54 protein-coding genes (1 of these 54 cut by a window edge) are annotated in these 56,137 nt (G+C 70.4%); 17 read left to right on the top strand and 37 right to left on the bottom strand.

Annotated elements, in window-relative coordinates; translation table 11 throughout:
- Positions 1-63: 63 nt before the first annotated feature.
- The 6 genes from ACFFIO_RS12665 to ACFFIO_RS12690 all read right to left on the bottom strand — a co-directional run bounded on the left by ACFFIO_RS12665 (position 64) and on the right by ACFFIO_RS12690 (position 6,193).
- Positions 64-1,380 carry an MFS transporter gene (locus tag ACFFIO_RS12665; protein ID WP_378042283.1) on the bottom strand — a complete coding sequence of 439 codons (1,317 nt, stop codon included), beginning with the start codon at positions 1,378-1,380 and terminating at the stop codon, positions 64-66.
- A 120-nt stretch (positions 1,381-1,500) separates the two neighbouring features.
- On the bottom strand, positions 1,501-2,766 hold the full coding sequence (locus tag ACFFIO_RS12670) for an ABC transporter substrate-binding protein (RefSeq protein WP_378042285.1): 1,266 nt from the start codon (positions 2,764-2,766) through the stop codon (positions 1,501-1,503).
- Positions 2,763-3,800, bottom strand: a complete 1,038-nt coding sequence (locus ACFFIO_RS12675) for a branched-chain amino acid ABC transporter permease (RefSeq protein ID WP_378042287.1) — start codon at positions 3,798-3,800, stop codon at positions 2,763-2,765. The genes ACFFIO_RS12670 and ACFFIO_RS12675 overlap by 4 nt, the downstream gene beginning before the upstream one ends.
- Entirely contained in the window at positions 3,800-4,684 is an 885-nt protein-coding gene (locus ACFFIO_RS12680) for a branched-chain amino acid ABC transporter permease (protein WP_236557925.1), read from the bottom strand. The genes ACFFIO_RS12675 and ACFFIO_RS12680 overlap by 1 nt, the downstream gene beginning before the upstream one ends.
- A complete protein-coding gene (locus ACFFIO_RS12685) occupies positions 4,684-5,394 on the bottom strand; it encodes an ABC transporter ATP-binding protein (RefSeq protein ID WP_378042289.1) in 711 nt (236 codons plus the stop codon). Before ACFFIO_RS12685 ends, ACFFIO_RS12680 begins: the two co-directional genes overlap by 1 nt.
- Positions 5,381-6,193 carry an ABC transporter ATP-binding protein gene (locus ACFFIO_RS12690; RefSeq protein WP_378042290.1) on the bottom strand — a complete coding sequence of 271 codons (813 nt, stop codon included), beginning with the start codon at positions 6,191-6,193 and terminating at the stop codon, positions 5,381-5,383. Before ACFFIO_RS12690 ends, ACFFIO_RS12685 begins: the two co-directional genes overlap by 14 nt.
- A 287-nt stretch (positions 6,194-6,480) precedes the next feature.
- Between ACFFIO_RS12690 and ACFFIO_RS12695 the strand changes: the two genes are divergently transcribed.
- The 3 genes from ACFFIO_RS12695 (at position 6,481) to ACFFIO_RS12705 (ending at position 11,266) form a co-directional block, all read left to right on the top strand.
- The gene (locus ACFFIO_RS12695; RefSeq protein WP_378042292.1) at positions 6,481-7,983 is read left to right on the top strand and encodes an NCS2 family permease; all 1,503 of its coding nucleotides are present in this window, start codon (positions 6,481-6,483) and stop codon (positions 7,981-7,983) included.
- Between the two features lie 90 nt (positions 7,984-8,073).
- Complete coding sequence (locus ACFFIO_RS12700) at positions 8,074-8,817, top strand: 3-hydroxyacyl-CoA dehydrogenase (protein WP_378042293.1); 744 nt, start codon at positions 8,074-8,076, stop codon at positions 8,815-8,817.
- 109 nt (positions 8,818-8,926) lie between these two features.
- Entirely contained in the window at positions 8,927-11,266 is a 2,340-nt protein-coding gene (locus tag ACFFIO_RS12705; protein ID WP_378042295.1) for a S9 family peptidase, read from the top strand.
- A gap of 139 nt (positions 11,267-11,405) precedes the next feature.
- Here ACFFIO_RS12705 and ACFFIO_RS12710 read toward each other — a convergent pair whose 3' ends face one another.
- Positions 11,406-12,149, bottom strand: a complete 744-nt coding sequence (locus ACFFIO_RS12710) for a tyrosine-protein phosphatase (RefSeq protein WP_378042296.1) — start codon at positions 12,147-12,149, stop codon at positions 11,406-11,408.
- A 398-nt stretch (positions 12,150-12,547) separates the two neighbouring features.
- Between ACFFIO_RS12710 and ACFFIO_RS12715 the strand changes: the two genes are divergently transcribed.
- Both ACFFIO_RS12715 and ACFFIO_RS12720 read left to right on the top strand, forming a co-directional pair.
- On the top strand, positions 12,548-14,155 hold the full coding sequence (locus ACFFIO_RS12715; RefSeq protein ID WP_378042402.1) for an MFS transporter: 1,608 nt from the start codon (positions 12,548-12,550) through the stop codon (positions 14,153-14,155).
- 215 nt (positions 14,156-14,370) lie between these two features.
- The gene (locus ACFFIO_RS12720) at positions 14,371-15,354 is read left to right on the top strand and encodes a 1,4-dihydroxy-2-naphthoyl-CoA synthase (RefSeq protein WP_378042298.1); all 984 of its coding nucleotides are present in this window, start codon (positions 14,371-14,373) and stop codon (positions 15,352-15,354) included.
- 29 nt (positions 15,355-15,383) lie between these two features.
- On the opposite strand, the gene ACFFIO_RS12725 is transcribed toward ACFFIO_RS12720, so the two are convergent.
- A complete protein-coding gene (locus tag ACFFIO_RS12725) occupies positions 15,384-15,989 on the bottom strand; it encodes a GNAT family N-acetyltransferase (protein WP_378042300.1) in 606 nt (201 codons plus the stop codon).
- Between the two features lie 71 nt (positions 15,990-16,060).
- On the opposite strand from ACFFIO_RS12725, the gene ACFFIO_RS12730 reads away from it, so the two are divergent.
- Positions 16,061-17,332, top strand: a complete 1,272-nt coding sequence (locus ACFFIO_RS12730; protein WP_378042302.1) for an AMP-binding protein — start codon at positions 16,061-16,063, stop codon at positions 17,330-17,332.
- Between the two features lie 59 nt (positions 17,333-17,391).
- Positions 17,392-18,261 carry a 1,4-dihydroxy-2-naphthoate polyprenyltransferase gene (locus ACFFIO_RS12735; RefSeq protein WP_378042304.1) on the top strand — a complete coding sequence of 290 codons (870 nt, stop codon included), beginning with the start codon at positions 17,392-17,394 and terminating at the stop codon, positions 18,259-18,261.
- Here ACFFIO_RS12735 and ACFFIO_RS12740 read toward each other — a convergent pair.
- The gene (locus tag ACFFIO_RS12740; RefSeq protein ID WP_378042305.1) at positions 18,258-18,554 is read right to left on the bottom strand and encodes a DUF4229 domain-containing protein; all 297 of its coding nucleotides are present in this window, start codon (positions 18,552-18,554) and stop codon (positions 18,258-18,260) included. The genes ACFFIO_RS12735 and ACFFIO_RS12740 overlap by 4 nt on opposite strands.
- Positions 18,555-18,631: 77 nt before the next feature.
- Here ACFFIO_RS12740 and ACFFIO_RS12745 point away from each other — a divergent pair, with 77 nt between their 5' ends.
- The 4 genes from ACFFIO_RS12745 (at position 18,632) to ACFFIO_RS12760 (ending at position 22,230) form a co-directional block, all read left to right on the top strand.
- Positions 18,632-19,063 (top strand): PLD nuclease N-terminal domain-containing protein, encoded by a 432-nt coding sequence (locus tag ACFFIO_RS12745; protein ID WP_378042306.1) that lies wholly within the window; start codon positions 18,632-18,634, stop codon positions 19,061-19,063.
- A 105-nt stretch (positions 19,064-19,168) separates the two neighbouring features.
- Positions 19,169-19,507: a hypothetical protein gene (locus ACFFIO_RS12750; RefSeq protein ID WP_378042308.1), complete on the top strand. Its 339-nt coding sequence runs from the start codon at positions 19,169-19,171 to the stop codon at positions 19,505-19,507.
- Between the two features lie 10 nt (positions 19,508-19,517).
- A complete protein-coding gene (locus ACFFIO_RS12755) occupies positions 19,518-21,515 on the top strand; it encodes an alpha/beta hydrolase (protein WP_378042310.1) in 1,998 nt (665 codons plus the stop codon).
- 142 nt (positions 21,516-21,657) lie between these two features.
- Positions 21,658-22,230, top strand: a complete 573-nt coding sequence (locus ACFFIO_RS12760) for a hypothetical protein (RefSeq protein WP_378042311.1) — start codon at positions 21,658-21,660, stop codon at positions 22,228-22,230.
- 74 nt (positions 22,231-22,304) lie between these two features.
- On the opposite strand, the gene ccsB is transcribed toward ACFFIO_RS12760, so the two are convergent.
- The 5 genes from ccsB to ACFFIO_RS12785 form a co-directional block, all read right to left on the bottom strand.
- Entirely contained in the window at positions 22,305-23,456 is a 1,152-nt protein-coding gene (gene ccsB, locus ACFFIO_RS12765; RefSeq protein ID WP_378042313.1) for a c-type cytochrome biogenesis protein CcsB, read from the bottom strand.
- A 3-nt stretch (positions 23,457-23,459) separates the two neighbouring features.
- Entirely contained in the window at positions 23,460-25,187 is a 1,728-nt protein-coding gene (resB, locus tag ACFFIO_RS12770) for a cytochrome c biogenesis protein ResB (protein WP_378042315.1), read from the bottom strand.
- Entirely contained in the window at positions 25,184-25,978 is a 795-nt protein-coding gene (locus ACFFIO_RS12775) for a cytochrome c biogenesis CcdA family protein (protein ID WP_378042317.1), read from the bottom strand. The genes resB and ACFFIO_RS12775 overlap by 4 nt, the downstream gene beginning before the upstream one ends.
- A gap of 8 nt (positions 25,979-25,986) precedes the next feature.
- The gene (locus ACFFIO_RS12780) at positions 25,987-26,661 is read right to left on the bottom strand and encodes a TlpA family protein disulfide reductase (protein ID WP_378042318.1); all 675 of its coding nucleotides are present in this window, start codon (positions 26,659-26,661) and stop codon (positions 25,987-25,989) included.
- Positions 26,662-26,877: 216 nt separating this feature from the next.
- On the bottom strand, positions 26,878-27,546 hold the full coding sequence (locus ACFFIO_RS12785; RefSeq protein ID WP_378042320.1) for a histidine phosphatase family protein: 669 nt from the start codon (positions 27,544-27,546) through the stop codon (positions 26,878-26,880).
- Positions 27,547-27,624: 78 nt separating this feature from the next.
- Here ACFFIO_RS12785 and ACFFIO_RS12790 point away from each other — a divergent pair, with 78 nt between their 5' ends.
- Complete coding sequence (locus tag ACFFIO_RS12790; protein ID WP_378042321.1) at positions 27,625-28,512, top strand: MATE family efflux transporter; 888 nt, start codon at positions 27,625-27,627, stop codon at positions 28,510-28,512.
- A gap of 41 nt (positions 28,513-28,553) precedes the next feature.
- Here ACFFIO_RS12790 and ACFFIO_RS12795 read toward each other — a convergent pair whose 3' ends face one another.
- The 5 genes from ACFFIO_RS12795 to ACFFIO_RS12815 all read right to left on the bottom strand — a co-directional run bounded on the left by ACFFIO_RS12795 (position 28,554) and on the right by ACFFIO_RS12815 (position 31,635).
- On the bottom strand, positions 28,554-29,228 hold the full coding sequence (locus ACFFIO_RS12795) for a redox-sensing transcriptional repressor Rex (protein ID WP_378042323.1): 675 nt from the start codon (positions 29,226-29,228) through the stop codon (positions 28,554-28,556).
- Positions 29,225-29,509: a glutaredoxin family protein gene (locus ACFFIO_RS12800; RefSeq protein ID WP_378042404.1), complete on the bottom strand. Its 285-nt coding sequence runs from the start codon at positions 29,507-29,509 to the stop codon at positions 29,225-29,227. Before ACFFIO_RS12800 ends, ACFFIO_RS12795 begins: the two co-directional genes overlap by 4 nt.
- A gap of 127 nt (positions 29,510-29,636) precedes the next feature.
- On the bottom strand, positions 29,637-29,735 hold the full coding sequence (locus ACFFIO_RS12805) for a 30S ribosomal protein bS22 (protein ID WP_009882927.1): 99 nt from the start codon (positions 29,733-29,735) through the stop codon (positions 29,637-29,639).
- Positions 29,736-29,927: 192 nt separating this feature from the next.
- Positions 29,928-30,119 carry a helix-turn-helix domain-containing protein gene (locus ACFFIO_RS12810; RefSeq protein WP_378042406.1) on the bottom strand — a complete coding sequence of 64 codons (192 nt, stop codon included), beginning with the start codon at positions 30,117-30,119 and terminating at the stop codon, positions 29,928-29,930.
- A gap of 190 nt (positions 30,120-30,309) precedes the next feature.
- Positions 30,310-31,635, bottom strand: a complete 1,326-nt coding sequence (locus tag ACFFIO_RS12815) for an acetoin utilization protein AcuC (RefSeq protein ID WP_378042325.1) — start codon at positions 31,633-31,635, stop codon at positions 30,310-30,312.
- A gap of 141 nt (positions 31,636-31,776) precedes the next feature.
- On the opposite strand from ACFFIO_RS12815, the gene ACFFIO_RS12820 reads away from it, so the two are divergent.
- Both ACFFIO_RS12820 and ACFFIO_RS12825 read left to right on the top strand, forming a co-directional pair.
- Complete coding sequence (locus ACFFIO_RS12820) at positions 31,777-33,333, top strand: TrkH family potassium uptake protein (RefSeq protein ID WP_378042326.1); 1,557 nt, start codon at positions 31,777-31,779, stop codon at positions 33,331-33,333.
- Entirely contained in the window at positions 33,326-33,997 is a 672-nt protein-coding gene (locus tag ACFFIO_RS12825) for a potassium channel family protein (RefSeq protein WP_115932016.1), read from the top strand. Before ACFFIO_RS12820 ends, ACFFIO_RS12825 begins: the two co-directional genes overlap by 8 nt.
- A gap of 3 nt (positions 33,998-34,000) precedes the next feature.
- On the opposite strand, the gene proC is transcribed toward ACFFIO_RS12825, so the two are convergent.
- The 8 genes from proC to trhO form a co-directional block, all read right to left on the bottom strand.
- On the bottom strand, positions 34,001-34,828 hold the full coding sequence (gene proC, locus ACFFIO_RS12830; RefSeq protein WP_378042327.1) for a pyrroline-5-carboxylate reductase: 828 nt from the start codon (positions 34,826-34,828) through the stop codon (positions 34,001-34,003).
- Positions 34,825-35,679, bottom strand: coding sequence for a sugar phosphate isomerase/epimerase family protein (locus ACFFIO_RS12835; RefSeq protein ID WP_378042328.1), 855 nt, complete (start codon positions 35,677-35,679; stop codon positions 34,825-34,827). Before ACFFIO_RS12835 ends, proC begins: the two co-directional genes overlap by 4 nt.
- Positions 35,663-36,700: a Ppx/GppA family phosphatase gene (locus tag ACFFIO_RS12840; RefSeq protein WP_378042330.1), complete on the bottom strand. Its 1,038-nt coding sequence runs from the start codon at positions 36,698-36,700 to the stop codon at positions 35,663-35,665. The genes ACFFIO_RS12835 and ACFFIO_RS12840 overlap by 17 nt, the downstream gene beginning before the upstream one ends.
- Positions 36,701-36,721: 21 nt before the next feature.
- Positions 36,722-39,580: a type I DNA topoisomerase gene (gene topA / locus ACFFIO_RS12845; RefSeq protein WP_378042332.1), complete on the bottom strand. Its 2,859-nt coding sequence runs from the start codon at positions 39,578-39,580 to the stop codon at positions 36,722-36,724.
- Between the two features lie 159 nt (positions 39,581-39,739).
- Complete coding sequence (locus ACFFIO_RS12850; protein WP_378042333.1) at positions 39,740-40,459, bottom strand: ArsR/SmtB family transcription factor; 720 nt, start codon at positions 40,457-40,459, stop codon at positions 39,740-39,742.
- Positions 40,460-40,504: 45 nt separating this feature from the next.
- Positions 40,505-42,385: a DUF7059 domain-containing protein gene (locus ACFFIO_RS12855; protein WP_446681844.1), complete on the bottom strand. Its 1,881-nt coding sequence runs from the start codon at positions 42,383-42,385 to the stop codon at positions 40,505-40,507.
- Between the two features lie 53 nt (positions 42,386-42,438).
- Positions 42,439-43,104: a hypothetical protein gene (locus ACFFIO_RS12860; RefSeq protein WP_378042335.1), complete on the bottom strand. Its 666-nt coding sequence runs from the start codon at positions 43,102-43,104 to the stop codon at positions 42,439-42,441.
- The gene (trhO, locus tag ACFFIO_RS12865; RefSeq protein ID WP_378042337.1) at positions 43,101-43,988 is read right to left on the bottom strand and encodes an oxygen-dependent tRNA uridine(34) hydroxylase TrhO; all 888 of its coding nucleotides are present in this window, start codon (positions 43,986-43,988) and stop codon (positions 43,101-43,103) included. The genes ACFFIO_RS12860 and trhO overlap by 4 nt, the downstream gene beginning before the upstream one ends.
- A gap of 153 nt (positions 43,989-44,141) precedes the next feature.
- Here trhO and ACFFIO_RS12870 point away from each other — a divergent pair, with 153 nt between their 5' ends.
- Together ACFFIO_RS12870 and ACFFIO_RS12875 are read left to right on the top strand one after the other, a co-directional pair.
- Positions 44,142-44,855, top strand: coding sequence for a GNAT family N-acetyltransferase (locus ACFFIO_RS12870; protein WP_378042339.1), 714 nt, complete (start codon positions 44,142-44,144; stop codon positions 44,853-44,855).
- A 111-nt stretch (positions 44,856-44,966) separates the two neighbouring features.
- Complete coding sequence (locus tag ACFFIO_RS12875; protein ID WP_378042409.1) at positions 44,967-47,393, top strand: DNA 3'-5' helicase SftH; 2,427 nt, start codon at positions 44,967-44,969, stop codon at positions 47,391-47,393.
- Here the strand turns inward: ACFFIO_RS12875 and ACFFIO_RS12880 are convergent.
- The 10 genes from ACFFIO_RS12880 to ACFFIO_RS12925 form a co-directional block, all read right to left on the bottom strand.
- Positions 47,318-47,719: an Rv3654c family TadE-like protein gene (locus tag ACFFIO_RS12880; RefSeq protein WP_378042341.1), complete on the bottom strand. Its 402-nt coding sequence runs from the start codon at positions 47,717-47,719 to the stop codon at positions 47,318-47,320. The two genes, ACFFIO_RS12875 and ACFFIO_RS12880, sit on opposite strands and share 76 nt — an antisense overlap.
- The gene (locus tag ACFFIO_RS12885) at positions 47,716-48,240 is read right to left on the bottom strand and encodes a TadE family type IV pilus minor pilin (RefSeq protein ID WP_378042343.1); all 525 of its coding nucleotides are present in this window, start codon (positions 48,238-48,240) and stop codon (positions 47,716-47,718) included. The genes ACFFIO_RS12880 and ACFFIO_RS12885 overlap by 4 nt, the downstream gene beginning before the upstream one ends.
- A 164-nt stretch (positions 48,241-48,404) precedes the next feature.
- Positions 48,405-48,704, bottom strand: a complete 300-nt coding sequence (locus ACFFIO_RS12890; RefSeq protein ID WP_378042345.1) for a DUF4244 domain-containing protein — start codon at positions 48,702-48,704, stop codon at positions 48,405-48,407.
- Positions 48,705-48,939: 235 nt separating this feature from the next.
- Positions 48,940-49,410, bottom strand: coding sequence for a type II secretion system F family protein (locus ACFFIO_RS12895; RefSeq protein ID WP_378042346.1), 471 nt, complete (start codon positions 49,408-49,410; stop codon positions 48,940-48,942).
- Positions 49,407-50,087, bottom strand: a complete 681-nt coding sequence (locus ACFFIO_RS12900) for a type II secretion system F family protein (RefSeq protein ID WP_378042348.1) — start codon at positions 50,085-50,087, stop codon at positions 49,407-49,409. Before ACFFIO_RS12900 ends, ACFFIO_RS12895 begins: the two co-directional genes overlap by 4 nt.
- The gene (locus ACFFIO_RS12905) at positions 50,071-51,369 is read right to left on the bottom strand and encodes a TadA family conjugal transfer-associated ATPase (RefSeq protein WP_378042350.1); all 1,299 of its coding nucleotides are present in this window, start codon (positions 51,367-51,369) and stop codon (positions 50,071-50,073) included. Before ACFFIO_RS12905 ends, ACFFIO_RS12900 begins: the two co-directional genes overlap by 17 nt.
- Positions 51,366-52,538, bottom strand: a complete 1,173-nt coding sequence (locus ACFFIO_RS12910) for a hypothetical protein (protein ID WP_378042352.1) — start codon at positions 52,536-52,538, stop codon at positions 51,366-51,368. Before ACFFIO_RS12910 ends, ACFFIO_RS12905 begins: the two co-directional genes overlap by 4 nt.
- Before the next feature lie 98 nt (positions 52,539-52,636).
- Complete coding sequence (locus ACFFIO_RS12915; RefSeq protein ID WP_378042354.1) at positions 52,637-53,437, bottom strand: NUDIX hydrolase; 801 nt, start codon at positions 53,435-53,437, stop codon at positions 52,637-52,639.
- Positions 53,434-54,252 (bottom strand): endonuclease III, encoded by an 819-nt coding sequence (nth, locus tag ACFFIO_RS12920; RefSeq protein ID WP_378042356.1) that lies wholly within the window; start codon positions 54,250-54,252, stop codon positions 53,434-53,436. Before nth ends, ACFFIO_RS12915 begins: the two co-directional genes overlap by 4 nt.
- On the bottom strand, positions 54,249-55,397 hold the full coding sequence (locus ACFFIO_RS12925) for a hypothetical protein (RefSeq protein ID WP_378042358.1): 1,149 nt from the start codon (positions 55,395-55,397) through the stop codon (positions 54,249-54,251). The genes nth and ACFFIO_RS12925 overlap by 4 nt, the downstream gene beginning before the upstream one ends.
- Positions 55,398-55,652: 255 nt before the next feature.
- On the opposite strand from ACFFIO_RS12925, the gene acs reads away from it, so the two are divergent.
- Positions 55,653-56,137: the 5' portion of an acetate--CoA ligase gene (gene acs / locus ACFFIO_RS12930; RefSeq protein WP_378042359.1), read on the top strand. Its footprint extends 1,588 nt past the window's final position; only the first 485 of its 2,073 coding nucleotides appear in the window; it begins with the start codon at positions 55,653-55,655; its stop codon lies beyond the right edge, outside the window.

Below are 56,137 nucleotides of genomic sequence, written 5' to 3' on the forward strand. Positions count from 1 at the left end.
TCTCTGTGAGCGAGGCCCCGGCCCGCAACCCCTCGCGAACCGCGACGGGTCAATACATACCGTCTAGCGGGCCACCAGCTCCGCCACCGAGCCGGGCCCCTTGGGGAGCGAGCGGGCGAAGATGACGGCACCGGCCGCCGCGATCGCCGCCACCGCCCAGATGCCGAAGGCCAGTCCGGCCATCCCCGTGACGGCGGAGAGCACCGCCGGCCCGGTGAGCATGCCGACATCGGACAGCTGCCGCCACAGTGCCAGGAACTGGGGCCGGCCCTCCGGCGGCGAGTAGTCGGCGCCGAGCGTCATCACGATCCCGGAGCCGAAGCCGTTGCCCAGGCCCACCACCACGGCCACCGCGGCGAACCACCAGGGGGATCCGGTCAACGGCACCAGTGCCGTGCCCAGGGCCAGTCCGGCCATGCAGAACACGGCCACCACGCGGCGTCCCCGGCGGTCCATGAGGAACCCCGAGGGGTAGAACATCACCAGATCGGCCAGCCCCGTGAGCCCGTAGACCGCCGAGGCCGCCGCTGGGCTCAAGCCGAGTTCCGTGGCCCACAGCGGGATCACAGCAGAACGGCTGGCCCGGGCCGCGGACAGGCACAGCACGCCGATGCCAGCGGTCAGCAGCACCCGGCGGTGCCGGCGTGCCAGCCACCGCATGGTGGGCCGGTGGCCCGGCCCGTTGGTGGCTGAAGAAGCGGGCGCAGCGGTGGGCGAGGCGGGCTGGGAGCTGCCGGCCGGCGTCGTTCCCGGTACGGGCAGGTCCTTGATGGTGAAGCTCATGCCGGCGGCGAGCACCATGGCCGCCGTGGCCACCACAAAGGCTCCCTGCAGGCCCATGACGGTCTGCAGTCCGGCCCCGAGGAAGGGCCCGGCGAACATGCCGACGCGGATGGTGCCGCCGAGGGTGGACATCGCCCGGGCCCGATGGCTGCCCGGGACGGCCACCGCGAGGTAGGACTGGCGGGCAAGGTTGAAGCCGGCGCCGGCCATGCCCACGATCACCAGGCCGGCGAGCAGCAGGCCGAGCCCGGTGTGATCCGCCACCGGCAGCCATCCGGCCACGGCGGCCAGGGTCACCAGGGCGCCGAGGGACCCCACCCAGGCGGAGACGATGATCGTGATGCGTTCACCGGCGCGGGAGGCCAGCCAGGCGGCCGGCGCATTGGCGACGAGGGAGCCGATGCTGACCAGGGTGACCGAGGCGGCCGCCAGTGCCAGTGAGGCGCCGAACGCCGTGGCGGCCGGGGCCATGGCCGGCATGATCGCGCCGAGGCCCACCGCGTAGACGGCCGAGGGCGCATAGATCTGGAAGGCCTGTTCCAGCGGTCCGCCGCGGAAACCCCCGAACCGGCGACGCCGGCGCTCGGCTGCGGACATGGCTCGCCTTTCGCTGGACTCGGGAGCCACGCTACCGGAGCGCGCCGGCCCGGCCGGTCAGAGGACCGGCCGGGCCAGCGCGGGATGGGTTTCTGTGCGGGACTGCCGCGCGGGACGGGCCTAGTCGAAGGACTCCGCGGTCTCGTAGCCCTGCCCGTTGTACTTCTGCACCACCACGGTGGACACGGCCGGCTGGCCGTCCTCGGTGGTGTTGACCGAGGTGCCCTCGAGCATCAGCGGGGCCTGCAGGTCCTCGATGCTGCGCAGGGCCTCCATGAAGTTCTCCCGGGTCGGCTCGGTCATGTTCTTGAAGGCCTCCTCCAGGGTGGCACCGACCATGTAGCTCCACATGCAGTGCGGGAAGTCCGGCGTGGTCGTGTAATCGGCGGCGTACTGCTCGAGGTTCTCCAGGAAGGCCACCACGTCCTCGTCCTCGGCGAAGGCCGGGCTCTGCGGGGCCTTGGCGAAGGACACCGAGTAGAAGCCGTCCTCAGCGTCAGCGGCGGCCGGCTCGAGGATGGCGACCGGGCTGGAGGTGTTGGACGGCAGGAACCAACTCGGGGACCAGCCCAGCTCGCGGCTCTTCTCGATCGAGGAGATCACGAGCGGGGTGATGGACATGGCGTTGAAGAACACGTCCGCGTCCGTCCCGGCGAGTTCGGTGAGTTGGGCGTCGACCGAGGTGTCCGTGGCCTCATAGGTCAGTTCCGAAACGATCTCGATGTTCTCAGAGCCGGAGATGGCCTCCTTGAAGCCCTCGACGTAGCCTTCGCCGTAGTCGTCGTTCTGGGACAGGATGGCGACGGTCAGGTCCTCGTCGGAACCGGCCAGCAGCTCACCGAAGGCCTCCCCCTCGTTCTGGTAGATCGGCACGAAGCCCAGCTGCCAGGGGCTCTCGGTCTGGTCGCTGAAGATCGGGTCACCGGTCTGGACGAGCACCTGGGGGACCTCGGAATCGATGGCGGCCTCGCGGTAGGCCCGGTTGGTGGGCGTGCCGAGGCCGGAGGTGAATGCGAAGACGTTGCCGTTGTTCTGCTGGAAGTTGGACAGCGCCTTCTGCGGATCGTAGGTGTCGTCGAACGCCTCGATCTCCACCGTGCGGGTCTTGCCGTCCCCGAACTCGATGCCGCCGGCCTCGTTGGCCGCGCCCATGTACGCGGCGAGTCCGGCCACCGTGCAGGTGCCCGGACCGGCCGTGCCGCCGCTGAGCGGGGTGGTGACGCCCAGGGTGATGGCCTCGTCCGTGATGCCGGGGCTGGCCGCCGCTCCGCCGCCGTCTCCACCGCCGTCCGATCCGCCGCCGTCAGAACGGCCGCATCCGGACAGGGCCATGGCGGCGACGGCGCCCATGGCAACGGCACTGAGGACCTTCTTCTTCAGGATCATGGCGAGTCTTCCTTTGCTGAAGCGGAACTGGGAGGGGTAGTGGGACTGGTACTGGATGACGGGCGCGATGAGCGGCCGGTCCAGCGGCGCAGCACCCTCGGCAGGCTGGCGACGCCGCCGGGGAGGACGAACAGCACCAGCAGCAGGATCGCGCCCTGGATGAGTGAGGTGAGCGTGGGGGCCACCTCGTTGGTGAAGTTGGGGACCAGCACGTAGTAGACGCCACCGATCAGCGAGCCGATGATGCTGCCGGCGCCGCCGACCACCATGGCGGCCAGCAGGCTGATCGAGTGGTGGAAGGCCAAAGTCTCGGGGGACGTGTACTGCACGACCACCATGTAGAGGAACCCGCTGACGCCGCCGACCATCGAGGCGATCGTGAAGGCGAGGACCTTGTACCGGTAGGGCGAGATGCCCATGGCCCCGGCCACGGCCTCGTTCTCCTTGACGATCCGGAAGGCCCGGCCGTACTTGCCGCGGACCAGGTTGAAGACCAGCAGGAAGGAGATCCCGCCGATGCCCAGCACGAGGTAGTACTGCCACTGGTCATTGGCCAGGCCGGTCCAGTCGGGCGCGGATGAGAACCGGGCGGAGATGCCCTGGGAGCCGCCGGTGAGATCGCTGAGCCGCTTGGCCAGGGGGACGCCGATGATCGGCAGGGCGATGGTCACCATGGCGATCGCCAGTCCCCCGAGCCGCGCGGCCGCCAGGGCCACGATCAGTCCGACCACGCCGGGGATGACGACGGCGGCGAGGAACACCAGCGCGATGTTCCAGCCGTTCTCCACCCCGTAGGCGGTGACGTAGGCGCCGAGGCCCAGGAAGAAGATCTGGCCGAGGGAGACCTGGCCCGTGTAGCCCATGATGACGTTGAGGCCGAGCACGGCGACGGCAAAGACGCCGACCCGCGCCAGCGTCTGGTTGACGGGGATGGGCAGCAGCAAGGGGGCCACCACGAGCAGCACCACGACCACCAGGGCGAGGGTGAGCTGGAACCACGGTGTCCGGAGCAGTCCGGTCTTCTGCGCGCCCATCAGACTCGCACCACGGTCTTGCGTCCGAACAGACCCTGGGGCCGCAGCAGGAGGACCACGAAGAGCAGGATGAAGGGCACCGCGATCTTCAGGTCATGGCCGATGATCGGCACGTAGACGGCGGCCAGGTTCTCCAGGACGCCGATCAGCCACGCCGCGACGACCACCCCGACGGGGCTGGTGATCCCACCGAGGATGACGGCGGCCAGCGCGTAGACGAGGGTGGTGTCCAGCATGCCCGGGGTCAGCGAGAGCCGCGGTGCCACGAGGGCTCCGGCGACCGCGCCGAGTGCGGCGGCCAGCCCCCAGCCGACCATGAGCAGCCGCCCGACCGGCAATCCCGCGAAGGACGCGGACTGACGGTTGTCCGCCACAGCACGCAGGGCCAGGCCCAGCTTGGTCTGGCGGAACAGCAACTGCAGCAGAACCATGATCCCGGCGATCGCCAGGAAGGTGCCGAGGGACCGCCAGCTGATCGCGGCACCCAGGAAGGTGAAGGCCGAGGACGGGAACAGGGAGGGGAACTGCAGGTTGTTGTAGGACCACAGCCACCCGCAGATGCCGGTGAGCAGGGTCAGCAGTCCGACCGTGACCACCACCTGGGTGTCCTCCGCCCCGCCCATGAAGCGGCGCATCAGGAAGCGTTCGATCAGTGCCCCGATGACGAACGAGGCCGCCACGGAGAGCAGGATGGCCACGATCAGGGGCAGCCCCAGCCCGAGGAAGGTGAAGGCCAGGTAGGCCGAGAGCACGGCCATGCCGCCCTGGGCGAAGTTGATCATGCCGGTGGACTGGTTGACCAGGACGATCGCCAGCGCGATCGCCCCGTAGACAGAGCCCATGGCGAGGCCGTCGACCACCAATTGGATGAAGGTTCCCATCATCAGCCTCCCAGGTATGCCTTGCGGATCTCGTCACGGCCCTTGAGCTCCGCCGAGGTTCCGCTCAGGACGCTGCGGCCCGTCTCCAGGACGGTCGCCGTGTCCACGATCGTGAAGGCGAGGTTGGCGTTCTGCTCCACGAGGAGCATGGCCACGCCGGTCTCCTCGCGCAGCGCCCGGATCGCGTCATAGACGGTCTTCGCGGTGCTGGGGGCCAGCCCGAGGGAGGCCTCGTCCAGCAGCAGGAGCTTGGGGCGAGCCATGTAGGCGCGGCCCACGGCCAGCATCTGCTGCTCGCCTCCGGACAGGGCCGAGGCGTTCGCGGTGTAGCGCTCCTGCAGGTTGGGGAACAGCTCCAGCAGGTGGTCGATGTCCTGCTGGATCCGCTTGCGGTCCTTGCGCAGGTAGCCCCCCACCTGGAGGTTCTCCTTGACCGTGAGGTTTCCCAGGGTGCCGCGCCCCTCCGGCACGTGGGCGATTCCGAGGGCGGCGACCTCGTTCGGCTTCCGGCCACGGATGTCCTGGCCCTCGAAGCGGATCTGTCCACCGGTCCTGACGGCACCGCTGATGGCGCGCAGGGTGGTGGTCTTCCCCGCTCCGTTGGCGCCGAGGATGCCTACGGCGCCCCGCTCGGGGACGCTCAGAGACACCCCGTGGAGCACTCGGACGGGGCCGTAGTGCGCCGTCAGGTCCGTGATCTCAAGCAGCGTCATCGCCGATGCCCTCCGCCGTGTCCGTACTGTCCTTGCTCTCCTTGCCCAGATACGCCTCGATCACCCGGGGATCGGACTGGGCCTCCGCCGCGGTCCCCTCCATGAGCTTGCTGCCGTGGTCCAGCACGACGACCCGGTCCGCCAGGGCGGAGATCACCCCCATGTGGTGTTCCACGATCACGAGCGTGATCTCGCCGACGGCCTTGAGGCCGTGGATGGTCTGGATGAACGCGTCGACCTCGCCGTGGGACAGCCCGGCGGCGGGCTCGTCCAGCAGCAGTACCTGCGGCCGCGCCATCAGGGCCCGGCACAGTTCCACGCCTTTGTGCAGGCCATGGGAGAGTTCGTCCGCGCTGCGGTGCGCCGCCCAGCCGAGGCCGAGGTCCTCCAACCGCCCCAGTGCCTCGGCCCTCAGCTCGCGTTCGCTGCGGACCATCGGCGGCAGGCGCACGGCCCACGACGCCGGCCCGCCCGGCAGGCGCGCGTGTCCGCCCAACAGCACGTTGTCCAGGACGGTGGACTCCAGTTGCAGCGCCGGGTGCTGGAAGGTCCGGGCGAGGCCGTGGCGGGACATGCCGGCCGGGCGGATCTGACTGATCTCGGCATCGTCGATCCGGATGGAGCCGGAGCTCGGCCGGTAGTGGCCGGAGATGCAATTGAACAGGGAGGTCTTGCCCGCCCCGTTGGGGCCGACCAGGCCGAGGACCGTTCCCGGTTCCACGGCGAAGCCGACATCCTTCAGGACGGTCACTCCGCCGAAGTGGAGGTTGACCTCCGCCAACGTCAAACGTGCTGCCATGTGCCCACTGACTCTTCCGGTGCGGGGTGAAGGGGGACACCACTCCCGTGGGAGTAGTGCAGACGGGTCAGGCCGGAGGGGGGTGATCCAGATCACAACCGCGTCTGGCTTGGATCGTAGGCGCATCCGGGCAGGATTGCCAACAATATTGGTGGCAATCAGTGGGACCGTGCCCTTTTCGTGACGTCCGGCCGGCAACCCCGTCGCCTGTGATCTCCCGCACAAGACCGGCCCCGGGGCCTCCCCGCCCGCCTCGGCACCAGCCCGTCGCCGCTAACATGTCCCCCATGCCTTCGCCAGAGTCGCCCTCCGCCCCCGCCACACTGGACACCGTGAACTCCGTGGACACCCCGGGCCCGAAGAACGCCCTGGACCGGTTCTTCATGATCACCAGACGCGGCTCGACGGTGGCCCAGGAGATCCGCGGCGGCCTCGCCACATTCCTGGCGATGAGCTACATCATCGTGCTCAACCCACTGGTCCTCTCCGGCCCCGACGCCAACGGGGACACCCTCGGCATCGCCCGGGTCGCCGCGGTGACCGCCCTCGTGGCCGGCATCTCCACCATCGCCATGGGCGTGTGGGCCCGCCACCCCTTCGCCCTGGCCGCCGGTCTGGGCGTCAACGCGCTCGTGGCCATCACGGTCGCCACCACCACCGGGATCACCTGGCCCGCCGTCATGGGCCTGGTGGTGATCGCCGGGCTGGTCATGGTCCTCCTCGTGGCCACCGGCTTCCGTCAGGCCGTGTTCAACGCCGTCCCGGACGCCCTGAAGACCGCGATCGTGGTGGGCATCGGCCTGTTCATCGCCCTGATCGGCCTGGTCAACTCGGGCTTCATCCGCCGGGTGCCCGATGCCGCCGGGACCACCGTGCCGGTCGGGCTGGGGACCGGCGGGGAACTGGAGGGCTGGCCGGTGCTGGTCTTCGTCGTCGGGCTGCTGGTGACCGCCGTGCTCGTGGTCCGCAAGACCCGCGGCGCCATCCTCATCGGGATCGTGGTGGCCACGGTGCTGGCCAACATCCTGGAGGCCGTCTTCCACATCGGCCCGTCCGTGGACGAGGCGGGCAACGCCAACCCCACCGGCTGGTCCCTGGTGGCCCCGTCCTTCCCCGAATGGTCCGCACCGGATCTCTCCCTCGTGGGCCAGGCCGACCTCCTCGGCGCCTTCACCCAGGTCGGCCCGCTGATGGCCTTGTTGCTGGTCTTCGCCATCCTGCTGTCCGTGTTCTTCGACGCCATGGGCACCTCCGTGGGCCTGGCCCGGGAGGCCGGAAACGTCACGAAGGACGGGGACATCCCGCACCTGAACCGGGTCCTCATGGTGGACGCGCTGGCCGTGTCCGGCGGCGGCGGTGCCTCCGGCTCCGCCAACCAGATCTTCGTGGAGTCCGGGACCGGCATCGGCGAGGGGGCCCGCACCGGCTTCGCCTCCGTGGTCACCGGTGTGCTGTTCCTGCTGGCGATGTTCCTGACACCGCTGATCTACCTGGTGCCGTTCGAGGCCGTGGCTCCGGCCCTCGTGGTGGTCGGCTTCATGATGGCCACCCAGGTGGTCCAGATCGACTGGTCGGACTGGGGCGCCGCCCTGCCGGCCTTCCTCACCTTCATCCTGATGCCGTTCACCTACTCGATCGCCAACGGCATCGGCGCCGGCATGATCGCCTACGCCGTCATCCGCACAGCGCAGGGCCGGGGCAAGGACGTCCACCCGCTGCTGTGGGTGGTGGCGGCGGCCTTCGTCGTCTACTTCGGCATGGGCGTCTTCCGCGGCCTGCTGGGCGTGTGAGTGCGGTGGTGACACACCCCACAGTCACCCTGCGGTACGGTCTGAGTCGTTAAGAACCATTAACCCAGCCAACCGCACCCCAGGAGCACCATGGAGTTCACCGACCGCACGTTCCTTGTCACCGGCGGGGCCTCCGGCCTCGGCGCCGCCACCGCCCGAGCCCTGCTGGCCCGTGGCGCCCGCGTGGTGGCCGCCGACCTCAAGGGCACACCTCCTTCAGGGGCCGTCCTCGTCGAGACGGACGTGACGGACCCGGCGCAGGTGGCCCACGCCGTGGAGGTGGCGGGCCAGCAGGGCGGGCCGCTGGCCGGCGTCGTGAACTGTGCCGGTATCGCCACCGCGGAGAAGGTGCTCGGCAGGCAGGGGCCGCACGAGCTGGAGTCCTTCGCGCGGACCGTGCAGATCAACCTCATCGGCACATTCAACGTGATCCGCCTGGCGTCCGAGGCGATGGCACAGAACGAGCCCGGAGAGGACGGCGAGCGCGGGATCATCATCAATACCGCCTCCGTGGCGGCCTTCGACGGCCAGATCGGCCAGGCCGCGTACTCGGCCTCCAAGGGCGGCGTGGCCGCCATGACCCTGCCGATCGCCCGCGAGCTGGCCCGCCATGGCATCCGCGTCATGACGATCGCCCCGGGCATCTTCTGGACCCCCATGATGGCGGGGCTGCCCGAGTCCGCGCAGGAGTCGCTGGGCCAGCAGGTCCCGTTCCCGTCCCGCCTCGGCCAGCCGGAGGAGTACGCGGAGCTGGCCCTGCACATCATGCAGAACCGCATGCTCAACGGGGAGACCATCCGCCTGGACGGCGCCATCCGCATGGCCCCGAAGTAGACCCTGCCTCCACAGAGCCTCAGCGCCACAGTGCGACGGCACCTCAGCCGAGAGCGGACCGCCCGCCCCCACACCCGGGGCCGGCGGTCCGTGCTGTTGAATGGCCTGTATGACTTCCGCGAGCTCCCAGCACACCAGCACGGATACCACGACGCCGGCCGGCGGCTCCCAGCCCCCGGTGGCCGAGGCGCGGCCCGTGACCCGCACACACCACGGGCACACGTTCACCGACGACTTCGACTGGCTGCGGGACAAGGAGTCCGACGAGGTCATCGCGCACCTCAACGCCGAGAACGCGTACACGGCATCCGTGACGGCAGACCAGGAACCGTTGCGCGCGGCGATCTTCGGGGAGATCAAGGCCCACACCGTGGAGACCGACCTGTCCGTGCCCTCCCGCAAGGACGGCTGGTGGTACTTCGTGCGCACCGAGGAGGGCCAGCAGTACGCCACCCACTGCCGCGTCCGGGCCACCGACACCGGTGACCGACTGGCCGACTGGACTCCGCCGGTGATCGAGCCCGGCGTGCCGGTGGCCGGCGAACAGGTCATCCTGGACGGCAACGCCGAAGCTGAGGGCCAGCCCTTCTTCTCCCTGGGCGGGATCGCCGTCTCGCGGGACGGGAACCTGATGGCCTACGCCGTGGACCACGCCGGGGACGAGCGCTTCACCCTGCGCATCCGGGACCTGCGCACCGGTACGGACCTGGCGGACGAGATCCCCAACGTGTCCTACGGGCTGGTGTTCGACGCCACCGGTACCCGGGTGTTCTACACCGTCCCGGACGACTCCTGGCGCCCCTACCGGATCCTCGCCCACACCCTCGGCACCGGCGTGGAGCAGGACCGCCTGCTGTTCCAGGAGGACGATCCCGGCATGTGGTCCGGCTTCGGGCTCTCCGCGGACCGTACCGAATTGCTGGTCTCCGTGGGCAACTCGGAGATCGCCGAGACGCTCGCCCTGGACCTGCCCGACTCCCCCGACGAGCCGCTGGGCGAGTTGCGGATGCTGGTCTCCCGGGATCTCGGACTGTTGCATGACGTGGATCCGGTCACCCTGGACACCGCCGGCCGCCAGGGCGGCCAGGGCGGCCAGGGCGGCCAGGACAGCACCGGCCGGTACTACGTGATCGTGCACAACAAGGATTTCTCCAGCGAGGACGAGGAGCACGGCCCCACGCCAGCCCCGAACAACATGGTGTCACTGGCAGCCCGGGACACGGTGACGGATCCGCGGTTCTGGCGCACCGTCGTGCGGCATTCAGACTCCACGAAGGTGGACGGCACTGCGGTCACCGCCACGCATCTGGTCCTGGGCGTGCGCCGCGAGACGACCCCGCGCACCCTGGTGATGCCGCTGGCTGGACTGGGTACCGAGGGGCAGGCGGCGCCGGTGGAGCCGGACTTCGGCGAGGAGCTGTACTCCTGCGAACTGGGAGCGGCCCCCTTCGACTCGCCGTTCCTGCGGCTCGGGTACTCCTCCTGGGTCACTCCCACCCAGGTCCTGGACTACGAGGTGGACGGCGGGGAGGACTCGGGCCGGCTGCACCTGCGCCGGCAGGTCGAGGTCCCGGGCTACGACCCGGAGCAGTACCTCGTGGAGCGCTGGTGGGCCCCGGCCGAGAGCGCCGCCGGGGACGCCCGCAAGGCCGCCATCCCGCTGACCGTGATCCGCCGCCAGGATACCGAGTGGGACGGCTCGAACCCGTGTGTGGTCTACGGCTACGGCAGCTACGAGATGTCCATGGACCCTGGCTTCACCGCCGCGCGGCTGTCCCTGCTGGACCGGGGCGTGGTCTACGTGGTGGCGCACGTGCGCGGCGGGGGCGAGCTGGGCCGCGGCTGGTACGACCACGGCAAGAAGCTGCACAAGAAGAACTCGTTCACCGACTTCGTTGACGCCACCCGCTTCGTGGCGCAGTCCGGCTGGGTGGACCCGGACCGGATCGCGGCGATGGGCGGCTCCGCCGGCGGACTGCTCATGGGCGGCGTGCTGAACCTGGCCCCCGAGCTGTACCGGGCCTGCGTGGCCCAGGTGCCGTTCGTGGACGCGCTGACCTCCATCCTGGACCCGGACCTGCCGCTGTCCGCCCTGGAGTGGGAGGAGTGGGGCAACCCCATCACCGATCCCGAGGTCTACCGGTACATGCAGGAGTACACCCCCTACGAGAACGTGCGCGCGGTGGACTACCCGGCGGTCGCCGCGGTGACCTCCCTGAATGACACCCGCGTGCTGTACGTGGAGCCGGCCAAGTGGGTCCAGCAGCTGCGCCGCACCGTCACCTCGGACCAGACCACGCCGCTGGCCGAGGGCGGTGCCCCGATCGTGCTCAAGACCGAGATGGACGGCGGCCACGGCGGCGCCTCCGGCCGGTACCGGGCCTGGGAGGACCGCGCCTGGGACTACGCGTTCCTGCTGACGGCCCTGGGCGCCACCGAGCTCCGCTGATCCGCCGACCGGCGCCCGGCCAGGGTCACGATCAGCGGCGTTGAGCCTGGAGGGATTCACGCGAAAGGGGGCTTGATCCGTGAATCCCTCCAGACACAACATTGGCGGCAGCCGTGGTCAGGCCCTGCGCCGTGGCGGGTCAGGGCGCGCAGGGGCCGAGCTTCGCCCGGACCGCCGCCAGCTCGGCCTCGGTCATGCCGTGGGCGGTGAGGAGATCGGCCACGGCCTCGGCATCCGGCAGCGAGGCGGCGAACTCCTCCAGGGCCTCGATCCGACCGGAGAGGAACGCGTCCAGCTCCGCCCCGTCCAGATGCCGCTCATGGGGGTGGGGCACGGGGCTGATGCGGTGCCATTCGTTGATGCCGCGAGCGCCGGCGTCGTACTGGGGTCCGACCAGGTCCCGGCGGCCGGCGAGCAACAGCAGCAGGGTGACCACCAGGCCCGTCCGGTCCCGCCCGGCCGAGCAGTGCAGCACCACCGAGCCGGGCGCGGCGGCGATGGCCGTGAACACGGCGGCCACACGGTCCGGGAAATACTGGAGCGTGGACGGGTAGTACCGCGGATGGTTGGGATACGGTGCGCCGTCGGCGAGCGCAGGGGCCAGATAGTCCTCATAACCGTCATGCGTGTGATCCTCCACGGGCCGGTGCAGGATCTCGATGCCGGCATAGGCCGCCTCGGACACCTCAGGGTCGGTGGGGCGGCGCCGGCGCTCGGGGGTGCCGCGGAGGTCGATCACCGTACTCACGCCGTCCCGGCGCAGCTGCTGCCAACCGTGATCCGTCAGCCATTCCAGCCGTCCCATCCGGTAGACGCCACCCAGGACGCGGCGGGCGTTAACCGCCCCCTCCCAGATCACGGGGGCCGTGAAATCCTCGCTCATGCAACCCACTGTGCCACTGTCGCGACCCTCAGCGCCGACCGTGATGTATCTCACCTGGATTTGACCTGGCCCCCACCACCTCGGCTACGGTCGATTGTCTGCAATCCCAGGTGGGTCCCCGAGTCAGCATTCCGGGGCCGTCCTCACCGGACTCGACTCCGGCGCCCCTGGTCCACCCTCCCTGGGAGGACCGGGCCTCACGCCCGATCGGCCCTGGAACACCCCTGGCGGGGTGAACCGCACCAGGAAGATCACCTGTGTCCGAAACAGAGTCCCATCCCTCGGTAGTTCTCCCCTCTGGCTCGCCCCAGACGGCCCCGCAGTCCGGCCAGTCCCGGCGGCGCAACCGCTTCTCCCGGCCGACCCGTCCGCCGCGGAAGAAGACCCCGGCCGCCGCCATCCGCAAGGCCACGGCCGCCTCGGCCCTCGGCAACGCGACGGAGTGGTACGACTACGGCGTCTACGCCGTGGCCACCGCCTACATCACGCAGAACTTCTTCCCGGGCGAGGGCGGCATGCTGCTGACCCTGGCGACGTTCGCGATCTCCTTCCTGGTCCGCCCGATCGGCGGCCTCGTCTGGGGTCCGCTGGGTGACCGGATCGGCCGCAAGGGCATCCTCGCCCTGACCATCCTGATGATGTCCGGTGCCACGTTCCTCATCGGCGTGCTGCCGACCTTCGAACAGGTCGGCGTCCTGGCCCCGGTCCTGCTGATCGTGCTGCGCATGGTCCAGGGCTTCTCCACCGGCGGCGAGTACGGCGGTGCGGCCACCTACATGTCCGAGTACGCCCCGGACCGCAAGCGCGGCTTCTTCGGCTCGTTCCTGGAGTTCGGCACCCTGGGCGGCTTCGCCCTGGGCACGGCGATCATGCTCCTGCTGGAACTCATCCTCTCCCCCGAGCAGATGTCCTCCTGGGGCTGGCGCCTGCCCTTCCTGCTGGCCGCCCCCATGGGCCTGATCGGCTTCTACCTGCGCTCCAAGCTGGACGACACCCCGGTCTATGAGGAGATGAACGGCTCGCCTGACCACGGCACCGCGCATGACGCCGGCGCGCCGGGTGAGGCCCCCACCGCACCGGCCGCTTCGGCCGCTTCGGCTGGCCCCACCACGGCGGAAGGCGCCTCGGCGAGCGGGACTCCCACGCCGCCGTCGTTGCCGGCGCTGTTCCGCGAGCACTGGAAGCCGATGCTGGTGATGACCGGGCTGGTGATCTCGGTGAACGTGGTCAACTACACGCTGTTGTCCTACATGCCGACCTACCTGGAGCAGCAGATCGGCCTGCCGGCTGCGGCCGGCCTGATGGTCATCCTCATCGGCGAGGTCGCCATGATGGCGCTCATGCCGTGGGCCGGCGGCCTCTCGGACAAGCACGGGCGCAAGCCGTCCTGGTTCTTCTCCCTGGGCGGGCTGATCCTGCTGGCCATCCCGATGTTCATGCTGATGGGCATGAACTTCGGACTGGCGATCCTCGGCTTCGCCGTACTGGGCCTGCTGTACATCCCGCAGCTGTCCACGATCACCGCCACGTTCCCGGCCATGTTCCCGACCCACGCCCGGTTCTCCGGCTTCGCGATCACCTACAACATCGCCACGTCCATCTTCGGCGGCACCGCCGCCCTGGTGAACGAATGGGGCATCGGTGTCACGGGCGATGTGCAGTTCCCGGCGTACTACATGATGGCCGCCTGCGCCGTGGGCCTGGTCTGCGCCTGGTTCATGCGGGAGACCGCCGGCGCCTCCCTGCGCGGCTCCGAGGTCCCCGGATCCATCGGCTCCGCCGTGGTCCCCGGCTCCCCGGCCGAGACGGCCCTCGAGGAGGGGCGCCAGCCCGAGCAGCGGACGATGGACGAGGAGCAGATGCTCACCCTGGCCGCCGAGGCCCGCGAGGCCGCCGCCACCGGCGCCGGCGGTGTGGCGATGCATGGGCGAGACGGGGCTGACGGTGTCGGTGACGGTGTCGAGGATCCCGACGGCGGCACCCGCGTGGGTGCGCCCGTCACCTGATCAGCCTCCCTCACCGGCCTGATGCGCCCCGATTGAGTCTGGACCATTTCACGCGAAGACTCCCTTCTCGTGTGAAAGGGTCCAGACTCATGTGCACATACTTCGCAAGGGGAGAGCCTCACCGAGGTCTAACTCATCACGGAAGCACTGAAAGCCTATCTGGCGGCGTAGGCGCGCGAACGGACGCACCACCCCCTGGAACTAGACTCGGCCGGGTGAGCACTGAACAGACCTCCCCCGCAACCGCCTACCCTAACGCCCTGCCGGAGAAGGTGTCGGACCTCTTCGACCCGCAGCACTGGCGGGTGGTGAACGGCTTCGACTTCGAGGACCTCACCTACCACCGCCAGGTGGAGCGGGACTCCTCCGGGGCGATCGTGCGGGACCTGCCGACCGTCCGCATCGCCTTCGACCGCCCGGAGGTCCGCAACGCGTTCCGGCCCGGCACGGTGGACGAGCTGTACCGGGCGCTGGACCACGCCCGCATGACGACGGACGTCGGCTGCATCCTGCTCACCGGCAACGGCCCCTCCGCCAAGGACGGCGGCCACTCGTTCTGCTCCGGTGGCGACCAGCGCATCCGCGGCCGGGACGGCTACCGCTACGCCGGGGGGGACACTGCCGAGACCGTAGACCCGGCCCGCGCCGGCCGCCTGCACATCCTCGAGGTCCAGCGGCTCATGCGCACCACGCCCAAGCCGGTCATCGCCGTCGTCAACGGCTGGGCGGCCGGCGGCGGGCACTCCCTGCACGTGGTGGCCGACCTGACGATCGCCTCGAGGCAGCACGGGAAGTTCAAGCAGACCGACGCCACGGTGGGCTCCTTCGACGCCGGCTACGGCTCCGAGCTGCTGGCCCGCCACGCCGGCCAGAAGAACGCCCGGGCCATCTTCTTCCTCGGCCGCGAGTACTCCGCCGAACAGATGGTGCAGATGGGCGCGGTGAACGAGGCCGTGGACCACGAGCGCCTCGAGGAGGTGGCCCTCGAGTACGCCGCGGACATCAACCGCCAGTCCCCGCAGGCCATCCGCATGCTCAAGTTCGCCTTCAACATGGCCGACGACGGCATGGCCGGCCAGCAGGTCTTCGCCGGCGAGGCCACCCGCATGGGCTACATGACGGATGAGGCCGTGGAGGGCCGGGACGCGTTCCTGCAGAAGCGTGATCCCGACTGGTCGGCGTTCCCGCACCACTTCTGAGCGGGCTGGGCGTCAGGCCCGGACCCTCACTACCCCACATGCCGACGGATCCGGAATTCAAGGCCCTTCCTGACCGCCGCCCACTCGGCCGCAACCACGGAGTAGACGGCAGTGTCGCGAACATAGCCATCGCGCTGGGCCTGCTGGCGGAGTACTCCGTCGAGCTTGGCGCCCAGCCGCTCGATAGCGGCGCGGGAAGGGCCGTTCATCCAGTCGGTCCGGAATTCGACGGCGGCCACACCCCACACGTCGAAGGCCTGAGTCATCATCAGTAGTTTCGACTCGGCGTTGGTTCCCGTGCCCGAGACGGAAGCGGCATTCCAGGTGGCGCCGATCTCCAGACGGGGGACGGTGTGGTCCACGTTCAAGAAGGTCGTCATGCCGATAAGGGCACCGTCGAACACCCGCCGCGTCGCGTAGGGAACCATCATGCCGGCCTCCTGCAAGTCCAGCCTCCGGTCGATCTCCGCCGCCATGCCCTCCGGCGTGGGAACGTTCGCGTACCACAGCTCCCATTGCCGCCCGTCCGCCACTGCCGTGCGCAAGCCTGGCGCGTGATCCACTGTCAGGGGTTCAAGGTCAACGAGCCGGCCGGTCATCGAAACCGGGCCGATGGTGCGTCTGGGCGTGGTCATGGGCCGATCCTAGTGTGATGCCGCCTGACCCCTCGGGGTTACACCGTCTCGCCACTGGCTAGACTCGATCCGTGCCTGTGACCCCTGCCGACCTCGACCGCGCTCAGCGTGCGCTGGCCGCTGCCCTGGACGGCTCCGGCCCTCCGGTCGAGTTCACCGAGGGCGGCCGGATCGTCCTCCGTCCCGATGCCGCGGATCCGGCGGCCGGCGGTGCCAGGGGGACGGTCGCCGTCGTGCGCACCTCCGGCTCCACCGGGACCCCCAAGCAGACCCTGCTGACGCGCGAGGCCCTGGCCGCCTCGGCCGCGGCGACCGCCAGCCGGATCGGCGGCGAGGGACAGTGGCTGCTGGCAGTGGGCCTGCACTACGTGGCCGGACTGGCCGTGCTCTCCCGCTCCATCGCGGCCGGAACCACCCCCGTCCCGCTGGCCCCCGGCCCGTTCAAGCCGCAGTCCTTCGTGGAGGCCGTGGACCGGATGGAACGCGGCACCGGCTTCCGCGCCCTGTCCCTCGTGCCCACCATGCTCTCCCGCCTCCTGGTGCCCGACGCCGGCCCGGGTGCCTCGAGCCCTTCTGGCGCCGGATTCGCCGGGGCCGCGGTGGATGCCCTCCGCACCTTCGACGCGATCCTCATCGGCGGCGCACGCCTCCCGGACCGGGTCCGGGAGGCAGCCGCCGACGCCGGCCTGCGGATCCATCTGACGTACGGCATGAGCGAGACCTGCGGCGGCTGCGTGTATGACGGCGTCCCCCTGGACGGGGTGACCGCGGACCTCGTCACCGACCCGGACGCGGACGCGGACGGCGGAGTCCACCCTGGTGTCCCCCGCCTGCGGCTGTCCGGCCCGATGGTCGCCGCCGGCTACTTCGACGACGCGGAACGTACCGCGGCGTACTTCGGTGCCGGCCCCGGCACCGGCCTCAGCGCTGGTCCCGATACCGGCACCGGCGCCCGCTGGTTCCTCACCGAGGACACCGGCACCGTGGAAGGGCCACCCGGCCGGCAGCACCTCACCGTGACCGGCCGCGTGGACGACGTCATCAACACCGGCGGCGTGAAGGTCTCGGCAGCGAGGGTCCAGCAGGTCCTCGAATCGCTGCCGGGTGTGCAGGCGGCCTTCGTCGGAGCGGTCCGCGACGACGAGTGGGGCCAGCGCGTGTGCGCCGCCGTGGCGGCGGGCCGGAGTCACCCGCCGTTCGACCAGGCCGCCGCCCGCGAGGCGATCCGTGCCCAGCTGGGACCGGCAGCGGTGCCCAAGCAGTGGCTGGTGCTCGAAGCCCTGCCGCTGCTGCCGAACGGCAAAACCGACCGGCAGGCCCTGCTCAACCGCTTCTCCACCTGACCCGCACCTGATCCCCACCGCTCCAGAACGTTCCAGAACCCCAGGAAGGTACCCACACCATGGCCACAGCCGCCCAGTGGATCGAGGGCGCGCGGTTGCGCACCCTGCCGATGGCGATCGCCCCGGTACTCATCGGCTCCGCCGCCGCCTTCGCACTGGACGGATTCCACCTGGGCAGGGCGGTGCTGGCCCTGATCGTGGCCCTGGCCCTGCAGGTCGGCGTGAACTACTCCAACGACTACTCGGACGGCATCCGCGGTACCGACGACGACCGCGTCGGCCCGCTGCGGTTGACCGGTTCCGGGGCGGCCCCGGCGCGCGCCGTCAAGGCGGCCGCGTTCTCCTGCTTCGGGGTCGCCGCCGTGGCCGGCCTCGGCCTCATCGCCTGGTCGGGCACCTGGTGGCTGGCCGTCGTCGGGGTCCTGGCCATCGTGGCCGCCTGGTACTACACGGGGGGCCAGAAGCCCTACGGATACCGGGGCCTCGGCGAGGTCTTCGTCTTCATCTTCTTCGGCCTCGTGGCCGTCCTCGGCACCACCTACACGCAGGCCCTGGCCGTGTCCGGCCCGGCGTGGGCCGGAGCCGTGGGCTGTGGGCTGGTCTCCACCGCCCTGCTCATGGCCAACAACGTCCGGGACATCCCGACCGACCGCCAGACCGGCAAGATGACCCTGGCCGCCCGGCTCGGGGACACCCCCGCCCGCTGGTCCTATGTGGTGATGGTGGCCGTGGCGATCGTGCTGCCGTTGTGCTTCACCGGCCAGTACCCGTGGCTGTGGCTCGTGGCGCTCACGGCCGCCGTGGCCGTCCGGCCCTCGATCACCATGATCCGCTCCACCGAGCGCCGGGACCTCATCCCGGTGCTCAAGCTGACCGGCATCCTGGGCCTGGTCTACGCGGTGCTGTTCGCCGCGGGGCTGGTGCTCTAAAGCTTCTCGTCGCTGCCGGGATCGAAGTACCGGCCCTCGGTGTAGGAGTCCTCGGCCTCCGCATCAGCCTGCTCGGACTTGAACTGCTCCCGCTTCCCGCGTCCCTCCCAGGCACTGGCCACATCACTGCCGGCGCCGGTGCGCAGGTCGTTGAAGAACAGGTACCCCGCGGCCAGCGCGATGACGGCCGCCGCGATCGTGGAGAAGATCCATCCGAGGCCGAGCAGCATGCAGGCGCCCCAGACCACGAAGAAGACGGCCAGGCGGATCACGGCATACTTGAAAACTCGCACCACGGCAGTCTACCGGGATCGGCCGGCAGCTGATCGGCCGGTTTAACCGTGGTGGCACCGGTCCGTAGACTGGAGCCATGCCCCGCTTCCTCATCCCCCTCGGCATCGTCGCCGCCGGCCTCATCATCTATTCGCTGATCGAGTGCCTGATGACCCCGCGCCACCAGGTGCGGGCCATGCCGAAGGCCGTGTGGATTCTGATCATCGTGCTGGTCCCGCTGGTCGGTGCGCTGCTGTGGCTCTTCCTGGGCCGGCGTCGCGGGTCCTCGAGCGGCGGTGGCACCGCCAGCGGCCCGGCGCGCCCCCAGCGCCCGCAATCCCCTGACGACGATGCGGCCTTCCTGCGCCAGCTCGACGTCCAGCGCAAGCAGGCCGCTCGCCAGGCCGAACTGGACCGCCGCGAAGCCGAGTTGAAGGCCCAGGAGAAGCGAAAGCCGAAGGACAACGGCACCGGCGAGTCCGGCGGGGCCAACACCCCCAAGCCCGACGGCGGCGCCGACCAGTCCTGACCCCCCGCCTCGGGTGCCCGGCACCGTGGCATGAACCGGGGCGTGAACCGCGATGGGGAGTTGTCCCCATCGCCGTGTCCCGTCATCGGTGCGAGGCTGAGGATCGTGGCACACGACATCCAGCCCGAAGGCATCCACTCCACCCTGGTCCGGGTGGCCGGAGACGGACAGATCCTGGACACGGCCGCCGTGGCGGCCCGCACGGCCGGGGATGACCTCTCCGGTGCCTTCGGCACGGCATCCACCGCGCAGACGGCCTTCTCCGGCTTCTGGACAGAGCGCTCCGGCACCGGTGAGCGCATCTCGAATCTGATCCTGCACCAAGCCTCCTGCGTGGCCGGCGCCGCCGATGCCTTCATCGAGTCCGACGGGATCATGAACTCCGATGGTCGCGCGGCCATGGGCTCCCTGGCGGACATCACCGCACCCGAGGACGAGGGGTGATCCGCAGACCATGACCCTTCCCGCACTGAAGACCTACCCGGCGGTCGAGTCCGCGTGGGACACGCTCAGCGATGCGGCCGCGGACCTGAAGACCGAGTCGAAGAACGTTCAGGAGTCCATGGCGGATGCCCAGGCCTCCTGGCAGGGGTTCCGAACGTGGTACCGGCATGATGGCACCGAGGACGCAGTGTGGACCGGGCTGGACGTCCTCGAGCCCCACGCCGAGGACTGGGCCTCCGCGCTCGCCTCCGCCAAGGACGCCATCGACGATTTCGTTGCCACCGGCCAGCCGTTGCAGACCGAGCGGGAGGACCTGGACCAGGAAGAACCTGGGCTGTCCTCACGGCGCAGCGCCGCCCTGTCCTCGGACGATGAGGCCGAGGTGGAGGAGGTCCGTGCGGCCATCCTGACCTTCAACGAGCGGGCCACCAGCCTGACGACCGATTGGGACAACGCCCAGGAGACCTTCGAGTCGGCGATCGGGGCCATCTCCATCGGCACCACGGATGGCTTGCCGGCCGTCAACGGCCCCCGGGATGAGGGCACCCTGAACTGGGCGGCCATGACCAGCGAGCTGGACGAGACGTTCGGCGAGCTTGATCCCCAGAGCATCTGGCGGGACCTGCGGGGACTGACCGAGGAAGAGCTGCGGGATTGGCTGGAGGCCAATCCGGAGGCAGCTCGGGCCCTGGCGGAGAACGAACTGCCGGGGAATCCGATCCCCGGTTCGGCCGAGGAGATCATGTCCGAGGCCATGGCGGACGACGCGCAGCTCAGCGAGGACGGCATCGCCGGCATCCGCGGGGCCTGGCTGGGCCTGGAGGACCACGAACGCGAGCGCCTGATGCTGTTGTTTCCGGCCGTCACCGGCAACCTCAACGGCATCCCGCTGGCCACCCGCGGGCGGACCAACCGGGTCACGGTGGCGGGGCTGCGGGAGCAGACGGCGGAGAAGCTGGCAGAACACCGGAAGAACAGGCCGCAGCACGCTCCCGGCAATGCCTACGAGCGTGGGCAGTGGGAGGACGAGGAGGCTCGTCTCGAGACTGTCCTGCAAGGCCTCACCCAGGCATGGGACGCGTACGGGCGAGACGAGTTCCCCGAGCCGGACCCGACTGCGGCCAGCAACCCTGATTCATACGTACTCCCGGGCTACTCCACGGTCTACGTCTCCACCGAGGGCCTCGGCCAGATCGCCACCATGCGGGGCGAGCCCTCCAGTGATACCGAGCGGGCCGTGACCTTCGTTCCCGGGACCAACTCCACCATCGCCAGCGTGGATCGCTACAACAGCGCCTTGGACGCGATGGACGGCGATGATTCGGAGGGCACGGTCTCCATCTACTGGCAAGGGTCCGACCTACCCCAGGACCTGATCCGGGACAATGCGACACCCCACTTCAACGAGCAGGGCGCACCCCGTCTCGCCGCCTTCGACCATGCCGCCGATCTGGAGATGTCCACCCAGCGGACCCGGGACGTGGACACGACCTATGTGGGCCACAGCGCGGGCGGTTCGTTGCTCGGCACGGCCGAACGCGAGGGACTGGACTCGACGAACATCGTCTACGTTGCACCCGCCGGGACCGGCCATGAGGTGTCCTCCCCGGACGACACCGAGAACGAATATGCCCACCGGTACCTCATCCAGACCAACGACGACCCGATTGCCGCCGCGCAGCTCCTCGGAGGAGGAGCCCATGGCGGGTCCTTCTGGGAGGGGTCCAACCCGGTCCAGCAGATGGGTGCCGTCCAACTGGAATCCGGGTTCTTGGGCAATGGATCCACGGTGATGAGGGGCCACACGGATTACTTCAAGCACGGGTCCACCTCCGCCGAGAACATCGCCGGCGTGGTGTACGGAGGGGAGGTCGCCCCTTACCTGGAACCGGAGATCCACACCACCTTCGGCTCCCCCTATCCGTACGTCGAATACCCGTTGGAGACGGACACGGACCACTACCGCGAGAACGGCATCCCGACGGTGCCGGTCCAGGACCTGCGCTGAGGGGTGCCATTCGCCGGCATGCAAGACTGAGAAACACCAGGCGACGAAACGGGACCGCACGATTCACATGGGTACAGGACACACAGGCCGCAACACCGCCATGCTGGCCCTCGTGGCCTTAGCACTGGCACTAGGGGGATGCATGAATCCGGAAGCCGACACCACCTCGGACTCCGAGACCCGTTCCGCCGAACAGGGCCGGGCCATGGAAGCGGAGATTCCGGATCTGGTGCGCGCCGCCGGTTGGGACTCCGTTGGACAGCTGGCCGAGAACAGTTGCCTCGGGGATCCCGATCCGGAGCAGGCCAGCCGCGAGACCCATTGGACGGGAGCCTCAGGTCGCGTCGGCGTCTCTCGGGAGGATGCCGAGAGCGCGGCTGAGCGGATTCAGGATGCGGCCGAGCGACGGGGTTGGGAACACCTGAAGCGGGGCAACACCGCGCCGAATTCGGAGAACCTCTACGCTGCGGCCAAGGGAGACCTGACACTGAACGTCACCTACACGTCCGGCACCGGCCGGCCGGGGCTTTCACTCCAGCTGTCGACGGAATGCCTGGAGATGCCCGCCGGCCACACGATGATCCGATCGGTGCTGGACCCGATGTATGGATCAGCCGACCCGCTGTACCCCAACGACGACCGCTCGAAGTTCACCAACGGAGAGCCGAAGCCCCTCCCGGGGCCGTCCGACGGTTCGCCCTCCGCGGGACACTGACCCCGCGCTTTCAGTCGACCTGGGGTGCGTGTTTCGCGAGGATACCCACCCCAAGTCGACTGAAAGGGGGGCTGCTACTCCGGGATGCCCGCGTAGGAGTGCAGCCCCGGGAAGTAGGTGTTGACGATGGTGAAGTTGAAGACCAGGCAGGCGAAGCCGATGATCGAGAGCCAGGCGGCCCGATCCCCGGTCCAGCCTCGGGTGGCGCGGGCGTGCAGGTAGCCGGCGTAGACCACCCAGATGACGAAGGTCCACACCTCCTTGGTGTCCCAGCCCCAGTAGCGGCCCCAGGCGGCCTCGGCCCAGATGGCACCGGCGATCAGGGTGAAGGTCCACATCACGAAGCCCACCGCGTTGATGCGGTAGGACCAGTTCTCGAGGCTGAAGGCGGACGGGACCAGGCGCATGAAGGCGGGCTTGCCCTCGCCCCCAGTCCGCAGACGGGCCTCGCGGCGGTGCTGGAGCAGCTGCAGCACGCTCATCGCGCAGGTCAGGCCGAACAGTGACGAGGCGAGCACGGCCACGGAGACGTGAATGACGATCCACGGGGACTGCAGGGCCGGCTGCAGATGCGCGATCGGGGTCGGGAAACCCATGGTGGCCGCGCACATCATGACCACGACCAGTCCCGAGACGAAGGTCCCCAGGAAGCGCAGGTCCTTCCGGATGAGGAACAGCAGGTAGACCGCGGCGACCAGCAGTGCGCCGGTGGTGCAGAACTCGTACATGTTGCCCCACGGCACCCTGTTGGCCGAGACTCCGCGGGCGATCACGGCGAAGGCGTGCAGCAGCACGCTGATGATCATCAGGGCCACGGCCACGTTGGCGGCCGGGCGCCGCGTGGTGCCCAGGTACGCCATGTCATCGTCCACGAGGTGCTGATCGGTGTTCTCCGCACCGGTCTTCTCCCCCGTCCCCCCGCGGCCCGTGACGGCCGAGGAGGAGCCGGCTGCCGGCTGCGTGCTCGCCTCTGTACTGGTCTCTGCGCTCGCTTCCTGGCTCACGACGCCGGCCCCCACCAGCTGCTCGCGGCGCTGCAGCGCCGCTGCAGAGGCGTCACGGGACGCGCCGGACTCGGCGGCCAGTTCGGCCTCGAGGGTGCGGATGGTCTTGGACGAGGTCGCCATGTCGATGGCGAACACGATGAAGGCCGCGGCGTAGACCAGCGCAGCGATCAGCATGAACAGGTCGCTGTAGCTGGCCAGCTGCAGGTTGATGGACTGCATGGGTTACTCCGGTCGGTTCTCGGTGGCGCCGGTGGTCCCGGCGGTGGATGATGCTGTCTGGCGGTTGCCGGAGTCGTCCTCCGGGGCGACCACGGGCCAGGTCTTCTCGAACTGGCGGCGCAGGGAGACGTTCTCCTCGCGCAGCCCGAAGTCCTCGCCGCGGGCGAGCAGGCCGTACTCCACCATGGTGGACCCGTCCGGGCCGGTGGCGCTACGGACCCACACACGGCGGCGGCGCACGAACAGGCTCACGCCCAGGGACACCAGGGCCAGGACGGCGAAGAAGCCGACGCCCCACTTGCCCGGATCGTGGTGGATGTCCAGGCCGACGTAGCGTTGGACGCCGTCGAAGCTGATGGAGCCCTTGCCCTCCGGCAGGTCGTAGGACTCCCCCGGGCTCAGCGTGATGCCGCCGGACTCGAGGTCCCGGTTGTTCAGCTCGGTGAGGTTGTCCGTGTCCAGCACGTATACGTTCTGCGGTTCGCCGTCGTCCAGACCGAGGTCGCCGTAGTACGAGTTCAGGTTCAGCTCGGGCTCGTACAGCTCCGGGTCGATCGAGACGGCCACGCCGTCCTCCCCGGTGTAGGCCGTCGGCAGGAAGAACCCGACGAAGCCCAGCTGCTCCGGCTGCGCGTCCGGGGCCTTGATGACCATCAGCGAGGTGTAGAGCTGGTCCTGGACCTGCGCGACGACGGGTCCCTGGAACGCGATGTCCCCGTTGCCGTCCCGGACGGTGACCTCCGGCGCGTAGCCGTTGCCGACGAGGTAGACGCGGGTGCCGCCGATGTCGAACGGGTGGTTGACCTTCAGGTCCTGCTGCGTCGCCTCGCCGCCGGTCCCCTCCTGGACGGTCATGTGCGCGGTGAAGTCCAGGGGCTGGCCGTAGTGGGTCTCCGACTCACGGTCGAACACCGCCTCGAAGCCGTCCAGGGTCATCGAGAACGGCTCCAGCCGGTCCTCGGAGAAGGCGCTGCCGGGGGTGAAGGAGTCATAGGCCACGAGGGTGTTGGCGAAGCCCTCTCCCTCCACGATGATCTTCTGCCCCGAATAGCTCAGCAGGCCGCCGACGGCCATGAAGGCCAGCACGCCGATGAGGGACAGGTGGAAGAAGATGTTGCCGATCTCCCGGACATAGCCGCGCTCGGCACCCACGGAAGCGCCGCCGTCGGGCTCCTCGCGGACGTCCGTGCGGTAGCCGCGCTTCTTCAGGATCCGTGCGGCCTGGGCCACCGCGTCCCGCGGGGACGGCCCGGTGGACTCGAGGACCACCTTGCCGTACTCGGGCAGGCGGTTCAGCCGGCGCGGGGTCCGCGGCGGGGCGGAGCGCAGGTCCTTGGCGTGCTTGGCGGCGCGCGGCACCACGCAGCCGATGAGGGAGACGAACAGCAGGATGTAGATGGCGGAGAACCAGACGGACGAGTACACGTCGAACATCTGGAAGCGGTCCAGCCATTCACCCTGGACGGGGTTGTCCTTGAGGTACTGGTTGACGATCTCCGGGCCGGCCGGGCGCTGCGGGAACAGGGATCCGGGCACGGCGGCCACGGCCAACAGCAGCAGGAGCATCAGCGCGGTGCGCATGGAGGTCAACTGCCGCCAGGCAAAGCGCAGGGACTCCTTGAAGCCCAGCGCGGGGACGGCAACATCCCTGCGGTCTTCACGCTGGCGGGTCGTCCGGTCCGACTGGGCCTCCTCGGCCCGGGTGGCCCGCACGTTGTCTTCTTGACTCAAATCGGCAGCCTCACTTCGTTGGCGAACCAGGTCTGCAGCTGAACGACCCAGGAGTTCCACAGCCCGGACACCATCAGCGCGCCGAGCACGATCAGCAGCCCGCCGCCGAAGCGCATCACGGCCACCCGGTGCCGGCGGAAGAAGGCCATGGCACCCATGCCGCGGCGCAGGCCGAGGGCGATGAGCAGGAACGGCAGGCCCAGGCCCAGGCAGTAGATGAAAGCCAGCAGCGCGCCCTTACCCGGATTGGTGGACCCGGCGGTGGACATGGCGAGGACGGCAGCCATGGTCGGGCCGATGCAGGGGGCCCAGCCCAAGCCGAAGGTCACGCCGAGCACCGGGGCACCCCACAGCCCGGCCTTGGGCTGGAGGTGCAGGCGGCGGTCCTGCTGCAGCCGGTCGAGCCCGCCCATGAACACCACGCCCAGGACCATCACCACCACGCCGAGCACGCGGGTCAGCCATTCGCCGTCCCCCTGCAGCCAGATGGTGACCTGGGAGAACACGATTCCCACGAGCACGAACACCGCGGAGAAACCCAGGACGAACAACGCGATGCCGAGGAGCATCCGTCCGCGCTTCTGGTCCTGCAGATCCGCCCCGGTCAGCCCGGTCACGTAGCCCAGGTAGCCCGGCACGAGCGGCAGCACGCACGGCGAGAGGAAGGAGACGAGACCGGCCAGCAGGGCGATGGGCATGGCCAACAGCATCGAGCCGTCCATGACGATCTCGGCGAAGGGATTGTTGACGGTGGTGGTGCCGGTGGCGGTGGTGATGGCGGCCTGCAGCATCGGGCGGCTCAGGCCTGCTCGTCGGCAGGATCGGCCGGTTCGTCGACAACGGTGGCGATCAGAGTCTTGAGGGTGGAACGCTCCGCGACCCCGAGGATGCGGGCCGAGACGCGGCCCTGGCGATCCAGGACGATCGTGGTGGGCACGGCCTGCGGCGGCACATAGTCCGTCATGGCCAGCAGCACCTGGCCGCCGCGGTCCTCCAGCGAGGGGTAGGTGATCCCGAAGTTCCGCTCGAAGGCCTCGGCGGTGCCGGCGGTGTCCCGCACGTTCACGCCCACGAACCGCACGCCCTGCGGCTCCCACTCCTCATGCAGGGACTGCAGGTCCGGAGCCTCCACGCGGCACGGGGCGCACGCCGCGTACCAGAAGTTCAGCACCACGGGCTCCCCGAGCCAGTCCGCAGAACTGACGGATTCACCGGAGAAGGCGGTGGACGTGAACTGCACGGGTTCGCCGCGGTCCTCGGCGGCGATCTCCAGGACGGAGCCGTCACCGGCGATGTAGTTCTTGCCGTCCGCGTTCCCCGCCTGGGCGGCCAGGGGGTCCTCGGTGGAGCAGGCCGCCAGCAGCGGCAATGCTGCCAGCCCGGCGAGTCCGGCCAGCACGTTCCGCCGGCTCGGGCCGGTCCCGGATCGGGGACCGGAGCCGTGGGCTGGTCGGTGCTGATGTGGAACGGTCATGGCAGCTCGGATACTCCAGTGGGGATTGGGCGTCCGTTGGATTCTACCGCCTGTAGTAGACGCGGGTGGAATCCGCCGGGACGAACGGTGATTTCGCTTCTGCCACATCGAGAGGACATGGCCCCTGGAGGTCCGCGGGGGGCAATGTCCTCTCGATGTCGCAGATCGCCCCGCTGGCCGACGCAGCCGGCGTGGCGCGGGCGGCGAGGTGGCGCGTCAGGCGCCCGGCAGGTTGGAGGCGTGGGCCAGCAGGGCGGCGTTGGGCTCCCGGTACTCCACCCGCGGGACGGACTGTCCCCGTTCGAAGTGCAGGGAGGTGACGGAGGTCAGGGTGCACTCGCGCTGGCGCGGATCGTGCCAGAGCGGCCTGCCCTCGGCCGAGAGCCGGGTGACCCAGATGGGCAACTGGTGCGAGACGACGATCGCCTCGGCGCCCTCGCCCCCGAGTTCCACGGCCCGGTCACGCAGCTCGAGGATGCCCTCGCTCATCCGGCTCACCTGGGATCGGTACGGCTCACCCCAGGAGGGGCGCAACGGATTGAGCAGGAAGGGCCAGTGGCGCGGCTTCCAGAGCTGCCTGGCCACCCGCGAGTCGCCCTCGAAGTGGTTCGTGGCCTCGATGAACCGGTCATCGATGCCCGGCTCCAGAGACAGGGCCTGGCCGATGGGGGCCGCCGTCTCCCGAGCGCGCTGCAGAGATGAGGAGACGAGCAGGGCCGGCGTCCGGCCGGACGCGCGAGCCTCACCGGCGAACCAGTCGCCGATGTCCGCCGCCATCCGGTGCCCGAGTTCAGAGAGGTGGTAACCGGGGATACGACCGTAGAGGACCCTGTCCGGGTTGTGGACTTCTCCATGGCGGACAAGGTGGACGGTCGCGGAAGGCATGAGTCCATACTGTCAGAATCGGGCGATAGCGTTGACCCAAGACCATTCGACCCGAGAGTCCCGCAGGAAGGGCCCGCCATGAACGAGCAGCATCCCGAACACCCCGAGCAGCCTGACGAGCCCCAGCAGCCGGGTCAGCCGGGTCAGCCCCGGGACGATCGCCCCCAGTACGGCATCCGCCTGACGCCGGAGCAGCAGGCCGAGCACCAGGCCCGGCTGAGTCAGGCCCAGCAGGAACGGCAGGGCCAGCAGGGCCAGCAGGGCCAGCAGGGCCAGCAGGGCCAGCAGGGCCAGCAGGGCCAGCAGGGCCAGCATCCGGCCCCGCCCTACGGGCAACCGCCGCAGGGCCAGTCCCCTTACGGCCAGCCGCCGCAGGGGCAGAACGCCTACGGCCAAGCTCCCTACGGCCAGGCTCCCTACGGGCAGCACCCTCAGGGCTACTCCCCCTACGGTCAGCCGCCGGTCAACCAGCCCGGCACGGGGTACGGCTACCCGGGTCAGGGCGTCCCGCAGCAGCTGGGTCCGATCACCAAGCCGAGCACGATCGACCGGTCCTACTGGCTGATCCTCACGGCCGGCCTCGCGTTCCTGGTCATCGAGCTGCTCGCCCTGTTCTCGCCGAACATGGGGCTGACGCCGGAGATGCTGGACCTCTACCAGGAGCAGATGGATGCGGCCGGCCTGGCGATCGAGATGGAGTCATTCCTGGCCTCGGTACGCATCTTCGCCGTGGTCTTCACGGCGCTCATGGTGGTGCTGTACTGGCTGATCGCCACCGGCATCCGCCGCGGTTCCAACGTGGCCCGGATCTTCGGCACCATCCTCGCCGTGCTCTCCCTGACCTCCGCCTTCGGCCCCGGCCTCATCTACGTGGCCCTGGGCGTCGCCGGAATCGTCTTCGCCTACCTGCGCCCCTCCAGCGAGTACCTCCGCGCCAAGGCGTGGGAGAAGGCCATGCGCCGCTAAACCTCCCCGCACCTCCCGGTCATCCACGCCGGCCGCGCTTTCTACTGCCGCAGCTCGGCCTGGTGGAAGGCCAGGATCTGCAGTTCGGTGGACAGGTCCACGGCACGCACCGTCACCCCGCGGGGCACCACCAGGTCCACGGGGGCGAAGTTCAGCAGCCCCCGGATCCCCGCCGCCACCAGACGGTCGGCCACGGTCTGCGCGACGCCGGCCGGCACCGCCATGATCGCCAGCCTCGCCTCGGACTCGGCGACACTTCCCTCCAGCTCCTCGAGCGGACGGACCACCACGGAACCGCGCCGTTGCCCGACCAGGCGGGGGTCGGCGTCGAGCACGGCGCACAGGCGCATCCCGCGCTCTCCGAAGCCGGCATATCCGGCCAGTGCCGAGCCGAGGTGCCCGGCACCCACCAGGACCACGGGTTGGTCCTCCACGAGGCCCAGGGCACGGCTGATGGCCTGTTGGAGCGCGGCCACGGGATAGCCGACCCCGCGGCGGCCCAGCTGGCCCAGGCTGGACAGGTCCCGGCGCAGCACCGCCGGGCTGACCCCGGTGTGCCGGGCCAGGTCGGTGGAGGACACCCGGACGGTCCCGGCCCGGGCCAACCCGGCCAGGGCGCGCAGGTAGCCGGGCAACCGGGACACGGTGGGCCGGGAGAGGCCGGAACCCGGCCCCCGGCCGTGCCTGTTGCCGAGGCCGGCTCCGTCGCCGCTCATGGCCGGGCCGCGGTCAGCATCCGCTCCAGGCGGACCGGGTCGATGCGCCAGAAGTCCCGCTGCACGCCGTCCACCATCAGGACGGGGATCTCCTCGGCATGCCGCTCGGCCAGATCCGGACGCCCGGCGATGTCCACGGCCTGCCAGTCCACCCCGAGCCGGCCACAGACCTCCTCCACCACGGCCAGGGCGTCCGCACACAGGTGACAGCCGTCCTTGACGAGTAGCTCGACGGCGGGGACGGCGCTGCGGGTGGAACGGGGTGCCGGCGGGGGCTGCATGTCAGTCATCGGCTCCATCGTAGGCCCGGCGGAGGTTCACCAGTTCCAAGCGGCTTAAACAGCTCCGGGGCCGTCCTGCCTTGCGGCGGGACGGCCCCGGATGAAGCGAAACCTCGCGGTGAAGCGCCTACTTCTTGTTGCGGCGCTGGTGACGAGTCTTGCGCAGTTGCTTGCGGTGCTTCTTCTTGGACATCCGCTTGCGGCGCTTCTTGATCACTGAACCCATAGGGAAACCTCTTGTGTGGTTGGTGAATCCGCAACAGACGCCTGTTGAAGATCCGTACATCTTTGGTCAAAAACGTTCCCTAACACCTTACCCTGCACTCGGGTGTGGCAACGAACCGGGAACATCGGCCGGCGTCAGGACCGGCCAGAAAGCCGCACAGGGGCCGGCAGACATCGGGTGTGGCAGGCGAGGTCAGGGGTGCTGGCCATCCGTTCCGGTGGCCCGGTGGTCCGTGGCGCCGGTCTGCAGAATCTGCTCGACGGCGGACTCAGGCACCCGGTAGGAACGGCCGAAACGCACAGCGGGGAGCTCGCCGGCATGGATCATCCGGTAGACGGTCATACGGGACACACGCATCATCTCGGCCACTTCTGTGACCGTCATGAAGCGCGTGTCGGCGAAGTTACCGGCATCAACCACTTGCGTTCCCCATTTCCACTGCCTTGCTTCGAACTGTCTCGATCTGGCGGCCCAGTACATCTGCCGCGCCAGGCGTGGCATTCTCAGACATCCTATCGAACACACGGTGAACTCGTGTCACCACATGCACACCCACAGAGCATACAACGGCGTGTCAGTCGAACCAGGGATCCAGCCCATGATAGGGAAAGATCTCCTTCCGGGTTGCCATGATGGTCTGGTCGACGGGGTCTGAGGGATCGTAGCCGACCTCCCAGGAGCGCCACCAGACATCCACCCCGTCTGACATGGTGTCCGGGATCCCCGCCATCTCCTCACCCGGTCCCAACCCGGCAGCCCGTGCGGCGTAGTCGCGCCAGGCCTGCGGGATGACCGTGCTGGTCCGGAGGGGCTGTCCGGTGGCTGCGGCCACCAGATGCGTCCAGGTCCGCGGGACCACGGAGAAGGGGCTGTAGCCACCGCCCCCGGTGGCCAGCCATCGGTCCCCGGCGAAGTCGCGGGCCCAGTCGGAGGCGTCCAGTGCCAGTTGGCGCTGGCCCTCCACGGACATCCTCAGATTCGTCAGGGGATCCTCCCCGTGGCCGTCGCAACCATGCTGGGTGACCAGTACCTGCGGGTCGAAGGCCCGGAGCAGCTGCGGGACCACGGCGTGTGTGGCCCGTAGGTAGCCGGCATCACCGGTGCCCGGCGGGAGCGCCACGTTGACGGCGGAGCCGAGCGCCTCGGGCCCGCCGGAGTCGTTCGCGAAGCCGCTCCCCGGGAACAGGGAGATGCCGGTCTCGTGGATGGAGATGGTCAGCACGCGCGGGTCGTTCCAGAAGATGGACTCGACGCCGTCACCGTGATGGGCGTCCAGGTCCACATAGGCGACCCGCTGAGCCCCTCGATCGAGCAGCCGCTGGATGGCCGCGGCGCAGTCGTTGTAGATGCAGAATCCGCTGGCCTTGCCACGGCCCGCATGATGGAGCCCTCCGGCGAAGTTCACGGCGTGCAGGACCTCCCCCGTCCAGATGGCCTCGGCCGCCGCCACGGAGCCGCCCAGGATCCGGGCTGAGGCCTCGTGGATGTGGGGGAACACCGGATTGTCGTCAGTGCCCAGCCCCCGCTCCAGGTCCTCGGCCACCTCGCCCGTGCTGACGGCACGGACGGCGCGGATGTACTCGGGATCGTGGACAGAGGCCAAGACCTCGTCAGAGGCCACCTCGGGCTTGATGAGGCCCACTCCGGGCCGGTCGAGCACGCCGAGTGCCTGAGACAGCCGGTGAGTCAGGTCAAGGCGCACCGGCGCCATGGGGTGGGCGGTGCTGAACTTGTAGCCCAGCAGCGCCTCGTCCCAGACCACGGCCGTGGCCGTCGAGGGACGGCCGGCGGGGGCCGGGACGGGAGCGGCCCTGGGGGCGGGACTGGACTCGGCGCTCGGATCGGTACCTGGATCGGCACCTGGCACGGTGCCGATCGCGTCGTTCGGTGTGTTGGTCATCACCACACAGACTATGCTTCCGGCGTCAACACCGGCACGTGATGACGTCATGGACCGGATCTCACACCGGATGGTGGATGATGGGATCGTTCGTGACCAGGGACGGAACAGGCGGAACAGAAGGGACGTGATCACCGGCGCATGACCCGGCACCAACGCATCCCCCGTCCCCGCCCCCTGTCTCGTTCCCTGCCCCGGCCCCAGGCCCGCCGAAAGACCGGAGGCCGGATCCCGACGCCGTCGGGCGGCCGCGCGGCCCGCCCGCCCTCCGCTCTGCGCAGGGCCCTGTCCCCCCGGGTCGGCCCCCCGTCCGGCGGTCCGGACCGCTCCGGGCTCCGCGAGGTGCTCGAGCGCCTCCGGCTGTTCGTCTCCACGGTGGCCGGAGCGTCACCGGCACGGGCCGCACTGCTGGCCTTCGCCGTCGTCATCCTGGTGTTCACCGCCCTGCTGTCCCTGCCGTTCGCCTCGAGGTCGGGGCGCATCACCGCCTTCCACGACGCCCTGTTCGTGGCGACCTCCGCGGTCTCCGTCACGGGGTTGACGCCGGTGAACACGGCGGAGCACTGGAGCTTCGCCGGACAGCTGGTCATCCTCGTGGCCATGCAGATCGGCGGACTGGGGATCCTCTCCATGGCGGCGCTGCTGACGCTGGCCGTGTCCAAGCGGCTGGGCGTGCGGTCCAAGCTGATCACGCAGGAGGGCATGACCACCGGCAGGATCGGTGAGGTCGGTGCCCTGCTGCGCGTGGTGGTCGGCACCACGTTCTTCTTCGAGGCGGTCCTGGCGGTGGTGCTCGTCCCCCGGTTCATGGTGCACACCGGCTCCTGGGGTGACGGCCTGTGGAACGGGATCTTCTACTCGGTCTCCGCCTTCAACAACGCCGGCTTCACCCTCCACACGGACGGGCTCGAATCCTTCATGCACGACCCGTGGATCATCTGGACCCTCATGGCCGGGGTCTTCGCCGGCGCCCTGGGCTTCCCGGTGGTCATGGTGCTGATGCAGCAGCGCTGGCGGTGGTCGCGGTGGAACCTGCACACCAAGCTGACCGTCACCACCACCACCGCCCTGGTGCTCGGCGGGGCCCTGCTGATCGGGGTCTTCGAGTGGTCCAACCCGGCCACGCTCGGGCAGTTCGGGGTGGCCGAGCGCCTCCAGTACTCGCTGTTCGGCTCGGTGATGTCCCGGTCCGGGGGTTTCTCCGTCTATGACATCAACGAGCAGTCGCCCGAGACCCTGCTGCTGACGGACGCCCTGATGTTCGTGGGCGGCGGTTCGGCGTCCACCGCCGGCGGCATCAAGGTCACCACCCTGGCGGTGATGTTCCTGGCGATCGTGGCCGAGGCCCGCGGCGACCGGGAGGTCACCGCCCACGGTCGCACCATCACCCCGGGTTCGGTCCGCGTGGCCATCTCCGTCCTCGCCCTGGGCGCCACCCTCATCCTGGTCGGCACCATGGCCCTGGTGGCCATCAGCGACGAGTCCCTGCAGCGCCCACTGTTCGAGGTGCTCAGCGCGTTCGGCACCTGCGGGCTGACCACGGGGCTGACGGCCGAGCTGCCGCCGTCAGGCAAGTACGTGCTGACCGTCCTGATGTTCGCCGGCCGTGTTGGTACGATCACCTTCGCGTCCGCGCTGGCCCTGCGTCAGCGCCGCATCCTGTTCCGGTACCCCGAGGAAAGGCCGATCATTGGCTGAGAACCGTCCGGATCCCCATGCCCCGGTGCTGCTGATCGGCCTGGGCCGCTTCGGTTCCGCCGTGGGCGAGCAGCTGGTGGCCCAGGGCCGCGAGGTCATGGCGATCGAGCGCGATGCGGCCCTGGTGCAGAAGTTCGCGGGCACGCTGACGCACGTGGTCGAGGCGGACGCCACCGACCTCCAGGCGTTGCGCCAGCTCGGCGCCCAGGAGTTCGCCACCGCCGTGGTGGGCGTGGGCACCTCGATCGAGTCCTCCGTGCTCATCACCGTGAACCTGGTGGATCTGGGCGTGGAGCACATCTGGGTCAAGGCCATCACCCCGGCCCACGGCAAGATCCTGCGCCGGATCGGCGCGCACCACGTGATCTTCCCGGAGCACGACGCCGGCGTCCGGGCCGCCCACCTGGTGGGGGGGCGCATGCTGGACTTCATCGAATTCGACGACGACTTCGCGATCGTCAAGATGTACCCGCCGGCGGAGGCCGTGGGCTTCACCCTGGCCGAGTCGGACATCCGCGCCAAGTACGGGGTGACGATCGTGGGCGTGAAGACCCCGGGCGAGGACTTCACCTACGCGCAGCCGGACACCAAGGTCGGGCCGCGGGACACGCTCATCGTCTCCGGGCACACCGACCTGCTGGAGCGCTTCGCCTCCCGACCCTGAGAGTCAGGACCCGTATTCGCGGCTCATCGCCTGACCGCGGGCGGCGGAGGCCTGCATGCCGCGGGCGATCAGGTCGGCGAGCCCGGCGTCCAGGAACGAGTTGACCGCGGCCTCCGTGGTGCCGTTGGGGCTGGTCACCGCCCGGCGCAGCGCCGCCGGGTCCACCTCCGGCTCCGCGAGCATCCGTCCGGCCCCGGCGACAGTGGCCCGGGCCAGGTCCTTCGCCAGGTCCTCGTCCAGGCCCATGCCCGCTCCGCCGGCGGCCATCAACTCGGCCAGCAGGAAGGCGTAGGCGGGCCCGGAACCGGAGACGGCGGCCACCGCGTCGAGCTGGGACTCCTCGACCTGGTACACCGAACCCGAGCCACGGAAGAGCCCGGCGGCCAGGTCCACGTGGTGCTCGGTCACGGCGGTCCCGCCGGCCAGCCCGACCACGCCCATGCCCACCGTCAGGGGCGTGTTCGGCATGGTCCGCACCACCGGCTGCCCGTCGGGAAGGTTCGCCTCCATGGCCGCCAGCGGGATCCCGGCGGCCACGGACACCACCACGGTGCCGGGGCGCAGGGCGCCGTCGATCTCCCGGCACAGGGCTAGGATGTCCTTCGGCTTGACCCCCAGGACCACGATGTCCGCCCCCGCGGCCGCGGTACGGTTCGCCTCGGGATCGGACTCGATGGCAGCCACGGTGACCCCGTAGCGCTCCTGGTTCTCCCGGGCCCGCTCGGCGGAGTGGCCGGTGGCGCGCACCGAGGCGGCGTCCGTTCCGGCGGCGAGCATCCCGGCCAGGATGGCGCCGTTCATGTTCCCGAGTCCGAGCAGGGCGATCTTCATGGAAGGGGGGACCTTTCGACGGTGTCTTGATCTTCATCTGGTCCGGAGGCGGAGCGGGCGGCCCCGGCGGCGAGGTGGTGGCGGGCGAACTCGAGCGAGTAGACGAGCATCTCCTCGCGCTCCCCGGCGTATTTCGTCTTGCGGGTGCCGACCTCCACGCACACGGCGCCGTCCCAGCCGGCTTCCCCGAGGTATTCGATGCACTCGGCCACGGGCTGGTCCCCGTCACCGGGGAGCATGTGCTCGTCCTTACCGTTGGCGGTGCCATCCGTGAGGTGGACATGGCGCAGCCGGTCGCCGAGGGTGCGGAACGCGTCGAGCGAGTTCTCCTGGGCGATGGCGGCGTGGGAGAAGTCCCAGATGACGTAGTCGTAGTCCTCCGGCACCGGGTCCCAGTGCGGCAGGTACATCGTGGCCTCGCGGCCACCGGCGCGCCACGGGTACATGTTCTCCACACAGATCTGCACTCCCGTGGCGTCCATGATCTGCCGGATGCCCTCGGCGAAGCCCGAGGCGTAGTTGCCCTGCCACCGGAACGGCGGGTGGGCCACCACCACCTCGGCTCCGACCTCACGGGCGAGGTCCGCGCTCTTGGCCAGCTTGTTCCAGGCCGAACCCCACACCTGCTGGGTGAACAGCAGCGTCGGGGCGTGGATCGAGTGGATCGGCATGCCGTGCTTCTCGGACAGCCGGTTCAGCTTCACGGGGTCCTGGGACCACGCGTTGTGCGTGACCATGACCTCCACCCCGTCGTAGCCGAGGTCCTCGGCCATCGCGAACACGTCCTGCGTGCCCAACGGGAACACGGAGGACGAGGACAGGGTCACCGGGATCTCAGCCGGTCCAGTCACTGGTCACCCCCACGGAGAAGCCGGGCAGCATCGGGTCCGGGTTGAGGTAGACGTTCCCGACGCCCGGGGTGGTCTCCCGTCCCAGGATGCCCTCCTGGACCAGGGCGTCCAGCCGGCGCATGATGAGTCCCTCGCGCAGGGCCCAGGGGCAGATCTCCACCTGGGTGACGCCGAACGCGTCCATCGCGGCCTCCGCCACCATGCCGCCGGCGAGCATCTGGGCCGCCCGCACCTCGGACACCCCGGGCAGCCCGGCCCGTTCCCTGGCCGTCATCGCGGCCATCCGGTTGACCCACAGCGTGAGGTCCTCTCGCCGTAGGTGTCGCTTGACGAACGGCCCGGCGGCCAGGGGTGCCGCGCCGGTGATGCGGGCGAGGGAACGGAAGGTCTTCGAGGTGCCGGTCACCAGCACGGGCGCCGTCATCAGCGGGAATCCCTCGGCCGCCTCGGCTATCGCAGCCTTGATGTGTTTGCGCAGTTTCTTGGTGGACTTCGGCGTGGGCGGGTCCGCGGGCAGCCAGTCCCGGGTCAGCCTCCCGGCTCCGAGCGGGATGGACACGGCGTAGCTGGGCAGCTCATCCGTGCCGTAGGCGATCTCGAAGGAGCCACCGCCGATGTCGAAGTTCAGGATCGAGCCGACGTCCCAGCCCTGCCAGCGGCGCACCGCGAAGTACGTCATCGCGGCCTCCTGATCGCCGGAGAGCTCGGTGAGGTACACCGAGGTCTCCCGGGTGACCCGCTCCAGCACCGCCGCGCCGTTGCCGGACTCCCGGATGGCGGAGGTGCAGAACGCGATCATGTCCTCGGCACCGTTCGCCACGGCGAAGGCGACCGCCTCCCGAATGAAGGTCACCAGCGCATCCTGGCCGGAGTCCTTGATGCGTCCGTCCTCATCCTGGTGGTCGAGCAGGGACAGGGACCGTTTGTGGTCGGCGAACGCCGAGGGACGCGCGCCGGGGTGCGCGTCCACCAGCAACAGGTGGACGGTGTTCGAACCGATGTCCAGCACACCCAGGCGCATGGTGTCTGCCTTCTTCTTCCGCTACTTCTTGCCCGACGTGGCAGCACCGGACGTGGACTTCGAGCGCGCGGCCGGCTTGCGGGCCGGCTTCTTCGCCGGCCCCTTGGCACGCTTGTCCGCCAGCAGCTCATAGGCCTGCTCGGCCGTCAGCGACTCCGGGTCCATGTCCCGCGGCACGGTGATGTTCGTCTCGCCGTCCGTGACGTAGGGACCGAAGCGGCCGTCCTTGACCACCACCTTCTTGCCCGACGTCGGATCCTCGCCGAATTCGGCCAGCGGCGGCTTCGCTGCCCCGCGTCCGCGCTGCTTGGGCTGGGCGTAGATGGCCAGGGCCTCCTCCAGCGTGATCGTGAAGATCTGCTCCTCGGACTCGAGGGACCGCGAGTCCGAGCCCTTCTTCAGGTACGGGCCGAAGCGGCCGTTCTGCACGGTGATGTCCACGCCTTCAGCGTCCTGGCCGAGCACGCGGGGCAGGCTCATCAGCTTCAGGGCGTCCTCGAGGGTGACGGTCTCGATGGACATGGACTTGAACAGGGATCCGGTGCGCGGCTTCTCCTTGGCCGGCTTCTTCTTCGGCTTGGGCTTGCCGTTCTTGTAGTACTCGGTGGGCTGGGCCTCCATCCAGGCCGCCAGCTCCTCCTCGTTCATCTCGTGGATGACCTCGGTGACGTAGGGGCCGAAGCGGCCGTCCCGGGCCATGATGGTGCGCCCGGTCTCCGGGTCGGTCCCGAGCTCACGCTCGGACGGGCCGGCGGTCGCGAAGAGCTCCTCGGCCTTCTCCGCGGTCAGCTCGTCCGGGGGCAGGTCCTCGGGGACGTTGGCGCGTTCCGGGTCGGTGCCTTCCGGGGAGCCCGCCGGGATGTCCTTCTCCAGGTAGGGGCCGAACTTGCCCACGCGCAGCGTGATGCCCTCGGCCACCGGGATGGAGTTCACGGCGCGGGCATCGATGTCCCCGAGGTTGTCCACCACGGCCTTGAGGCCTTCGGCAGTGGACTCGGCACCGAAGTAGAAGTGCTGCAGCCAGGCCTCACGCTGGAGCTCGCCGGCAGCGATCCGGTCCAGGTCGTCCTCCATCCTGGCGGTGAAGTCGTAGTCGACGTACTTGCCGAAGTGCTCCTCGAGCAGCCGGATCACGCTGAAGGCCGTCCAGGACGGGACCAGGGCGCTGCCGCGCTTGGTGACATACCCGCGGTCCATGATCGTGGAGATCGTCGGGGCGAAGGTCGAGGGACGGCCGATCTCCCGCTTCTCCAGCTCGGCCACGATCGAGGCCTCCGTGTACCGCGGCGGCGGGGAGGTCTCATGGCCGGAGGCGATGACGTCCTTCCCCGTGAGGGACTCGCCCGAGGCCACCTCGGGCAGGCGCTTGTCCTTGCCGTCCTTACCGTCGCTGCCGGCGCCGCCAGCGCCACCGGAGGCGCCCTCGGCGGGTTCGGAGCCGGCGTCGCGCCCCTCCTCGTAGGCCGAGAGGAAACCGGGGAAGGTGATGACGGTGCCCGAGGCGCTGAACCCGGCCAGCCGGCCGGCCATCTCGCCGGAGGAGGCGGTCTCCAGCGCGGTGCCCGTGAGCCTGATGGTGGCGGTGTAACCCTTGGCGTCGGCCATCTGGGAGGCGATGGTGCGCTTCCAGATCAGCTCGTAGAGGCGGAACTCGTCCCCCCGAAGGGCACCGGAGACCTGCCCGGGGGTGCGGAAGGAGTCACCGGCGGGGCGGATGGCCTCGTGGGCCTCCTGCGCCGAGTCGTTCTTCGCCTTGTAGACCCGCTTGGCCTGTGGGATGGAGTCCGGTCCGTAGAGCTCGGTGGCCTGCCGGCGGGCCGCGGTGATCGCCTCGTCCGAGAGCATCACCGAGTCGGTACGCATATAGGTGATGTAGCCGTTCTCATACAGCCGCTGCGCCACCTGCATGGTCACCCGCGAGGAGAACCGCAGCTTGCGGGAGGCCTCCTGCTGCAGCGTGGAGGTGGTGAACGGGGCGGCCGGCCGGCGCGTGTAGGGCTTGTCCTCGACCGAGTCGACGGTGAAGGTGGCTCCCTGCAGCCCTGCGGCCAGGGCGGTGGCCGTGGCCTCGGTGAGGGTGGCGACCTTGCCGGCGGCGGACTTCTTGAGCTGGCCGCGGTCGTCGAAGTCGCGTCCGGTGGCCACACGCTGACCGTCCACCGAGTTCAGGCGCGCGGTGAAGGACTCGCCGGCACCCTTGCCCTCGTGGGCGGTGAAGGTGCCGTCCAGGTCCCAGTACGACGCCGGCACGAACGCCATGCGCTCGCGCTCGCGTTCGACGACCAGGCGGGTGGCGACGGACTGCACGCGGCCCGCGGACAGGCCCTGACGGACCTTGCGCCACAGCACCGGGGAGATCTCGTAGCCGAAGAGCCGGTCGAGGATGCGCCGGGTCTCCTGGGCGTCCACCAGGTCCGCATCGATCTCGCGGACGTTCTCGAGACCGCGGGCGATGCCCTCCTTGGTGATCTCGGTGAAGGCCATCCGGTACACGGGGACCTTCGGCTTGAGCTCCTGCAGCAGGTGCCACGCGATGGCCTCGCCCTCGCGGTCGGCGTCCGTGGCGAGGTAGAGGGCGGAGGCGTCCTTGAGCAGCCGCTTGAGGTCGGCCACGCGCTTCCGCTTGTCCGGGTAGACCACGTAGTACGGGTCGAAGCCGTTGGTGGTGTCCACGGCGAACTTGCCGTAGGGGCCCTTCTTCATGTCCGCCGGAAGGTCGGACGGCTGCGGAAGGTCCCGGATATGACCCGCCGATGCGTCCACCACCCATCCTTCGCCGAGGTACTTGGCGATGGACTTGGACTTGGCGGGGGACTCCACGATGACCAGTTTCGTTCCGTCACCGGAGGAGGTGGTCTTCTTGGACGTCTTCTCAGACACTCGGGCTCCTTTTCGTCGCCGGGCGGGGAACAGGTCCACTGGGCCCGGCTGGCCCAATGGATGGCCGCCTGTGACTTCCAGGCGGACCGCCCGGTGCCCTACTAATGTAACGGCACCGCGCCCTCGGTCCTCGACCGTCGGCGCGCCCCGGGCTCCCGATCAGGCGTGACCGGGGGTTTCCGGGGCCGAGTCTGCCAGAACGGAGACGAGGTAATACACGCGTTCGGCGTCCACCGAGCGCTCGGAGGCGGGGTTGAGCTCTTCGAACTCGTCGATCAGCTCGGCGAGACGGCGCTGGAACTCGGCGCGCTGCTCCGCGTTGACGAACACCATGCCGGTGGACAGCACCGGGGGCCGGCGCCGGCCGGGCTCGGGGACGCCGATGTCCCGTCCGTCCAGGGGCGCGTTGGCGTCCCGAGCGGTGGCCACGGCCTCCTCCGCCGCCTGGCGCAGGAGCTTGTCCTCGGCCTCGCGGCGGGCCACCTCCTTCATGATCCGGTCCCGGAAGGTGTTCAGCTGGACGTCGATGAACGCCTGCTTGGAGGCCGGGGTGTGGTTCAGGGAGTCGACGAGCAGCGAGTAGCCGGCCGCCTTCCAGCGCCGCTCACGGCCGTCCCCCTCCGAGGGGGAACGCTCCACGAAGCCGTATTTCTCCAGGGCTCGCAGGTGGTAGCTCATGGCCGAGGGGGTCAGTCCGCACCGGGAGGCCAGTTCGGTGGCGGTCCGGGTGGACTGCGAGGCGTAGAGCTCCTCCAGCGCCTCCAGCCGCGCCTCGTGGGCCAGGGCCCGGATGGCCTGGGGATCGGAGATGACCACCGGCCGTCGGGCGGCCGGCACCGTTCCGTTCCCGGGGCTCGGAGCGGTGTCTAGTTCAGTCATGGACCAAGATTCTAGGCAGTTCTTTCAGATTTAGCGTGTCCTCGTTCACATTCCGGACGGTATCGGTGCGGTAACGGTCAGGAATCCGTCCGTGAGCAACTCGGCCACGGCGGCCACCAGGGCCCGCTCCCCCGCCTCGTCCAGGTCCAGCAGTCCGGCCACCGCACCCGTCAGCTGGCCCACCGAGAATTCGCCGTCCGCGGCCGACAGGAACCCGGCGGTGGCGGTGTCCACGTGGGCCGTCCGCCGGAAACCGCCGCCCTGACGGGCCAGGATGATCTCCGGGTGGTCGGAGCCGAAGCGTTGGTGGCGTTCCTCGGTGACATCGCCGGGGACCGTGACGTGCAGCTCCCGCAGCGCCGTCAGGCCTCCGGTGCCTGACGTGTCTGCTGTGTCTCCGGCGACCAGGTCCCAGCGGTCCACCGCCTCGCCCCAGGCCGGCCCCAACGGCTGCTGCAGCTCGGATTCGAGGACCTCGGTGCGGATCCGGCCGGCCCGCGGTGCGGCCGGGCGGCGCAACCACACGTACCCGAACCCGACGGCGGCCACGCCCCGTTCTCCGAAGTCCTCCAGGTAGCGCCGGTACCCCGCTGTGTACCCCGCGGGGTCGAGCTGCTCGGAGGAGTCCTGCAACCAGGTCTCGGCGTAGCCGGCCGGGTCCAGGAGGTCACGCTGGATGAACCAGGCGTCGACGCCGGACGGCACCCAGGAGCGCGGGCGTACCTCCCAGCCGGGCAGTTGGGGGCTGGCGGCCCCGGCCACGCGGTCCGGTGCGCCGCCCGTGACGGTGTCCAAGCCGGGGTCCGGGAGGCCGTGGATCTCCCAGTTGCCGAGCATCTGCGCCATGCCGCCGGGCTCCAGGTGCTCCGGCAGGGCGGCGAAGAGCTCAGCCAGCAACCGGTCCCCGGGGCGGCCGCCGTCCCGGTACGTGTTGATCCCGTCACCGACCTCCCCGGTGAACCGGTCCGGCTCCGACCCCGAGCGCGGGGTGATGACGTACGGCGGGTTGGAGACGACCAGGTCGAAGCGGCAGCCGGCCACCGGCTCCAGCAGGTCCCCCTGCAACAGGGTCACGCGCCCGCCGAGCGTGAGGGGGAATCCGCCGCGAGGGCCCTGCGGTCGACCGTCCCGACCCCGGGCTTCCGTCCGGTCCAGGTCCAGCTCTCCGGTCAGGTCCAGACCCAGCGCCTCGGCGTTGAGGGCCAGGTTGAAGGCCGTGAACTCGAGCGCACGGAGGGAGAGGTCTGTGGCGGTGACGTGGTCGGCGTGGGCCAGCAGGTGCAGGGTCTGGATGCCGCAGCCGGTGCCGAGGTCCAGGGCGCGGGCCACGGGGCGGCGGATCACGTTGCCGGCCAGGGTCATCGACGCCCGGCCGATGCCGAGCACGTGCCAGGAAGGCAAGGTGGTCCGGGTCTGCAGGGCGGTCTGGTCGCTGGCCACCCACACCTCCCCGAGGTCATCGGTCGAGTAGGGCGAGAGGTCGACCACCGGGTGGAAGGCACCGTCCCGGATCCAGCCCAGGTTGAGCTCTGCGGCGCCGGCGGCCGTCAGCGTGGGCAGGGCGGCGTCCAGCGTGGCGGTCGGCACCGGGTCGCCGAGCATCCAGCAGGAGACGGCGGCGGCGAGCGCGCGCTGGGAGCCGGGCGCGCCGGCGTCGTGCATCACCTGGGCGAGGCGGCGGCGAGCCGGTTCGGCCTGCTCTCGCTCCAGCGCCGCGGTGGCCATGGGCCCCAGCAGATCCCCGACCGCATCCGTGGTGTAGGGCAGGGCACGCAGATCGGCAGGCAGATCGGAGACGGCGGCGGGGCCCCGGTTCCACTGCGGCGGGTCGACCATCGCGTGATTGAAGGGCTGCTCGGTGCTGGGAGTGCTGGCGGTGCTGGGAGTGCTGGCGGTGCTGGCGGTATTCGGACGCGGATCGGTCATGACTCCATTGTGGTGCGTGGCCGGTGCCGCACCCGCATCACCGCCTACCCGCCTCACGGTGCTGACGCGAGGAGTCCCTGCCGGAGTTTCTCGACCTGCCGGTCGAACGCCGCCACCACGGTGTCCGGGTCCACCAGGATGCCGCTGACCATGACGTGGTGATGGCCCACGGTCTCCACCGCGATGGTCACGCTCGTGTCTCCGAGCAACTCGTCACCGCTGCTGTGCGCCACCACCCCGTCCCGGTCCCCGGGCAGGGGTGCCACGGTGACGGTGGCCTCGCCCTGGCGCAGTTCCGCGCCCTCGCAGTCCCGGCCCACCGCGGTGTAGAGCGGGCCCGGCTCCGGCCCGTCGCCGTCCTCACGGGCGAACAGGGCGGCGGACAGGACCGGAGGCAGGTAGGCGTCTTCGTAGCCCTCCACCACGCTGACGGCCTCGGCCGCACTGGCGGTGGTCTCAAACGAGGCGGACTGCAAGGCCTGCAGCGCGTCGGCGCAGGCACCCTCGGCCTGGGAGGGGTCGTCGACGACGGTCGCGATCAGGCTCGGATCGATCTGCTCCCCCGGGCCGTCGGCCCCCTCCAGCCCGTACTCCTCCATGTCCAGGAGCATCGCCCGGAGCTGCTCTTCGGACTGGGGCGGGGTGTCCGCCGGGTCGGGTGCCCCGCAGCCGGTCAGCAGCAGCCCCGCGAGGACCAGTCCGGCAGCCTGGCGTCTCACCGGCACACCGCGCACGTGCGGTCCGGGACGGCCAGAGCGCAGGCATCGCACACGGTGTCCAGGGTCTGGCAGGACGGATCGGAGCAGTTCCGCAACTCCGAGGTGGGACCCGCACAGAGGGTGCACTCGCCGATCGTCACGGACTGGTCGGAGAACTGGACCCGCATGCGCTGGTCGAAGACGGCCAGGGATCCCTCCCAGAGGCCGGAGTCGCCATAGGCCTCCCCGTACTTCACGATCCCCCCGTCCAGTTGGTAGACCTCCCCGAAGCCGCGGTGGTGCATCAGCGCCGTCAGCACCTCACAGCGGACCCCGCCCGTGCAGTAGGTGACCACCGGCTGGTCCTTGAGGTGGTCATAGACGCCCGAGTCCAGTTCGGAGATGAAGTCCCGGGTGGTGACGGTGTCCGGCACCACGGCCCCGGCGAATCGACCGATCTTGGCCTCCACGGCGTTGCGCCCGTCGAAGAACACCACGGGGGTCCCGGCGGACTCCTTCTCCTCCACCAGCCGGTGCAGGTCCTCCGGCGTCAGGTGCACGCCGGTGTCCTGCACGCCGTCCTCGGTCACGACGATCTCGTCCGGGGCGTCGAAGGCCACCAGCTCAGGCCGCACCTTGACGGACAACCGCGGGAAGTCCTCCGCCGAACCGTCGGACCACTTGACCTCCAGCCCGGCGAAGGGGCCGTAGGTGCGGGTGGTCTTGACGTATTGCTTCACCGCGTCCAAGGGGCCACCCACGGTGCCATTGATCCCGTGCGGGGACACGATGATGCGCCCGGTCAGCCCCCATCGCGAGGCCAAGGCGTGCTGCCAGAGGCGCACGGCCTCCGGATCGGCCAACGGGGCGAAGCGGTAATACAGGGCGATCTTGGACTGGCTCACTACATCAAGGGTAGTCCGGGACGCCCCACCCCACGAGGTCCGTGAGGAGACGGCATCGCTGACGGGGACCGCAGCATACCGGCACGTGACGATTTGACCTGGATCTTGATCCGACGGGTGCGGGCGGCCTGCGGCTCGGGCTAGTCTCGTCCCATGACTTCTGCCTTGAATGACGCGCTGGTCAGCACCTGGGTGACCGGCTGGTCCCGCTGCCGGAACTACGACGTGCAACATGACGGCGTGGTCCACGCATCCCTGCGCAGTGGAGTCCAGGCCGGTGACGGACAGGACTGGGAGTACGTCCTGGCCCACCCGGACGAGACTGCCCTCAAGGCGGTGTCCGCCGAGGTCCAGAACCACCCTGGAAGACTGCTGACCGTGGTCGGCCCGCCGCCCACCGTGCCGGCCGGTGTCCCCCTCAAGGCGCTCTCCATCGGAGAGAAGCTCATGGTGGTGAACATGGGAGGCCAGGACGTCGAGGCCCCCATCGTGCCCGAGGAGTTCGAGGCCACCGTGGAACGCAATGACCCGGACTGGTTCCTCGTGACCATTATCAGCACGGAGGAGCACCCGCAGGGCGAGGGCGCCGTGGCGGCCCGCGGCCGGGTAGCCGCCGTGGACGGCTACGCCGTGTTCGACCGCATCTGGACCTCCCCCGAATTCCGCCGGCAGGGCCTGGGTTCGCTGGTGATGCGCTACCTCGCCTCGCTGGCCTTGGAGCACGACGTCGAGGAAGGCCTGCTTGTGGCCAGCGCCGACGGACAGGCCCTCTACGGCCACCTCGGCTGGACCGAGCTCGCCGACGTCACCGTCTACGGCGCCCTGGAGGGCGACAGCGGGAACCCGTCCCACTCGGACGCCGGCTGAGTGGACCCCCGCGGGGAACACCCCCGGAACGGCGGCGGAGACGGGACTGGAGACGGGCCCGGGCAGCCAGCCGGTGGACCACGCACGGATGACCCCCGGGACGCCGAGGCCCTGAGCCGCACGCTCGGCCGCCGCTCCATCCCGCCGCAACTGTTGCACGTCCGGCACCTGCCGGAACGGCAGGCCGTCACGGTGCCCTGGCCGGCGGGCACCCCGGACGGCCTCATCCACGCCCTCGGGGGCTCCGGCGCCCTGGAGCCCTGGGAGCACCAGGCCGAGGCGGCCGGCCTCGCGGCGGCCGGGACCAACGTGGTGTTGGCGACGGGGACGGCGTCGGGCAAGTCCCTCGCCTACCAGCTCGCCGCCGGCACCGCCCTGCACGACGACCCCACCGGGACCGTGCTCTACCTGTCACCCACGAAGGCGCTCGCGGCCGACCAGCTCAACGCCTGGCGCGCCCTGGCCCGGGACGGCGCCACCTGGCTGCGGCCGGCCCCCTATGACGGGGACACGGACATCGCCGACCGCAAGTGGGCTCGCGAACACGCGAATGTGCTGCTGACGAACCCGGACATGCTGCACATCGGAATCCTGCCGCACCACGAACGCTGGGCCCGGTTCTTCCGGCGGCTGCGCTTCGTGGTGGTGGACGAGGCCCACGTGTACCGGGGGGTCTTCGGCTCCCACGTGGCCGTGCTGCTGCGCCGGCTGGCCCGCGTCTGCGCGCACTATCGGTCCGGACGGCGAGACGGGGCCGAGGTCCCGGACACGCCGGGCCCCGTGTTCATCGGGGCCTCGGCCACCAGTGCGGACCCCGCCGGGTCCTTCTCGCGCCTGATCGGGGCGGACGCGGTGGCCGTGACCGAGGACGCCTCCCCCCATGGGGCCGTCACGGTCGGCTTCTGGGAACCGGAGCTCACGGACCGGCGCGGCGAGAACGGGGCACCCGTGCGCCGTTCGGCCACGGCCGAGGGCGCCGGGATGATGGCCGACCTGGCCGTCACCGGCACCCGGACGATTGCCTTCATCCGCTCCCGCCGCGGGGCCGAGGCGATGGCCTCCGCCGCCAAACGTGAGCTCGCCGAGGTGGACCCGTCCTTGCCGCCCCGGGTGGCGGCCTACCGGGCCGGATACCTGCCCGAGGAGCGCCGCGAGGTGGAGACGGCGCTGCGCACCGGCCGGCTGCTGGGAGTCGCCTCCACGCCGGCGCTGGAGCTGGGCATCGACATCGCCGGACTCGACGCCGTGCTGGTGGCCGGCTGGCCGGGCACCCGCGCGTCGTTCTTCCAGCAGGTGGGACGCGCCGGGCGGTCGGGGCAGGAATCCGTGGCGCTCTACGTGGCCGGGGATGACCCCCTGGACACCTACGTGGTCCACCACCCGGAGGCCGTCTTCGAACTGGCTGTGGAGGACTCGGTCACGGACCCGACCAACCCACACATCCTCGCCCCACACCTGTGCGCCGCGGCCGCCGAGTTCCCCCTGGTCCCGGACGGGCTCGGTGACTTCGGGGACCCGGACGAGGTCCGTGGACTGGTGGAACAGCTCGTCGAGGAGGGCTACCTGAGGCGCCGTCCGGCCGGCTGGTTCTGGACGCATCCCGAGCATGCCGCCGGGTTGGTGTCCCTGCGGGACGACGGCGGCGGACCGGTGGACATCATCGACACCGAGACCGGCGCCCTGCTGGGCTCCATGGGCTCCCCGCAGACCCACTACCAGGCCCACCCCGGTGCCGTGTACGTCCACCAGGACCGGACGTACCTGGTGGAGGACCTCGACGAGGACGCCCACGCCGTCCTGGTCACGCGAGCGTGGCCGGACTTCTTCACGCAGGCCCGGGACATCACCGAGATCGAGATCCTGGACACCGTCCACCGCGTGGACGCGGGAGACCTGCAATGGTGCACGGGGCCGGTGAAGGTCACCACCCAGGTGGTGTCCTACCAGCGCAAGGCTTTGGTCTCCGGCGAGGTCCTCGGCGAGGAGCCCCTGGAACTGCCCGCCCGGGACCTCTTCACCACGGCCGTCTGGTTCCACTGCCCCTCGGAGGTGCTGGTGGCCGCCGGCCTGACGATGGACCGGCTGCCCGGGTCCCTGCACGCCGCCGAACACGCGATGATCGGGCTGCTGCCCATCGTGGCCTCGAACGACCGCTGGGACATCGGCGGGGTGTCCATGGCCCTGCACCCGGACACCGGTCAGCCCTCCGTGTTCGTCTACGACGGTCACCCGGGCGGCGCCGGCTTCGCCGAGCGGGGCTTCGCGGAAGCCGCGACCTGGCTGCAGGCCACCCTGGACACGGTGCTCTCCTGCAGTTGTTCCTCGGGTTGCCCTTCTTGTGTGCAGTCTCCGAAGTGCGGCAACCGCAACAACCCGCTGGACAAGGACGGGGCCGCAACCCTGCTGACGTTCGTGCTGCAGGGCGTCCGGATCGCGGCGGCACGGTCGCTGCGGGCGGCCGCTCACCGCGGCACCGTTGACGCCGGCGGTCCGGCCCGGGCCACCCCTTCGGAGGGCCACGGCAGCGTCGACTCATAACGGGTGCGCACCAGCACGGTGCCGTCTGAGGCGGCAGCGCACTCGATGACCGTGGCCCCGTGACGATCAGCCGTCTGGGCAGCCAGGGCGCAGGGATCGGCCAGCGCCAGTCCACGGGCAGCGTCTGCAGCGGCGAGCGCGGCGAGGTCCGCGGCTCCGGAGGCCCGTGCCGCCGCCGTGGCCGCGGTGCCCAACGCCGCGGTGGCGCCCAGCAGCGCCAGGGTCAGGAACACCGTGGCCAGCACGGTGACACTGCCGGCGCCCTGATCGCCTGGTTCGCCCTGCTCGACTTGTTCGCCTGGCCGGCGTGTGCTCGTCCGGTTCATGGTGCTCCCGTGGGAGGCACGGCCCACTGGTCCGGCGCGTGGGCCGTGGCCTCCAGTTCCCACCCGTCCCACCACGCCAGGGGCCCTGGAGGGGCGTGGGCCACGGTCACGGCGACCCAGCCAGTGCTCCGGTCGCTGCTGAGTTCCGTGGCCTCACCGGCCATGCGCCGGGCGGTGGAGCGGACGTCGGCCTCGCTCTCTCCCCGGGCCAGCTCGCGGACCGAGGCCGCTGCGGCTTCCTCCAGCCGGACCTGCTGCAGGGTCGCGGCACCGGCGAGCAGGGCGCCCACCAGTACCAGGGCCGCGGCCGGCAGCATGACCGCGTATTCCGCGGTGACCGATCCCCGTTCGGTACCGGCGGGCCCGGAGGGGTACTCGGGCCGCGGGGGTCGCTCGGACCGCAGGGGGCGGCCGGAATCGGTAGGAGGGCCGAGAAGGCCAGGAGGGCCAGGATCGGCGGAACGGCCGTGCCCCGTGGATCCGGTCAAGGGGGGATGTTCGGTCAGAGGGCGGCGGTCCATGGCTTCCTCGTGTCTTCGGGTGTCGCTCGGGCGGGACGGGAGCAGTGCGGGTGGGTGGCAGGATTCGGGAATGTCCGGACATACCTGATCGGCCGGGGTCTGCGACGGGTACCGGGCCCCGCCGGGAGGGGTATCGGCGGGACCCGGGGTCCGGTGGAGGGTTCTCAGCCGAAGCTGAGGGCGTTCTTGACGATGTCCAGCAGCAGTCCCTGCACGTCGGTCCCGGCGAGGACGACGGCCAGGACGCCGGCGAACCCGACGGCGGCGAGCGTGACGATGCCGTACTCGGCTGTCTGCGCACCGGTCTCATCGCCCCAATCCAGGGTCGAGGCGCGACGGCCCTGCACGGCGAGGGCGGTGGAGGCGCTGTTCACGGTGCTGGCAGTGCTGGCGGTGCCTGCAGGCCGATTGACTCCGCTGGCCGTTCGCGGGGCGTGGTGTTCGTGCTGCAGTGTGGCGGTCATGGTGTCTCCTCTGGTGTGATGGCGGCCGGTGTGGTCGCCTGCTTCCAGCCTGCGTCGGTGTTCTCCCCCGTGGGGTGCGGAGGCTCGCAGTTCTGGATGGCTGGGGCACTTTGGGCCGGTGTGGAGGACTGCGCCAGGTTCCCGACGGTGGCACCGCGTCCCCCAGGTGAACTCGCGCATGCAGGCAACAGGGCGGGTGTCAGGGCGGGTGTCAGGGCGGGCATCAGGACGGATGTCAGGGCAGCAGGGCCAGGACGAGCGGGACCACACCCAGGCAGAGGAACGAGGGCAACTGGCAGAGCCCCAGGGGCAGGACCAACCGGGTGCCCAGTTCTGCGGCCCGTTGCTCGGCCCGGCGCTTCCGGTGACGGCGGAGCGTCGAGGCCGTGGACCGCAGCAGGGCAGCCGTGGGCGCTCCGGTGAGGTGGGCGAAGCGGAGTTCGCCGGCCAGCTCCTGCAGGTCGGGGTCACTGGCTTCAGGCTCATGGGCCGACCAGGCGTCATCCCAGTCGACACCGGCCCGCAGCAGGGCGGCCACCCGCCGGACCGGCGCCGCCCCGGGGACATGGGTGCCGAGCAGGTCGAGACCGGAGACGAGACTCTGCCCCGTTTCCAGCAGTCCCGCCACCAGGTCCATCGCCAGGGCGGCGTCCAGCGTGTCCGGTGCTGCCGAGGCGCCGGGCCGGACGCTCGTGCTCGTGGTCATGTGGTCTCCTCCGATCGGCGGATCAGCACGCGGGTCCAGAGATGGCCGATCACAGCCAGTCCCACTCCGGTGCCGATCACGAGCCAGCCGAGGGGACCGGCCAGCAACTCGGTGGGCGGCCCCCCGACGAGGGCCGTCATCGCGATCCCGGCGAGAGGCAGGAAGCCCAGCAGTTGTGCCGTGGAGCGCGGGCCGGCGGCTGCCGCGTCCCGCGCCTGCTGGGCGTCCTGGCCCTCCTCCAGGGCGTCGGCCAGACGCTCGAGCAGCCCGCCCAGCGGAATCCCGGCGTGGTGGGAGACCGCCAGGCATCCATCCAGCTGGCGCCAGTGACGGCCCTGCCCCGGCGCCTCCACGGCGGCGAACGGCTCGCCGCCGAGCATGATCTCCAGGTCAGCCGCGACCAGAACGTGGTGCAGGCAGCATCCCGCCCGACTGGCTGGCCTCCGCGGCCCGCCTGGCCCGTCTGGTCCGCCCGGGCACGGTTCGTAGAGCCCCGAGAGTTCCACCCAGACGCGCTCCGGACGACGGCCGGCCTGCAACAGGGCGGACGCCTGGCGGAGCAGGGCGACGAATTCCTCGGTCTCGCGCTCACGCCGACGCCGCGCCTGCCCCGGGAGCCACCGCAGCCACCGCGACCACCACCGCCGCCTGCTTCGTCGTTCAGGCCCCGATCGCATGCCGGCCCCTACTCCGCCGCGATCCGGTGTCCCGGTGCACGTCGGCTGCGGACAGACCGTCCAGCACCCCCTGGCCGGGCCCCGCGGTCAAAGCGGTTCCGACCAGGGAGAGCGCCGGGAGGACGCGCAGGGTGCCGGGCCGGCTGGTGTCCCGGTCCACGACGGCCAGCTCCACGGGGTGCCGTCCGGCATCGGTCCGTTCCAGGTGGAGGACCGCATCCACCGCACTGGAGGCCTGCAGCGCAAGGGCTTCTGACCCCAGGCCGGCCAGTGCGCCCATCGCCTGCAGTCGGGCCGGGACGTCTGAGGCAGAGTTGGCGTGCAGTGTTCCGGCGGCGCCTCGGTGGCCGGTGTTCATGGCGGCGAGGAAGTCCGCGACCTCGGCCCCGCGGCACTCTCCCACGACGAGCCGGTCGGGCCGCATCCGCAGCGCCTGCCGGACGAGTTCGGACAACTCGACGGTGCCGGCGCCCTCGGAGTTGCCGGAGCGGGCCTGCAGCGAGACCACATGGCCGTGGCGCGGGCGCAGCTCGCGGGTGTCCTCCACGGTGATGATCCGTTCGTCCGCGGGGACCTCCGAGAGCACCGCGGAGAGCAGGGTGGTCTTCCCGGAACCGGTGGCCCCGCTGATGAGCAGGTTGGCGCGGGTGTGCAGCAGTTGCCGCAGTGCGGCCAGCCACTGCGTCCCGTGGGGCCAGCGCCGGGCCAGGTCCTCCAGACGCGGTGGCTCCGGTGCGGCCAACCGGACACTGATCTGGGTGCCGCCCGAGGCCAGCGGCGGCAGGATGGCGTGCACCCGGGCACCGGTGACCTGTGCGTCACCGAACGGTTGGCCCTCGTCGAGCCGGCGGCCGCCCTGGGCCAACAGCCGGACGGCCAGGAGACGGGCGTCGTCAGCCGGCAGGCACCGGCCCGTGTCCCGGAGGCCGTCCAGACCGTCTGTCCAGATGGTCCCGGCCCCGTCCACCAGGACGTCCGTGACGCCGGGGCCGCGGGCCGGGGCCGCCAGTGGTCCCAGGCCGATGAGATCGTCCGTCAGCGCCGTCATCTGGGTGGACGCCTCCTGCGGGGTGGTCACCGGCAGGTGCCGCCGGACGGCCTCGGCCGCCAGCTCCGGCGGCACGGTGTCGGGCCGGGGCGCAGCACCACGGTCCTGGTGACGGGCGGGGTCGGCGAGGCGGCCGGCGAGCCATCTGCGGGCCCGTTGCCGTCCCGCCGAGGTTCCGGTGGCGAGGCGCCGACCCGCTCCGGGCGGTGGTTCCGGCGACCATCCGCGGCTCATCGCAGGGCCCTTCCGGCCACCGGCCAGCCGGGTTCCAGGGTCCCGGCTCCGTCCAGCCGCAGTTCGATCTCCGCGGCCAGCCTCCGGGCGGAACCGCTCCGACTCGACCGATTCCAGGAGGCCAGCGACGTACCGTCCCAATCCTGCGCGTCGACCCGCACAGAGCCGGCGGGTTCCCCCGCCAGGGCTGACCCTCGACGGGCGTCCCGGTGCCGTGCTGCGTGCGATGGCCGCTGGCGTGGCGTGACCTGCAGCAGCACGTCGGCCGGAAGCTGCCGGCCCGCCGGCAGTCCGCGATCGGTGCACACCAGCAGGGCCATCCCCCGTTCCGCCCCGTCGCGCGCCCGGTCCTGGTCCTTGCCGACGTCGACGACCGTCCAGGGGAACGTCTCCACGGCGACCTGGACCCAGTCATCGTCCATCCGGGGGCGGGCAGCGGACTTCGATGAGGTCCAGCCCCACCACCGCACGCCACCGGCCCCGGGCAGGTGTGAGGCCAGGGCGGGTCCGGGAACCGGCAGGTCCTGCATCCCGTCCCAGCTCACGCATCGATCCGCAGGAGGGGCCAGGGCGCGGAGCCGTGTACTCAGACTCCCCTGGGGGCCTTGGGCATCCACGAGCAGGCCCCGCCCGGGGCCTCCCAGCAGCAGTGTCAGCGCCCAGGACAGCCCGGGCCAGTGCTCGTCCCCATCGGCGCCCGGGCCATCATGGACCACCACCGCAGCGCGCCCCCGAACGGGTGGCTCAGAGTTGGCCGGACGTGTCCGCGCCAGGATGCGGCAGAGCTGCTGAGACCGAGAGGGCAGGCAGAGGGCACCGGGGGGCGCGGACGACCCGTCCAGGGTGACGGCCACGATCGGCGGTTCCGGCCGATCCTGTCCGCCGTCTGGCCCCGGCTCCGGGCCGGCCGTCTCCCCCGGGGCGAGCCCCCAGAGGATGAGGGCCGGAGGCGCCGGGTCAGCCCGGCGGGCCTGTGCCGCGGCCGACCACTCGGGGCGTGGCACGACGCGCAGCCGGTGTCCGACCGCGGCGGCACAGGCGGCCACCTCGGTGCACAGCAGTTCGGACAGGAGTGGGGCGCTGCCCACCAGACCATGTGGGACCGGCCCATCCCGATCCGGTGGAGCGACGAACAGGATGGTCAACGGTGAGGATGCTCGGACTGCCATGCTCCCAGCCTGTCCGTCCGGCCCCCGGCATGCTCCTCGCGGGCCGGCAACTGTGGAGGACCGGCCCGGGTTCGGCCGCCTGTGGAGGAACTGGCGGCCTACAGGTCAGCGGGGGGAACGGGCATGGAGGCGTCCCAATCGGTGATGTCCATGATCCGGCCGCGGTCCCAGTCCTGGGTCCACCCCAGCAGGTCGAGGATCCGGTCGATCAGGATGGCCGTGAAGCCCCACACGAGGGTGCCGGAGACCCGGAAGGCCGGGCTCCTGAACCGCCGGGTTGCGCCCGCCACTTCCCGGGACAGGGAGGTGGTGATGCGGTTGGCGGGGTCCACCAGGTCGGCCACGGGGACCCGGAACACCCGGGCCGCCTCCCCCTCGTCCACCACGAAGACGTCGGAGGGCCGGTCCCACCAGCCCAGCACGGGATGCACCCGGAAGTTCGAGACCGTGAGCGGGGCCGGCGGCAGGGTTCCGATGACCCGCACACCGTTCCGGTCCAGGCCCGTCTCCTCCTCGGCCTCCCGTAGGGCGCAATCACTGAAGTCCACGTCCCCGGGGTCCCGGCGGCCTCCCGGGAAGGCGACCTGGCCGGGGTGGTGGCGCAGGGCGAAGGACCGCTGGGTGAGCAGCAGGTCCAGGTCCTCCGGCACGGCAGTGCCGTGGAAGTGCGCCGGCTGGCCGTCCAGGGCCCCGAACAGCACCAGCACGGCGGAGTCCGAGGGCTCCCCGGCCGAGTCCGGGGGCACCACGGTGCGGCCGAAGTCCCAGCCCCGGTCGTCGTCGGGAATCCGGGACGGGGCCGGGGCAGACGGCGGCCTCGCCGCCAGGTCCGGGTCTAGGGTCCCGTAGCGCTCCACGAGGGACCGTAGGTCCGCGAGCGCCCCGTCGATCTGCATCATGCCCCCAAACCGTAGCCCTCGGCCCGCAGCTCGGCGCGGGTGGAACCGGCGATCATCTTGGCCAGGAGTTCTTCCCGGCCCGGTGCCAGCTCGTACTTCAGCAACGACGCCGCCGCGTCCGGATTCGTCTCCCCGATCCCGAAGGAGGGGCACCAGCGGGCGACGGGACAGGCCCCGCAGGCGGGGCGCTTGGCATGGCAGACGCGGCGTCCATGGAAGACCAGGCGATGGGAGAGCATGGTCCAGTCGCGCGGCTCGAAGAGTTCGGCGACCTCGTACTCGACCTTGACCGGGTCCTGCTCCGCGGTGAAGCCGAGCCGCCGGGCCAGGCGCCCGAAGTGGGTGTCCACGGTGAGCCCGGGGACCCCGAAGGCATTGCCCAGGACCACGAAGGCCGTCTTGCGGCCGACCCCGGGCAGTTTCACCAGTTCGTCCACCGTGCCGGGCACTTCCCCACCGTGGCGTTCCACCAGGGCCCGGGAGAGGCCCTGGATGGCGGTGGCCTTGTTCCGGTAGAAGCCCAGGGGCCGGACGATCTCCTGCAGCTCGCGCTCGTCCGCGAGGGACATGGCCTCGGCATCCGGGAAACGCGCGAACAGCCCGGGAGTGGTCGCATTGACCCGCACGTCTGTGGTCTGCGCCGAGAGCACGGTGGCCACGAGCAGCTCGAAGGCGTTGGTGAAATCGAGCTCGGCGACCGCGTAGGGGTAGGCCTCGGCCAGCACCCGGTTGATCTTCCGGGCACGGCGCTTCAGGGCGAGGGTGCTCTCCCCGGCGCTCGCGACGCCGGCCGGGACGGAACTCCTGCCCGTCACGCGCGCTCGATGTCCGTGAGGTCCTCCAGCACGCCGGTGCGGCCATCCGTGTTCTGCACGAGGAACTCGTGGCCACGGTCCTCGAGGGCCAGGATCCAGCCGCCGGGCTCAAGCGCGAAGGCCGGGCCGCCGTCCTCGGGGTTCACGGCCGTCCGGCGCGTTCCCACGGCGAACCAGAACGCCTCGTACTCGGCCGGTTCCGTGCCCCTCGGTGCCGACGGTCCGGATTCCAGCGGATCGATCGGTTCCGTGTGCTGAACCTCCGGCGCCGGTGACGACGGAGACAGCTGGACCGGTTCCGACGGCTCTGACAGTTCGGACGGCTCTGACGGTTCAGCAGTTGCCGGTGCTCCGAACGCGGCGGTTGCCGAGGCCGCGGCCTCGTCCGTGGACCGCGGGCGCACGCGGGTCATCCCGAGTTCGTCCTCGATGTCGGCCGCAGACTGCTGAGCATCGTCCGAGCCGGAAGCGTGGGATCCAGCAGGCTCCGGCGAGGACCGGTATTCCTCGTGGGCCTCCTGTGAGGCCGCCTGACCGTAGGCCGGGGCCTGACCGTAGGCCGGGGCCTGACCGTACATCGCGTCCGGGCCCGAGGCCGCTCGCGCACCGACTCCCGGACCAGTGGGACCGGCGTGGCCGGCGGGAACACCTGTGCTGGAGGGCCCATTGGACGCAGTGGGTCCGGTGGCCCCGGCGAAGAGCGGGGCCATGAGGGATCGCATCGGGGAGGTGACCAGCAGTCCGAAGGCGCCGGCCAGACCGATGAGCAGGACGGCGTCCAGGGTGGTGACGAACGTGATGAAGAAGTAGGACAGCGCCAGCCAGGCCGTGACGTGCGCGAACTGTTCGGTGCTGAGCGAACCGAGGCGGGGGCCGGCGTCGTTGGTGGACTTGCCGGCGGAGGCCGCGCGGGCCAGGATGAAGCCGGCCGCGACGAGGGGCATCAGGACCCCGATGCCGAGGAAGAAAAGGTTGGTGCTGCCCCACAGGTTCAGGCCCCACCGCGAGGTGGCCAGGGGGACGATGGACCCGGCGAGGACCACGAGGACCGAGGCGAGGAAGCCGACGTCCCAGCTGGACAGCCTCAGCCCCGGGCCGGGACCACCGGCTGGTGCGGTATCGGATGAATCCGGTGCGATGGTCATGTGGTTCCTCCTGTGCCACCCGGAACGGGCGGCTCCCCAGCGATTGATCCAGACCGGACGGTGCTCGCCGGTTCCCCTATGGATGGTCTCTGCACCATTCAACCAGTCACGCCGGGCCCTGTCCCCCAGCTTGACGTGCGCGGCTTCACACCGACGGCAGTGGCGTTAGGCTAAAGACGAAGCCACCTGTGACCCCGGTTACGTCCGAGGCGTCATCACGGTGGTCCTCGTCGACCGCGCCACCAAGGAGTACGCATGAGCACAACAGCGTCCAACGAATCGGCCTCCCCCTCCGCATCCGCCGACGGCGGCGGCGGCACCATGGACACCCTCTCCCACGAGCACCGCAGCTTCCCGCCCTCCGCGGAGTTCGCCGCGCAGGCCGTGGCCGGGGCGGACCGCTATGAGGAGGCCGCCGCGGACCGGCTGGGCTACTGGGCCCATCAGGCGCGTGAGGTGCTGGACTGGGATCAGGACTTCACCGAGGTGCTGGACTGGTCGGACGCCCCGTTCGCGAAGTGGTTCGTCGGCGGCACCACCAACGCCGCCTACAACGCCCTGGACCGCCACGTGGAGGCCGGGCTGGGCGACCGCGTGGCCATCCACTTCGAGGGCGAACCCGGCGACTCGAAGTCCTGGACCTACGCCGAACTCGCCGCCGAGGTCCGGCGGGCGGCCAACGCCTTCGAGTCACTCGGGGTCACCAAGGGCGACCGCGTGGCCGTCTACATGCCGATGAT

The organism is Citricoccus parietis, from assembly GCF_042433045.1.
In the GTDB taxonomy this organism is placed as follows: domain Bacteria; phylum Actinomycetota; class Actinomycetes; order Actinomycetales; family Micrococcaceae; genus Citricoccus; species Citricoccus parietis.

Coding starts and splice junctions, on each gene's coding strand:
- proC (WP_378042327.1), bottom strand. CDS start 34,828: ATGAAGATCGCCCTGCTCGGACTCGGGAACATGAACGGCGCCATCCTG.
- ACFFIO_RS12700 (WP_378042293.1), top strand. CDS start 8,074: ATGGAGTTCACCGACCGCACGTTCCTTGTCACCGGCGGGGCCTCCGGC.
- ACFFIO_RS12685 (WP_378042289.1), bottom strand. CDS start 5,394: ATGACGCTGCTTGAGATCACGGACCTGACGGCGCACTACGGCCCCGTC.
- ACFFIO_RS12815 (WP_378042325.1), bottom strand. CDS start 31,635: ATGACCAACACACCGAACGACGCGATCGGCACCGTGCCAGGTGCCGAT.
- ACFFIO_RS12735 (WP_378042304.1), top strand. CDS start 17,392: ATGGCCACAGCCGCCCAGTGGATCGAGGGCGCGCGGTTGCGCACCCTG.
- ACFFIO_RS12690 (WP_378042290.1), bottom strand. CDS start 6,193: ATGGCAGCACGTTTGACGTTGGCGGAGGTCAACCTCCACTTCGGCGGA.
- ACFFIO_RS12855 (WP_446681844.1), bottom strand. CDS start 42,385: ATGACCGATCCGCGTCCGAATACCGCCAGCACCGCCAGCACTCCCAGC.
- ACFFIO_RS12725 (WP_378042300.1), bottom strand. CDS start 15,989: ATGACCACGCCCAGACGCACCATCGGCCCGGTTTCGATGACCGGCCGG.
- ACFFIO_RS12695 (WP_378042292.1), top strand. CDS start 6,481: ATGCCTTCGCCAGAGTCGCCCTCCGCCCCCGCCACACTGGACACCGTG.
- ACFFIO_RS12710 (WP_378042296.1), bottom strand. CDS start 12,149: ATGAGCGAGGATTTCACGGCCCCCGTGATCTGGGAGGGGGCGGTTAAC.
- ACFFIO_RS12910 (WP_378042352.1), bottom strand. CDS start 52,538: ATGGCAGTCCGAGCATCCTCACCGTTGACCATCCTGTTCGTCGCTCCA.
- ACFFIO_RS12665 (WP_378042283.1), bottom strand. CDS start 1,380: ATGTCCGCAGCCGAGCGCCGGCGTCGCCGGTTCGGGGGTTTCCGCGGC.
- ACFFIO_RS12705 (WP_378042295.1), top strand. CDS start 8,927: ATGACTTCCGCGAGCTCCCAGCACACCAGCACGGATACCACGACGCCG.
- ACFFIO_RS12870 (WP_378042339.1), top strand. CDS start 44,142: ATGACTTCTGCCTTGAATGACGCGCTGGTCAGCACCTGGGTGACCGGC.
- ACFFIO_RS12915 (WP_378042354.1), bottom strand. CDS start 53,437: ATGATGCAGATCGACGGGGCGCTCGCGGACCTACGGTCCCTCGTGGAG.
- ACFFIO_RS12745 (WP_378042306.1), top strand. CDS start 18,632: ATGCCCCGCTTCCTCATCCCCCTCGGCATCGTCGCCGCCGGCCTCATC.
- ACFFIO_RS12895 (WP_378042346.1), bottom strand. CDS start 49,410: ATGACCACGAGCACGAGCGTCCGGCCCGGCGCCTCGGCAGCACCGGAC.
- ACFFIO_RS12755 (WP_378042310.1), top strand. CDS start 19,518: ATGACCCTTCCCGCACTGAAGACCTACCCGGCGGTCGAGTCCGCGTGG.
- ACFFIO_RS12675 (WP_378042287.1), bottom strand. CDS start 3,800: ATGGGCGCGCAGAAGACCGGACTGCTCCGGACACCGTGGTTCCAGCTC.
- ACFFIO_RS12885 (WP_378042343.1), bottom strand. CDS start 48,240: ATGGACCGCCGCCCTCTGACCGAACATCCCCCCTTGACCGGATCCACG.
- ccsB (WP_378042313.1), bottom strand. CDS start 23,456: ATGCAGTCCATCAACCTGCAGCTGGCCAGCTACAGCGACCTGTTCATG.
- ACFFIO_RS12880 (WP_378042341.1), bottom strand. CDS start 47,719: ATGAACCGGACGAGCACACGCCGGCCAGGCGAACAAGTCGAGCAGGGC.
- ACFFIO_RS12800 (WP_378042404.1), bottom strand. CDS start 29,509: ATGCAGCCCCCGCCGGCACCCCGTTCCACCCGCAGCGCCGTCCCCGCC.
- ACFFIO_RS12670 (WP_378042285.1), bottom strand. CDS start 2,766: ATGATCCTGAAGAAGAAGGTCCTCAGTGCCGTTGCCATGGGCGCCGTC.
- ACFFIO_RS12850 (WP_378042333.1), bottom strand. CDS start 40,459: ATGACTGAACTAGACACCGCTCCGAGCCCCGGGAACGGAACGGTGCCG.
- ACFFIO_RS12820 (WP_378042326.1), top strand. CDS start 31,777: ATGACCCGGCACCAACGCATCCCCCGTCCCCGCCCCCTGTCTCGTTCC.
- ACFFIO_RS12780 (WP_378042318.1), bottom strand. CDS start 26,661: ATGACCGTTCCACATCAGCACCGACCAGCCCACGGCTCCGGTCCCCGA.
- ACFFIO_RS12805 (WP_009882927.1), bottom strand. CDS start 29,735: ATGGGTTCAGTGATCAAGAAGCGCCGCAAGCGGATGTCCAAGAAGAAG.
- ACFFIO_RS12890 (WP_378042345.1), bottom strand. CDS start 48,704: ATGACCGCCACACTGCAGCACGAACACCACGCCCCGCGAACGGCCAGC.
- ACFFIO_RS12905 (WP_378042350.1), bottom strand. CDS start 51,369: ATGAGCCGCGGATGGTCGCCGGAACCACCGCCCGGAGCGGGTCGGCGC.
- ACFFIO_RS12810 (WP_378042406.1), bottom strand. CDS start 30,119: ATGACGGTCACAGAAGTGGCCGAGATGATGCGTGTGTCCCGTATGACC.
- ACFFIO_RS12925 (WP_378042358.1), bottom strand. CDS start 55,397: ATGACCATCGCACCGGATTCATCCGATACCGCACCAGCCGGTGGTCCC.
- ACFFIO_RS12680 (WP_236557925.1), bottom strand. CDS start 4,684: ATGATGGGAACCTTCATCCAATTGGTGGTCGACGGCCTCGCCATGGGC.
- ACFFIO_RS12790 (WP_378042321.1), top strand. CDS start 27,625: ATGAACGAGCAGCATCCCGAACACCCCGAGCAGCCTGACGAGCCCCAG.
- ACFFIO_RS12840 (WP_378042330.1), bottom strand. CDS start 36,700: ATGCGCCTGGGTGTGCTGGACATCGGTTCGAACACCGTCCACCTGTTG.
- ACFFIO_RS12760 (WP_378042311.1), top strand. CDS start 21,658: ATGAATCCGGAAGCCGACACCACCTCGGACTCCGAGACCCGTTCCGCC.
- ACFFIO_RS12785 (WP_378042320.1), bottom strand. CDS start 27,546: ATGCCTTCCGCGACCGTCCACCTTGTCCGCCATGGAGAAGTCCACAAC.
- ACFFIO_RS12775 (WP_378042317.1), bottom strand. CDS start 25,978: ATGCTGCAGGCCGCCATCACCACCGCCACCGGCACCACCACCGTCAAC.
- ACFFIO_RS12900 (WP_378042348.1), bottom strand. CDS start 50,087: ATGCGATCGGGGCCTGAACGACGAAGCAGGCGGCGGTGGTGGTCGCGG.
- ACFFIO_RS12795 (WP_378042323.1), bottom strand. CDS start 29,228: ATGAGCGGCGACGGAGCCGGCCTCGGCAACAGGCACGGCCGGGGGCCG.